Source organism: Micromonospora terminaliae (assembly GCF_009671205.1).
Taxonomy (GTDB): domain Bacteria; phylum Actinomycetota; class Actinomycetes; order Mycobacteriales; family Micromonosporaceae; genus Micromonospora; species Micromonospora terminaliae.
The window spans coordinates 5,205,763-5,263,433 of record NZ_CP045309.1; the positions used below are offsets into that span (position 1 = coordinate 5,205,763).

Annotated in this window: 47 protein-coding genes (2 of these 47 only partly in view); 26 read left to right on the forward strand and 21 right to left on the reverse strand. The window is 74.5% G+C overall.

The features are described 5' to 3' along the window. From GCE86_RS23955 to GCE86_RS23980, 6 genes are all read left to right on the forward strand, one after another. A protein-coding gene (locus GCE86_RS23955; protein WP_091267032.1) for a hypothetical protein crosses the window boundary here: on the forward strand, nucleotides 1-341 show its 3' portion. It extends 22 nt beyond the left edge of the window; the window shows 341 of its 363 coding nt (coding positions 23-363); its start codon lies beyond the left edge, outside the window; the stop codon is at nucleotides 339-341. A gap of 49 nt (nucleotides 342-390) precedes the next feature. Further along, complete coding sequence (locus tag GCE86_RS23960; protein WP_154229011.1) at nucleotides 391-3,894, forward strand: ATP-binding protein; 3,504 nt, start codon at nucleotides 391-393, stop codon at nucleotides 3,892-3,894. A 187-nt stretch (nucleotides 3,895-4,081) separates the two neighbouring features. Next, entirely contained in the window at nucleotides 4,082-5,989 is a 1,908-nt protein-coding gene (locus GCE86_RS23965; RefSeq protein WP_154230645.1) for an MraY family glycosyltransferase, read from the forward strand. Next, the gene (locus tag GCE86_RS23970; protein WP_154229012.1) at nucleotides 5,986-6,546 is read left to right on the forward strand and encodes a hypothetical protein; all 561 of its coding nucleotides are present in this window, start codon (nucleotides 5,986-5,988) and stop codon (nucleotides 6,544-6,546) included. Before GCE86_RS23965 ends, GCE86_RS23970 begins: the two co-directional genes overlap by 4 nt. Beyond that, entirely contained in the window at nucleotides 6,543-7,718 is a 1,176-nt protein-coding gene (locus tag GCE86_RS23975) for a M23 family metallopeptidase (RefSeq protein WP_154229013.1), read from the forward strand. The genes GCE86_RS23970 and GCE86_RS23975 overlap by 4 nt, the downstream gene beginning before the upstream one ends. A gap of 13 nt (nucleotides 7,719-7,731) precedes the next feature. Beyond that, nucleotides 7,732-8,331 carry a hypothetical protein gene (locus GCE86_RS23980; protein WP_154229014.1) on the forward strand — a complete coding sequence of 200 codons (600 nt, stop codon included), beginning with the start codon at nucleotides 7,732-7,734 and terminating at the stop codon, nucleotides 8,329-8,331. Between the two features lie 4 nt (nucleotides 8,332-8,335). Here GCE86_RS23980 and GCE86_RS23985 read toward each other — a convergent pair whose 3' ends face one another. Further along, on the reverse strand, nucleotides 8,336-8,896 hold the full coding sequence (locus GCE86_RS23985) for an Rv0361 family membrane protein (protein ID WP_154230646.1): 561 nt from the start codon (nucleotides 8,894-8,896) through the stop codon (nucleotides 8,336-8,338). A 210-nt stretch (nucleotides 8,897-9,106) separates the two neighbouring features. Between GCE86_RS23985 and GCE86_RS23990 the strand changes: the two genes are divergently transcribed. Beyond that, nucleotides 9,107-11,617, forward strand: coding sequence for an FtsK/SpoIIIE domain-containing protein (locus GCE86_RS23990; RefSeq protein WP_154229015.1), 2,511 nt, complete (start codon nucleotides 9,107-9,109; stop codon nucleotides 11,615-11,617). A 25-nt stretch (nucleotides 11,618-11,642) separates the two neighbouring features. Beyond that, complete coding sequence (locus GCE86_RS23995) at nucleotides 11,643-12,344, forward strand: hypothetical protein (protein ID WP_154229016.1); 702 nt, start codon at nucleotides 11,643-11,645, stop codon at nucleotides 12,342-12,344. A gap of 52 nt (nucleotides 12,345-12,396) precedes the next feature. Here GCE86_RS23995 and folE read toward each other — a convergent pair whose 3' ends face one another. From folE to GCE86_RS31720, 4 genes are all read right to left on the reverse strand, one after another. Next, nucleotides 12,397-13,062 carry a GTP cyclohydrolase I FolE gene (folE, locus tag GCE86_RS24000; protein ID WP_091267005.1) on the reverse strand — a complete coding sequence of 222 codons (666 nt, stop codon included), beginning with the start codon at nucleotides 13,060-13,062 and terminating at the stop codon, nucleotides 12,397-12,399. 35 nt (nucleotides 13,063-13,097) lie between these two features. Continuing rightward, on the reverse strand, nucleotides 13,098-15,107 hold the full coding sequence (gene ftsH, locus GCE86_RS24005; protein ID WP_091267614.1) for an ATP-dependent zinc metalloprotease FtsH: 2,010 nt from the start codon (nucleotides 15,105-15,107) through the stop codon (nucleotides 13,098-13,100). A 378-nt stretch (nucleotides 15,108-15,485) separates the two neighbouring features. Then, on the reverse strand, nucleotides 15,486-16,061 hold the full coding sequence (gene hpt / locus GCE86_RS24010; protein WP_154229017.1) for a hypoxanthine phosphoribosyltransferase: 576 nt from the start codon (nucleotides 16,059-16,061) through the stop codon (nucleotides 15,486-15,488). Nucleotides 16,062-16,160: 99 nt separating this feature from the next. Beyond that, the gene (locus GCE86_RS31720) at nucleotides 16,161-16,298 is read right to left on the reverse strand and encodes a hypothetical protein (protein WP_167537066.1); all 138 of its coding nucleotides are present in this window, start codon (nucleotides 16,296-16,298) and stop codon (nucleotides 16,161-16,163) included. 150 nt (nucleotides 16,299-16,448) lie between these two features. Here GCE86_RS31720 and GCE86_RS24015 point away from each other — a divergent pair, with 150 nt between their 5' ends. Beyond that, the gene (locus GCE86_RS24015) at nucleotides 16,449-17,411 is read left to right on the forward strand and encodes a GlxA family transcriptional regulator (RefSeq protein ID WP_154229018.1); all 963 of its coding nucleotides are present in this window, start codon (nucleotides 16,449-16,451) and stop codon (nucleotides 17,409-17,411) included. A 110-nt stretch (nucleotides 17,412-17,521) separates the two neighbouring features. Here the strand turns inward: GCE86_RS24015 and tilS are convergent, their stop codons facing one another. From tilS to dacB, 3 genes are all read right to left on the reverse strand, one after another. Further along, the gene (gene tilS, locus GCE86_RS24020; protein WP_204343192.1) at nucleotides 17,522-18,448 is read right to left on the reverse strand and encodes a tRNA lysidine(34) synthetase TilS; all 927 of its coding nucleotides are present in this window, start codon (nucleotides 18,446-18,448) and stop codon (nucleotides 17,522-17,524) included. A 121-nt stretch (nucleotides 18,449-18,569) separates the two neighbouring features. Beyond that, entirely contained in the window at nucleotides 18,570-19,640 is a 1,071-nt protein-coding gene (locus tag GCE86_RS24025; protein ID WP_154229019.1) for a zinc-dependent metalloprotease, read from the reverse strand. 81 nt (nucleotides 19,641-19,721) lie between these two features. Further along, nucleotides 19,722-21,224 carry a D-alanyl-D-alanine carboxypeptidase/D-alanyl-D-alanine endopeptidase gene (gene dacB / locus GCE86_RS24030; protein ID WP_208818140.1) on the reverse strand — a complete coding sequence of 501 codons (1,503 nt, stop codon included), beginning with the start codon at nucleotides 21,222-21,224 and terminating at the stop codon, nucleotides 19,722-19,724. Between the two features lie 554 nt (nucleotides 21,225-21,778). Between dacB and GCE86_RS24035 the strand changes: the two genes are divergently transcribed. Continuing rightward, entirely contained in the window at nucleotides 21,779-22,285 is a 507-nt protein-coding gene (locus tag GCE86_RS24035; RefSeq protein WP_091266984.1) for an inorganic diphosphatase, read from the forward strand. A 60-nt stretch (nucleotides 22,286-22,345) separates the two neighbouring features. On the opposite strand, the gene eccD is transcribed toward GCE86_RS24035, so the two are convergent. After that, nucleotides 22,346-23,743, reverse strand: a complete 1,398-nt coding sequence (gene eccD, locus GCE86_RS24040; RefSeq protein WP_154229020.1) for a type VII secretion integral membrane protein EccD — start codon at nucleotides 23,741-23,743, stop codon at nucleotides 22,346-22,348. 100 nt (nucleotides 23,744-23,843) lie between these two features. On the opposite strand from eccD, the gene eccCa reads away from it, so the two are divergent. From eccCa to GCE86_RS24060, 4 genes are all read left to right on the forward strand, one after another. Further along, nucleotides 23,844-27,779, forward strand: coding sequence for a type VII secretion protein EccCa (gene eccCa, locus GCE86_RS24045; protein WP_154229021.1), 3,936 nt, complete (start codon nucleotides 23,844-23,846; stop codon nucleotides 27,777-27,779). Between the two features lie 62 nt (nucleotides 27,780-27,841). Continuing rightward, entirely contained in the window at nucleotides 27,842-29,170 is a 1,329-nt protein-coding gene (gene mycP, locus GCE86_RS24050; protein WP_154229022.1) for a type VII secretion-associated serine protease mycosin, read from the forward strand. Between the two features lie 43 nt (nucleotides 29,171-29,213). Continuing rightward, the gene (locus GCE86_RS24055; RefSeq protein WP_154229023.1) at nucleotides 29,214-30,011 is read left to right on the forward strand and encodes a phosphatase PAP2 family protein; all 798 of its coding nucleotides are present in this window, start codon (nucleotides 29,214-29,216) and stop codon (nucleotides 30,009-30,011) included. Nucleotides 30,012-30,041: 30 nt separating this feature from the next. Then, complete coding sequence (locus GCE86_RS24060; protein WP_154229024.1) at nucleotides 30,042-30,764, forward strand: phosphatase PAP2 family protein; 723 nt, start codon at nucleotides 30,042-30,044, stop codon at nucleotides 30,762-30,764. Nucleotides 30,765-30,776: 12 nt separating this feature from the next. Here GCE86_RS24060 and GCE86_RS24065 read toward each other — a convergent pair whose 3' ends face one another. The 6 genes from GCE86_RS24065 to GCE86_RS24090 all read right to left on the reverse strand — a co-directional run bounded on the left by GCE86_RS24065 (nucleotide 30,777) and on the right by GCE86_RS24090 (nucleotide 36,124). Then, complete coding sequence (locus GCE86_RS24065) at nucleotides 30,777-31,955, reverse strand: MarP family serine protease (RefSeq protein WP_154229025.1); 1,179 nt, start codon at nucleotides 31,953-31,955, stop codon at nucleotides 30,777-30,779. An 87-nt stretch (nucleotides 31,956-32,042) separates the two neighbouring features. Then, nucleotides 32,043-32,735: an NUDIX hydrolase gene (locus GCE86_RS24070; protein ID WP_154229026.1), complete on the reverse strand. Its 693-nt coding sequence runs from the start codon at nucleotides 32,733-32,735 to the stop codon at nucleotides 32,043-32,045. Next, nucleotides 32,732-33,337 (reverse strand): TlpA family protein disulfide reductase, encoded by a 606-nt coding sequence (locus GCE86_RS24075; RefSeq protein WP_154229027.1) that lies wholly within the window; start codon nucleotides 33,335-33,337, stop codon nucleotides 32,732-32,734. The genes GCE86_RS24070 and GCE86_RS24075 overlap by 4 nt, the downstream gene beginning before the upstream one ends. Continuing rightward, nucleotides 33,334-34,113, reverse strand: a complete 780-nt coding sequence (nth, locus tag GCE86_RS24080; RefSeq protein WP_154229028.1) for an endonuclease III — start codon at nucleotides 34,111-34,113, stop codon at nucleotides 33,334-33,336. The genes GCE86_RS24075 and nth overlap by 4 nt, the downstream gene beginning before the upstream one ends. A gap of 62 nt (nucleotides 34,114-34,175) precedes the next feature. Next, nucleotides 34,176-35,375 (reverse strand): CapA family protein, encoded by a 1,200-nt coding sequence (locus tag GCE86_RS24085; protein WP_154229029.1) that lies wholly within the window; start codon nucleotides 35,373-35,375, stop codon nucleotides 34,176-34,178. Between the two features lie 86 nt (nucleotides 35,376-35,461). Next, nucleotides 35,462-36,124, reverse strand: coding sequence for an adenosylcobinamide amidohydrolase (locus GCE86_RS24090; RefSeq protein ID WP_154230649.1), 663 nt, complete (start codon nucleotides 36,122-36,124; stop codon nucleotides 35,462-35,464). 219 nt (nucleotides 36,125-36,343) lie between these two features. Between GCE86_RS24090 and GCE86_RS24095 the strand changes: the two genes are divergently transcribed. Then, nucleotides 36,344-37,021 carry a Crp/Fnr family transcriptional regulator gene (locus GCE86_RS24095; protein ID WP_007073398.1) on the forward strand — a complete coding sequence of 226 codons (678 nt, stop codon included), beginning with the start codon at nucleotides 36,344-36,346 and terminating at the stop codon, nucleotides 37,019-37,021. A 111-nt stretch (nucleotides 37,022-37,132) separates the two neighbouring features. Beyond that, nucleotides 37,133-37,876: a metallophosphoesterase family protein gene (locus GCE86_RS24100; protein WP_154229030.1), complete on the forward strand. Its 744-nt coding sequence runs from the start codon at nucleotides 37,133-37,135 to the stop codon at nucleotides 37,874-37,876. Nucleotides 37,877-38,033: 157 nt separating this feature from the next. On the opposite strand, the gene GCE86_RS24105 is transcribed toward GCE86_RS24100, so the two are convergent. Both GCE86_RS24105 and GCE86_RS24110 read right to left on the reverse strand, forming a co-directional pair. Continuing rightward, complete coding sequence (locus GCE86_RS24105; protein ID WP_154229031.1) at nucleotides 38,034-39,047, reverse strand: acetamidase/formamidase family protein; 1,014 nt, start codon at nucleotides 39,045-39,047, stop codon at nucleotides 38,034-38,036. Continuing rightward, nucleotides 39,047-40,531: an APC family permease gene (locus GCE86_RS24110; RefSeq protein ID WP_154229032.1), complete on the reverse strand. Its 1,485-nt coding sequence runs from the start codon at nucleotides 40,529-40,531 to the stop codon at nucleotides 39,047-39,049. Before GCE86_RS24110 ends, GCE86_RS24105 begins: the two co-directional genes overlap by 1 nt. Before the next feature lie 104 nt (nucleotides 40,532-40,635). Between GCE86_RS24110 and GCE86_RS24115 the strand changes: the two genes are divergently transcribed. From GCE86_RS24115 to GCE86_RS24155, 9 genes are all read left to right on the forward strand, one after another. Continuing rightward, nucleotides 40,636-41,280: a TetR/AcrR family transcriptional regulator gene (locus GCE86_RS24115; RefSeq protein ID WP_154229033.1), complete on the forward strand. Its 645-nt coding sequence runs from the start codon at nucleotides 40,636-40,638 to the stop codon at nucleotides 41,278-41,280. A 14-nt stretch (nucleotides 41,281-41,294) separates the two neighbouring features. Further along, nucleotides 41,295-42,089, forward strand: coding sequence for a TIGR03084 family metal-binding protein (locus GCE86_RS24120; RefSeq protein ID WP_154229034.1), 795 nt, complete (start codon nucleotides 41,295-41,297; stop codon nucleotides 42,087-42,089). Continuing rightward, a complete protein-coding gene (locus tag GCE86_RS24125; RefSeq protein WP_154229035.1) occupies nucleotides 42,086-43,765 on the forward strand; it encodes an acyclic terpene utilization AtuA family protein in 1,680 nt (559 codons plus the stop codon). The genes GCE86_RS24120 and GCE86_RS24125 overlap by 4 nt, the downstream gene beginning before the upstream one ends. Beyond that, nucleotides 43,762-44,901, forward strand: a complete 1,140-nt coding sequence (locus GCE86_RS24130; protein ID WP_154229036.1) for an acyl-CoA dehydrogenase family protein — start codon at nucleotides 43,762-43,764, stop codon at nucleotides 44,899-44,901. The genes GCE86_RS24125 and GCE86_RS24130 overlap by 4 nt, the downstream gene beginning before the upstream one ends. Continuing rightward, nucleotides 44,898-46,499, forward strand: coding sequence for an acyl-CoA carboxylase subunit beta (locus GCE86_RS24135; RefSeq protein WP_154229037.1), 1,602 nt, complete (start codon nucleotides 44,898-44,900; stop codon nucleotides 46,497-46,499). The genes GCE86_RS24130 and GCE86_RS24135 overlap by 4 nt, the downstream gene beginning before the upstream one ends. 68 nt (nucleotides 46,500-46,567) lie before the next feature. Further along, nucleotides 46,568-48,541 carry an acetyl/propionyl/methylcrotonyl-CoA carboxylase subunit alpha gene (locus GCE86_RS24140; protein ID WP_154229038.1) on the forward strand — a complete coding sequence of 658 codons (1,974 nt, stop codon included), beginning with the start codon at nucleotides 46,568-46,570 and terminating at the stop codon, nucleotides 48,539-48,541. Next, entirely contained in the window at nucleotides 48,538-49,701 is a 1,164-nt protein-coding gene (locus GCE86_RS24145) for an acyl-CoA dehydrogenase family protein (protein WP_154229039.1), read from the forward strand. Before GCE86_RS24140 ends, GCE86_RS24145 begins: the two co-directional genes overlap by 4 nt. 266 nt (nucleotides 49,702-49,967) lie before the next feature. Next, nucleotides 49,968-50,780 carry a DUF2382 domain-containing protein gene (locus tag GCE86_RS24150; protein ID WP_154229040.1) on the forward strand — a complete coding sequence of 271 codons (813 nt, stop codon included), beginning with the start codon at nucleotides 49,968-49,970 and terminating at the stop codon, nucleotides 50,778-50,780. Between the two features lie 156 nt (nucleotides 50,781-50,936). Then, entirely contained in the window at nucleotides 50,937-51,755 is an 819-nt protein-coding gene (locus GCE86_RS24155) for a mechanosensitive ion channel family protein (protein ID WP_341874570.1), read from the forward strand. A gap of 94 nt (nucleotides 51,756-51,849) precedes the next feature. Here GCE86_RS24155 and GCE86_RS24160 read toward each other — a convergent pair whose 3' ends face one another. Beyond that, the gene (locus GCE86_RS24160) at nucleotides 51,850-53,634 is read right to left on the reverse strand and encodes an alpha/beta hydrolase (protein ID WP_154229041.1); all 1,785 of its coding nucleotides are present in this window, start codon (nucleotides 53,632-53,634) and stop codon (nucleotides 51,850-51,852) included. Nucleotides 53,635-53,887: 253 nt separating this feature from the next. Here GCE86_RS24160 and GCE86_RS24165 point away from each other — a divergent pair, with 253 nt between their 5' ends. Further along, on the forward strand, nucleotides 53,888-54,364 hold the full coding sequence (locus GCE86_RS24165) for a hypothetical protein (protein ID WP_154229042.1): 477 nt from the start codon (nucleotides 53,888-53,890) through the stop codon (nucleotides 54,362-54,364). Here GCE86_RS24165 and GCE86_RS24170 read toward each other — a convergent pair. The 3 genes from GCE86_RS24170 to GCE86_RS24180 all read right to left on the reverse strand — a co-directional run. Continuing rightward, complete coding sequence (locus GCE86_RS24170; protein ID WP_154229043.1) at nucleotides 54,351-55,865, reverse strand: serine/threonine-protein kinase; 1,515 nt, start codon at nucleotides 55,863-55,865, stop codon at nucleotides 54,351-54,353. The two genes, GCE86_RS24165 and GCE86_RS24170, sit on opposite strands and share 14 nt — an antisense overlap. 30 nt (nucleotides 55,866-55,895) lie before the next feature. Beyond that, nucleotides 55,896-56,378: a hypothetical protein gene (locus tag GCE86_RS24175; protein ID WP_154229044.1), complete on the reverse strand. Its 483-nt coding sequence runs from the start codon at nucleotides 56,376-56,378 to the stop codon at nucleotides 55,896-55,898. Between the two features lie 136 nt (nucleotides 56,379-56,514). Continuing rightward, nucleotides 56,515-57,671: the final stretch of an adenylate/guanylate cyclase domain-containing protein gene (locus tag GCE86_RS24180; protein ID WP_154229045.1), read on the reverse strand. Its footprint extends 2,425 nt past the window's final position; only the last 1,157 of its 3,582 coding nucleotides appear in the window; the start codon falls outside the window, past its right edge; the stop codon is at nucleotides 56,515-56,517.

A 57,671-nucleotide genomic window follows, 5' to 3' on the forward strand; every position in this document is an offset into this window, starting at 1 on the left:
ACATCTACCGGGCACGCCTCGTCTACCTGGGGCCGCCCGGGTACACCCTTCCCGTCCACCTGCCGTACGCCCAGTACGGCCTGTTCATGCTGCTCGTACCCCTCTACATGTTCATCCACTGGTTGTTCACGCTCCAGGTCGAGCTGTTCCCCGCCTGGGAGATCTCGCTCGCCATCGTGACGACCTCGTTCATCTTCCGGTACGTCGACCCGGACCGGCCGGCGCGCATGGTCATCCGGACCGCGCTGACGGACTGGCGACGCACCCGGGAGCCGGCCGCCGAGCAGCGCGACCCGCGCCTCGTCGCGAGCCGGATCAGGATCCGGGAGGAACTGGCATGACCGGGCGTACGCCGACGGCGCAGACGAACGACGCGGGTGAGGCGGTCGCATGAGTCGCTCTTCCACGCCGGGTTCCCCGGCCGGACGTCCGGCCGGGCCCTACGGTAACCGTGCGCGATCGTTCGACTACCCACCGGACGAGGAGCTGGACGAGGCCACCCTCGACCCAGCGCTGGTGCCCAGCCCCCAGCACGGTCGCGTCGGGGTCTTCCAGCCGCCCCGGCCGCTGGCGCCGCGCGGCACCGAGCAGCGGGAGCCGGTGGTCACCGACAGCGGCGACATCGACTCCCCCTTCCTCGACCTCTTCGGCGGCGCACAGCCCCGGGTCCGCCGCCCGGCGAGCCCGCCCGCCGGCCCGCCGGTCCCGGTCGAGCCGGTGGTGGCGCCGCCCCGGCGCGGCGTCGGCCGCGACGCGCTGCCCATCCCGCACCAGCACACCGAGCCGGCCCTGCCGCCCCGGGCTCTCCCGTCCCAGCACGCCGCGCCGGTCGAGCCGGTCGAGTCGCCCCTGCCGGTCCCGCACCAGCACGTCGCTCCGGTGGAGCCGGTCGAGCGGCCCCTGCCGCCACCTGCCCTGCCGGCTCGGCCCGAGGACGAGCCGCCGGCTGCCCGATTCCGGGAGAGCGCGCCCGGCGTCCGCCCCGTGGGCCGGCCCCGCGCGGCGGTCGAGGCCGCCCACCCGACGGAGCACGCCGCTCCCGAAGCGCCGGAGCAGCCCGCCCTCGAACCGGCGCCGGCCACCCGCACCCGGGTGCCGCACCAGGTCGGCGACCGGCTCCCGGCGCTCCGGTCCACCGTCGAGCCGGAGCAGGCCGAGCCGGAGACCCCGGCCGAGCGCCCCGCCCGCCGGCGCGACCGGCGGAAGGCGGAGCTGCGGCCGGAGGCGCGCGAGCTGGCCACGCCGTCCGGCCGGGAGGTGGCCCCGCCCCGGCAGCGGTCCCCGGAGCGCGGCGGCAAGCCCGCGAAGCCGGTCCGGGTCAAGGCCCCGAAGATCAAGTTCGGTGACCGGGACCCGTCGGTCGAGCTGGCCATCACCGAGATCGCCGGCCACCTCACCTTCACCCCCAACACGGTCACCGCCTGGTACTGGCTGCCCGAGGTGCGCTGGGCGTTCCGCCCCGACGCCGAGCGCGAAGCGCTGCTCTCCGCGATCTCCGAGCAGTACGCCGGCCTCGCCGGCTTCCGGCTGCACCTGCGCCGCACCACCCGGCCGTTCCCGGCCGACGAGTGGGCCCGCACCATCGACGCGCACACCGCCGCGCCGCTGCCCGACGTCCCCGGCACCACCGGCTGGGCCGACCACCTGGTCGCGGCGCAGCGGCACCTCATGGCGGTCAACCACGCCGAGGGCCAGACCTACCTGGGCGTCACCTTCGCCCGCCGGTCGCTCGGCGACTCCCTCACCGAACGGCTGCTGCGCACCTTCGGGCGGGGCACCGCCGACGGCGAGCGGCGCCGGCTGGGCCGCACCGTCGAGCAGTTCGACGAGGTACTCGGCGCGTTCGGCATGCGCGGCCGCCGGGTCACCGCGCAGGAGCTGGAGTGGCTGCTCTACCGCTCGGTGGCGCTCTGCATGGCCCCGCCCGGCGTGCTCTCCCCCATCACCAACGGCCGGTGGGAACGCGGCGACCTGCTGGCCCTCACCGAGCAGGTCGAGCGCTACCGCACCCCGTACGGCTCCACGGTGAAGCTGGTCAACCGGATGACCGGCGAGGAGCGGCACGTGGCCGTGCTCGCGGTCGGCCGGATGGAGCCGCTGGAGATCCCCGAGCGGCACGAGCCCTGGCTGCACTTCCACGAGCGGCTGCCCTGGCCCATGGAGCTCTCGACCCGCGTCGACATCCTCGGTCCCGGCGACTCCTTCCGGAACCTCGAACACCGGCTCCGGATGATCCGGTCCCAGCAGCTCGACTACGCCGAGCACGGCATCGACGCGCCGCCCGAGCTGGAGCGGCTGGCCAAGCGGGCGCTGGTGATCGGCGACGAGATGACCACCGGCCTGCCGGTGGACTCGGCCCGCGCGCACGGCTGGCACCGCATCGCGGTCGGCGGCCGGACCCGCGAGGAGTGCCTGGAACGGGCCCGCCGCCTCATCCAGCTCTACCAGCGCGAGCTGCGCATCTCGCTCCAGCACCCGAAGAACCAGGATTGGCTGGCCCGCGAGTTCATCCCCGGCGAGCCGATCGCCAACACCGGCTACGTCCGGCGGATGCCGGTCAACCTGCTCGCCGCCGCGCTGCCCCAGGCCGCCTCCACGGTCGGCGACCGGCGTGGCGACCTCATCGGCCGGACCGCGGGCACCTGCCGTCGCCCGGTGTTCCTCGACCTGCACTTCCCCATGGAGGTCCGCGAGCGCTCCGGCCTCGCCGTCTTCGTGGCCGAGCCGGGCGGTGGCAAGTCCACCCTGCTCGGCGCGCTCGGCTACCTGGCCGCCCGGCGCGGCGTGCAGGTGACCCTGCTCGACCCGTCCGGCCCGCTGGCCCGGCTCTGCGCCATGCCCGAGCTGGCGCCGTACTCGCGGGTGCTCAACCTGACCGGCTCGGAGCAGGGCACCCTGGCCCCGTACGCGCTGATCCCCACGCCGCTGCGCAGCGAGTTCGGCACCGGGGCGGCCGGCGACCGGGAGTTCGAGATCGCGGTGTCCAACGCCCGCGCCGAGCGCCGGATGCTCGTGCAGGACATCTGCATGATGCTGGTGCCACCGCAGGTCGCCCGGGAGGCGTCCACCGCGACCCTGTTCCGGCACGCCGTACGCCAGGTGCCGGCCGAGGAGACCTCCATCCTGGACGACGTGGTCGCCTGCCTCCAGGGGCTCGACGACGACGCCGGCCGGGAGCTGGCCAACCTGCTCCTCGACACCGCCGAGATGCCGCTGGCCATGCTCTTCTTCGGCCGCCCGCCCGAGGGGCTGCTCGGCGCCGACGCGGCGCTCACCGTGATCACCATGGCCGGGCTCCGGCTGCCCGACCTCAAGATCGAGCGGGAGTACTGGTCGGCCGAGGAGGCGCTGGCCCTGCCGATGCTGCACACCGCGCACCGGCTCGCCGTTCGCCGCTGCTACGGCGGCTCGATGTCCTCCCGCAAGCTCGTGGGCCTGGACGAGGCGCACTTCATGGAGGGCTGGCGCTCCGGCCGGTCGTTCCTGGTCCGCCTGGCTCGCGACTCCCGCAAGTGGAACCTGGCCGCGCTGGTCGCCTCACAGAACCCGAAGGACATCCTCGGGCTCGACGTGCAGAACCTGGTCTCCACCGTCTTCGTCGGCCGGATCGCCGAGGACACCGAGATCGCCTCCGAGGCGCTGCGGCTGCTCCGGGTGCCGGTCAACGACGGCTACGAGGCCACCCTCGCCTCGCTGTCCCAGGCCGACAGCGGCTCGGCCGCCCGGCTGGGCTTCCGCGAGTTCGTCATGCGCGACGTCGACGGCCGCGTGCAGAAGGTCCGGGTCGACGTGTCGTACGTCGACGGGCTGCTGGAGCACCTGGACACCACCCCCGCCGCGGTCGCCCAGGCCGCCGGGCAGCTGCCGACCGTCCTGGCTGATCTGGAGGCGTGACATGGCAAGGGCCTGTGTCAGAGTCCCCGGTCGAGCCGAGGCGGAGTCCAGGCGGCGTCCGGCAAGCCGGAATTCCGTTCGGATACCGGTGTTGTATCCGAACGGAACTCCAACACGGCCGGTCGCCGTCTGGGTCCGCCGCAGGCCGGCCAGGGACTCTGACACAGGCTCTCGGGCCCGGGCACGGATCGCGGCGCTCCTCCTCGCCCTCGGCCTGTTGGCCGGGGCCACGATCGCCTGGCCCCTGGTCGGGGCGACACCTGCGTACGCCGCCGTGCCGGCCGCCCAGGCCCGGGCCGAGCTGTGCAGCACCAAGGAGTGGCAGGCGGACTTCCGCGCCTGCGTCGCCAAGCTGAAGGCGGTGAGCGAGGACCAGGTGGAGTGCCGCAACGCCCCGGTGCCCGGCGCTCCCGACTCCGGCCTGGCCGGATGGTTCGCGTCCCGGCCCGACTCCGCCAAGCAGCCCGGCCCCAAGGGCCTCTACAGCGACTACGGGTACGCCGGATACAGCTACACGACGTACGACGTCGACGGCGGCTGTGCCTCCTCGGTGCTGCATCCGGACTACCGCTTCACCACCATGGTGGCGAACGGCGAGTTCATGTTCGCCAACGCGATCATCGGCGCGTCCAACGCGCTGCGCGAGCGCGCCTGGGACCCGCGGACCATGTGGGGCTGGGCGGACCCGCTGGTGGAGCAGGCCACCAAGGCCGTCTACCAGAAGGTGTTCAGCGTCTTCGGCATCATCACCATCTGCGTGGTCGGCCTCTACCTGCTCTGGCGCTCGCGCCAGTCGGACATGAGCAACGCCATGACCACGGCCGGGTGGGCCATCCTCGTGATGGTGGCGGTGACCGCCCTGGCCGCCTGGCCGGTCAAGTCGGCGAACATCGCCGACAACACCCTGATCACCACCCTCGGCGTGGTGCACGACGCGGTCGGTCCAGCCTCGAGAGACACGCCACCTGGGCAGTGCGACGATCCGAACCCCGCGGCGTGCAAGGACCACCGGCCACCTGCCGTGCGGGCCAGCGACACCGCGACCGAGACAATGCTCTACCGGAACTGGCTGCGCGGCGTGCTCGGCTCGGCCGACAGCGAGACCGCCAAGAAGTACGGCCCGGCGCTCTACGACGCCAAGTCGCTCTCCTGGGAGGAGGCGGAGAAACTCCGGCAGAACCCGGCGACGCGCGAGGCGACGATCAAGGCCAAGCAGCAGCAGTGGGCACGGGTGGCCGAGCAGATCAAGTCGGAGGACCCGGAGGCGTACGAGTACCTCCAGGGCGTCCGGGACATGGACCGGGTCGGGGCGGGCTTCATCGCGGTGCTGGCCTCGCTGCTCTTCGCCATGTTCGACCTGACCGCCTCGTTGCTGGTACTGCTCGGCTTCCTGATCTTCCGCTGGGCGGTGATCGCCGCCCCGATCCTGGGCACCGTCGGGCTGATGCGCCCCGCGAGCGCCGGCCTGCGGCGACTGGCCAACGCGGTGGTCGCCGCCGTGTTCAACATCGCCATCTTCGGCACCGGCGCGGCCATCTACCTCTTCGCCGTGGACCTGATCATGAACACGCCGACCCTGCCCGGCTGGCTCCAGGTGGTCCTGGTCTGGCTCTGCGGCGTGGTCGGCTGGCTGCTGCTCCGCCCGTACCGGCGGATCACGCAACTCGGCGGCAAGGACAGCAGCGAGGCGGTCAGCTCGGCCGGCTCCTGGCACCGGCGGTTCTTCCGGGACATGCGGATCGCCGCCCGGCTCGACGTGGCCGAGCCGGGTGGCACGGCCGAGCCGGCGATGGGCCGGCGACGCGCCGTGACGGCCGACCAGCGCAGCCTCCGGCCCGAGGCCCGGCACGAGGATCCGGCGCACAGCGTGGTCGGGCGGGACCGCCCCGACGGGCGGGAGCAGCCCGACGAGGTCCCGGCGGCCGAGCGCCGGTCCGGCCGCCCGGCTGCGCCGCGACCCCGACGGGCACCGGCGAGCTGGACCGGTCCGGACGTGCCCGAGGAGGCGCCCGCCTTCACCGTCTACCGGCCGGATTCGGCCGACCGTTCCCCGGCGCCGAAGCCGGCGCCGCGGGTCCGCTCCGAGGCGCGGTGAATCCGGTGCGGCGGGCGCTAGAGTTCCTGGTCACCCGGGTACTGCGGTCCCGGCTCGGCGTCGCGCTGGTGATCGCCGTCCTGGTCTTCGGCGTGATCGGCGCGGCCCGGCTGGTCTCCGGTCCGGTCGACGCGACTCGCGGTCTGAGCACCCGTCCGAGCGAGCCGATCAGCACGGTGGACCCGCATGCCGGTGACGACGGGGTGCTGGCGAGCCCGCCGACGGCGGTCGCCCCGGAGCGGCGACCGGGCGAGGCCACCCCGGAGCAGACCGCGAGCCGGTTCACCACGGCCTGGTTGACGGGCCCGGGCAGCACCGCCGAGGCGTGGCGGTCGCGCCTGCAGCCGCTCTCCACGCCGGCGCTCGTCGAGAAGATGAGCGGCGCCGACCCGGAGACCGTGCCCGCCCGGCGGGTGACCGGCGCGGTGACCCTCCGGGCGCGGACGGAGTCGTTCGTGGAGGCGCTGGTCCCGCTCGACGACGGCCGCCTCCGGCTCGAACTGGTGGCGCCCGACGGCCGGTGGCTGGTGGACGCCGTCGACTGGGAGCGGCCGTGAGCGCGGCGGCGGGGGTCACCGCGCCGGTACGCCGCAAGCTGCGGGTCGGGGTGCTGGTCACCGCGGTCACCACGGTGCTCACCCTGCTCTGCTGCGTGGGCGGTGCGGGGGCGTTCCTCCTCACCGAGCTCGGCGGGGACCAGAAGGACGGCGTGCTCGCCGGCCTGAACTGCGACCCGGCCTACCAGGTCGACCTCACCGGGGACATGCCGCGCTTCACGGAGTACGGCGACGGCCAGCTCCGCAACGCCGCCGTCATCATCAAGGTCGGCCAGGACCTGAAGGTGCCCGCCCGCGGCTGGGTCATCGCGCTGGCCACCGCCATGCAGGAGTCCGCGCTGCGAAACCTTGCCAACAGCAAGGTTTCGGCGTCGCTGGCCCTGCCCCACGAGGGCGTCGGCGCCGACCACGACTCGCTGGGTCTGTTCCAGCAGCGGCCCGGGTGGGGCAGCGTCGAGCAGCGGATGACTCCGTCCTACACCGCGCGGAAGTTCTACGAGAAGATGGTCACGGTGCGGGACTGGCAGCACCGGCCGCTCACCGAGGTGGCGCAGCGGGTGCAGGTCAGCGCCTTCCCGGACGCCTACGCCAAGCACGAGGATCTGGCCGGCCGCATCGTGGACGCCCTCGCGGGCGGGGCCGCCCGGACCGTCGAGATCGCCGGCAAGGCGGTCTGCGACGCCGCCGCCGGGGCCCGGATCGCCGCCTCCGGCTGGACCGCCCCGCTCCCCGGCGGCGTCGTCTCCGCGTTCCGCACGGCCGAGCGGCCCAGCCACAACGGGGTCGACCTCGCCGCCGGCAAGCGCACCGAGATCCACGCCGCCTCCGCGGGCCGGGTGCTGGTGGCCCGCTGCGATCCCGACCACTCGGGCAAGCGCGACTGCGACCGGGACGGCTGGCCCGGCAAGGGCGGCTGCGGCTGGTTCGTCGACATCCTGCACGCCGGCGGCTACATCACCCGCTACTGCCACATGATCGAGCGGCCCCGGGTGGTGCCCGGCCAGTCCGTGGCGGCGGGCGAGGTGATCGGCCTCTCCGGCACCAGCGGCAACTCCTCCGGCCCGCACCTGCACTTCGAGGTGCATGTGGAGGGCGACCGGTCCAGCCGGGGCGCGATCAATCCGGTGCCGTTCATGCGGGCCCGGGGCGCCCCGGTGGACGGGACCGCGTGAGGCGCGGCGGCACATGAGCAACCCACTGCCCGACCCCTTCGCGGACCACCCCGACTGGGCTCCGCAGCCACCCCGCCCGGTCGAGATCGTCCCGGCCACCGGCCGGATCGAACTGCGCGGGCGTCGCGTGCTGGTCGGCCTGCCCGGCCTCGGCTGGCGCGGTGACCTGCGCGCCGACGAACGGGTGGTGCAGGGCAGCCGAACCTACGTGCCGGTCATCCCGGAACACGAGTGGTATCGCGCCGAGTCCGAGCAGGTGGAGGTCTTCGCACCGCTGGTGCCGCTGGAGCGGGTCTGGGTGGAGACTGTGGGCGAGCGACGGCCGTCGGCGGGGCCACCCGAGCCGGGCCTCCGGCTGGTCTCGCTCGACGCCCCCACCCGGCGCCCGCCCACACCGGTCTTCGAGGCCGACGCGGTGACCGGCCGGCGCGTGGTGCACGTGACCGGGTCGGTGGAACAACGGGACCTCCGCGCGGTCACCGAGACCTACTCGGGCGCGGACGGGGACATCTGCGTCCGGGTGGCCCCGGAACTGGAGTGGTACCGGTGGGCCTGGCGCGGCCAGCCACCGACCACCCTGGAGGTGCCGGTGCACCTGCTCTGGCTGGAGTAACTACTCAACCGATCTTGCTGCCACCGCAGACGCGCCAACCGTCCCGCTCGACCACACGGAACTGCCACTCCTCGCGACGGCTGCTGCGGGTCTGCCCGTTCGACGAGCCGGAGATCGTCAACGTGGTCGTCACCAACTCCGCGTCGTCGTCCTTCGCCTGGGTGAGCGGGCCCCAACTGACCCGGACCACGACGTTGAAGTTGGCCTCTCGCTGTTCCACTTCGGCCCGGAGAGCCCGGATCGCGTCTAGGTCGGCACCAGACGTGCAGGAGAACTCTTGCGCCTTGGTGTCGTTGCGGTCCACCAGCAACGCCCGGAGGTAGTTGTCCACGACCACGTCCGGGGCGCTGCGGTCGGGTGCCGTCGCCCGGTCGTACAGCACGAATCCGACGAGACCGCCGCCGACGCAGACCAGCGCCAGCACCCCGGCGACCACGGCGAGCACGGTCCGCAGCCGCCGCTTCGGGCGTACCGGCGCCGGAGCGGGCGCGGGCGGCGCCAACTGCTCGGGCGGGGTCCGCTGCGCCGGTACGCGGGAGACCTGGGAACCGGCGGGGGGCTGCACTGATTCCACCTCCTGAGGCTATCGGCTGCACGGCACGTACCCAATGCCTCAGAACTGGCGGATCGTGGCGAACCGCCGGGCGCGGCCGGCGCGTGAGCGTGTTCACCGACGAGCCGGGCACCGCGCCGACCGACATCCCGGAGGACGGCCCCCGGCTGGGATACCGTCACAGCCGGGGAGGAGTGTCGGCCTCGGGAAGAGAGGTGGACGGTGGCGAGTCCGAAGGCGCGCGCCGGCCGGGCCGCCGCGCTGCACCGCAGGGCCGAGGCCACCGCTACCGCGGCGGCCGGGATCCTCGACGAGATCCGGCCCGCCCCCGCCGATCACCACCGGCAGTACGAGCTGGCCGAGCGGCTGCGTGCCGCGGCGGCGGTCGCCGCGCCGGGCTGGGCCGGGGAGCCGCTCGAGACGTTGGCCCCGACGACCGCGCCGGGAGACGGTCCGCCCGCCTTCGTGCGGGTCGGTGTCGCCGCGCCACTGGACGACGCCCGGTTCCCCGCGCTGGTGCCGCTGCTCGGCAGTGGCCATCTGAGCGTCGACGCGGACGCCGGTGACCCGAGGGTGGCCGGGCTGCTCCGGGCCCTGCTGCTGCGGCTGTTCGCGGCCAGCCCGGCCGGCGCCCTGCTGGCCCGCGCGGTCGACGGCGGCTCGAGGGCCACCTTCGCCGGTTACACCGCGCTGGCCGACGCGGGCCTGCTGCCGCCGCCCGCCACCGACCTGGGCGGGTTCCGGGCGGTGCTGGCCGAGGCCGAGCAGTGGGTGGCCGCCGGCACCGCCCGCCAGCGCGGGCACGACCGGACGCTGCTGCTGGTGGTGGCCGCCCTGCCCGACGGGGCCGCACCGTCCGATTTCGACCGGCTCGCCGAACTGGCCGACCAGGGTCCCCGGGCCGGGCTGCACCTGGTGGTGGCCGGCTGGCCCGCCGGTACGCCGCTGCCGCAGGCCACCCCGCTCGCGGTGCGCACCGCGTACGCGCTGGTCGGTGACCCTCCCGCCACCGCGTTCAGCGGTCCGGGTGCGGACTCGCCGGGCGGGCTGAACTCGCCGGTCTTCCTGGACGAGGATCCGCCCGAGGAGCTGGTCGCCGGGGTGTGCCGGCGGCTGGTCCGGCAGATCGAGGACGGCTCCCGCCTGGCGCTCACCGACCTGCTGCCGGACGGCGACCTGTGGGCGGAGGGCTCGGTCGACGGGCTGACCACCACGGTCGGTGACGCCGCGGGGCGGCCGGTGAGCCTGGGCTTCACCGAGCTGACCCCGCACTGGCTGGTCAGCGGCCGGTCACAGGCGGGGCGCTCGGCGTTCCTCACCGACGCGCTCTTCGGGCTGGCCGCTCGCTACGGCCCGGACGAGCTGGTCCTCTACCTGGCGGACGTCGACGACGGCGAGTCCTTCGTGGAGTTCCTCCAGACCGAGCGGGACCGGTCGTGGGTGCCTCAGGTCCGGGCCGCCGGGATGGCCGCCGACCGCGAGTACGTGGCCGACCTGCTCGGCGAGCTGGAGGCAGAGCTGCGCCGCCGGGAGGAGGCGGCCCGGCGGGCCGGCGGGCAGCGCTACGCCGAGCTGCGCCAGCACCAGGCGCTGCCCCGGATCGTCTGCGTGATCGACAACTTCCCGCTGCTGCTGCGCGACCGGGACCGGCTCGCCGCCGACCTGCTGACCCGGCTCGACGGGCTGGCCCGCGCCGCCCGGTCGTACGGAATCCATCTCGTTCTGGCCGGCGAGGGCGACCTCGGCATCGGCGGCCCCCGCGATCCGCTGCTCGGTCAGTTCCCGGTGCGCGTGGCGCTGCCCGGCGGCTCGGCCGTGCTGGAGCCGACCAACGACGCGGCGGCCGGCCTACCGGTGGGCAGCGCCGTGGTGAACACCGCCGGTGGGCTGGGCGGTCCGCGCGGCGCGACCCGGGGCCACGAGCGGATGATCCGGTTCCCCGACCCGCACGAGGACCCGGCGGTCCTCGCCGACCTGCGGCACCGGCTGTGGTCGGCCCGGCCCGAGGGGGCCGCTCCGCCGGTGGTCTTCGCCGGGTTCGCCCGCCCGCTGCTCGCTAACGACCCGCGGCACCGGGCCGCGCTGGCCGGGCGGGCGCACGCGCCGGCGGCGCTGCTCGGCCGGGCGGTGGACGTCCGGCGTTCCACGGTGGCCGTGCCGCTCGGGCCGGCCGCCGGCCGGAACCTGGCCGTGCTGGGCCGGGACGACGAGGCCGAGCGACTGCTCGGCACGGCGGTCCGCAGCGCGGCGGCCGCGCACCCGGGCGCGGCGCGGTTCGTGCTGGCGCCGCTGGCCAACGGGTCGGCCGAGCCGGCCGGGGTGCTCGCCGCCGAGCTGGCCGGGCGGCACCGCGTGGAGATCGTCGACGTGACCGGGCTACGGGCGGCCATGGCGGCGGACGAGCCGGGCTACCTCGTGGTGTTCGGCCTGGACGTACCGGACGCGAACGAACTGCCGCCCGACCTGCTGCGGGCGCTGCTGCTGGAGGGGCCGCCCGCCGGCCGGCACCTGCTCGGCTGGTGGCGCACGGTGGCGCCGCTGGCCGGGCTGCTCGGCCCCGAGGGCGAGGTCGACAAGCTCACCGCCGTGGTGGTCACCGACGTGCCCGGCGCCCGGCTGGAGCAGCTCTTCGACCGGCCGGTGCTCTGGCGGCCCCGGCCGGGCCGCGCGGTGCTCTGGGACGGTCCCGGCGAGCAGGGCACGGTCCTGGTGCCATTCGGTGAGGGCTCGTGAGCGCGAGAACTGGGGAGGGATCGTCGTGAGTGACACCGGCACGGCGGTGCCCGCGCCCCGGTCCGGCGGCCCGACCGTCGACCTGGACCCGGCCGGGGCGGCCTGGGCGGACTACGTGGCCGCCGCCCGCCAGCTCGACGGCGTACGGCGGGCCGCGGCGACCGCCGCCGGTGAGCAGGCCCGGTCGGTGGCGGCCGCCCGCGAGGAACTGACCGCGGTACGCGAGCGCCTCGCCCCGCAGCAGTCCCGGTTGCGGGAGCTGGGCGTACCGGCGATCTCGCTGGTGCCGACACCGCCCGAGGTGTCCGAGGCGGCCCGGTCGATGGCGGCCGGGCCAGCGGCGGTGCTCGCCGCGCTGCGCACCGCCCGGGGCTGGGCGGACGCGGCGGACGACAGCCTCGCGACGCGCGGCCTGCCCCGGTTGGCGCGCTGGCCGGCGCACCCCCGCAACCTGCTCGTCTACGGGCCGCTGGCGTTCCTGGTGCCGCTGGTCCAGCTCGCGATCTTCCTGGCCACCGGCACCGGCGCGGTCACGGTGCTCGCGCTCGTGGTGGGGCTGCCCCTGCCGGCCGTCGCGTTCATGCTGGGCTGGCTCGCGGTGGGGCGGCTGTTCCGGCCCCGGCCGGCCGACCGCGTGGACCGGACGCCCCGCTTCGGCGCGCTGGTCTGCCTGGTCCCGGCGGTGCTGACCACGGCCGGCCTGCTGCTGGCCATGCTGGCCGGCTGAGCCGGACACGACAGCGGGCCCCTCCCGAGGGAAGGGCCCGGTGTCGGTGCGATCAGCGCGGGATGATCAGGGCCATCGCCTCGGCCCGCGACTTCGCGTCGTTCTGGAGCGTGCCCCGGACCGCCGAGGTGATCGTCTTGGCGCCGGACTTCTGGATGCCGCGCATCGCCATGCACATGTGCTCGCACTCGAGCACCACCACGACGCCGCGCGGCGCCAGCTTGGTCATCAGCAGATCGGCGATCTGCGAGGTGAGCCGCTCCTGCACCTGCGGGCGCCGGGCGAACACCTCGACCAGCCGGGCCAGCTTGGACAGGCCGGTGATCCGCCCGTCCGGGCCGGGGATGTAGCCGATGTGGGCGCTGCCCCGGAACGGAAGCAGATGGTGCTCACAGAGGCTCATCACGTCGATGTCCCGGACGAGCACCAACTCCTCGTGGTTGGCCTCGAAGGTGGTGCTGAGCACCTGCGCCGGGTCCACCCGCAGACCGGCGAACAACTCCGCGTACGCGCGGGCGACCCGGGCCGGCGTCTGCTGGAGACCGTCCCGGTCCGGGTCCTCGCCGACGGCCACGAGGATCTCCCGGACCGCCTTCTCGATGCGGGCCAGGTCGACGCTCTCCTCCACCGGACGCCCGGTCAGCTTGCCGCTGATCAGGCGCGCGGCGACGTAGTCGAGCGCGTCGTCCCCGTCGGGCTCGGTCGCGGAGACGGCCAGCTCCCGCTTGCGGGAGCTGGCCGTCGGGTCGGTGGTCAGTGCGTACCGTCCGAGTTGTTCGAGGGCGACCCGCCGACCGAGGCGCCGTCGGCCTGGGCCTGCGCCTTGAGGGTCTCCTTCTCGGCGGGCGTGAGCACGGGCGGCTCGGTGGAGGGCTGACGCTTGCCGAAGCCGTGGTAGGGGGCCATCGGCGGGCGCTTCGCCACCCGGGCGCAGATCCGGGCCATGTCGGCCGTGGAGAGGGTCTCCTTCTCCATGAGCTCGAGCACGATGTTGTCCAGGACGTCCCGGTATTCCACCAGGATCTCCCAGGCCTCGTCGTGGGCCAGCTCGATCAGCGCCCGCATCTCGCCGTCGATCTCGGCGGCCACCGCGTCCGAGTAGTCCCGCTCGTGGCCCATGTTGCGGCCGAGGAACGGCTCGTCGCCGCTGGTGCCGTACTTGATCGCGCCGAGCTTGGAGCTCATGCCGTACTGCGTGATCATCGCGCGGGCCAGCTGCGTGGCCTTCTCGATGTCGTTGCCGGCGCCGGTGGTGGGCTCGTGGAAGACCAGCTCCTCGGCGGCCCGGCCACCCAGCGCGTACGCCAGGGTGTCGATCATCTCGGCCCGGGTCTGGGTGTACTTGTCCTCGGTCGGCAGGACCAGCGTGTGGCCCAGCGACCGGCCCCGGGACAGGATGGTCACCTTGTGCACCGGCGCCGCGTGCGGCAGCGCCCAGGCGACCAGCGCGTGCCCACCCTCGTGGTACGCGGTGATCTTCTTCTCCTGGTCGCTCATCACCCGGGTCCGGCGCTGCGGACCGGCGATCACCCGGTCGATCGACTCCTCCAGGGAGTCGTTGGTGATCGCCCGCTGGTCCTTGCGGGCGGTGAGCAGCGCGGACTCGTTGATCACGTTGGCCAGGTCGGCACCGCTGAAGCCGGGGGTACGCCGGGCGACCGAGTCGAGGTCGACGTCGGGCGTGAACGGCTTGCCCTTGGCGTGCACCCGCAGGATGGCCTTGCGGCCCTCCATGTCGGGGGCGTCGACCGGGATCTGCCGGTCGAAGCGGCCCGGGCGCAGCAGCGCCGGGTCGAGGATGTCCGGCCGGTTGGTGGCGGCGATCAGGATGACGCCGCCCTTCGTGTCGAAGCCGTCCATCTCGACCAGCAGCTGGTTGAGGGTCTGCTCCCGCTCGTCGTGACCGCCGCCCATGCCGGCGCCGCGGTGCCGGCCGACGGCGTCGATCTCGTCGACGAAGACGATCGCCGGCGCGTTCGACTTGGCCTGCTCGAAGAGGTCGCGGACCCGGCTGGCGCCGACACCGACGAACATCTCCACGAAGTCCGAGCCGGAGATCGAGTAGAACGGCACGCCGGCCTCACCGGCGACCGCGCGGGCGAGCAGGGTCTTACCGGTGCCGGGCGGGCCGAACAGCAGCACGCCCTTCGGGATCTTGGCGCCGAGAGCCTGGTACTTCGCCGGGTTCTGCAGGAAGTCCTTGATCTCGTGCAGTTCCTCGACGGCCTCGTCCGCCCCGGCCACGTCCGCGAAGGTGGTCTTCGGCGTGTCCTTGGTGATCATCTTCGCCTTGGACTTGCCGAAGTTGAGCACCCGCGAGCCGCCGCCCTGCATCTGCGACATGAAGAACAGCAGCAGGAGCACGAGCAGCGCGATGGGCAGGAGGTTGACGAGCAGGCTCACCCAGATGCTGTCCGAGGAGACCTTGGTGTCGGCCGGGCCGGTGACCCGGTTGGCCGCCTTGGCGTCCAGCACCTCGTTCCAGACCTGGCCGCCCACCTCGTAGGGGAACTGGGCCTCGATCCGGTCGGTGGTGGTGTCGCCGAACTTCGTCTTCTGGGCCAGGTCGAGCTGGAGCGTCTGCTCCTTGTCCTGGAAGACCGCCTTGTTGATCTTTGCGGTGTGGAGCTGGTCGAGCGCCACCGACGTGTCCACGCGGTGGTAGCTCGGGCCAGCCGTGAAGAGTTGACTGAGCACAACGGCGCCGAGGATGACCAGGATGATCCAGACCACCGGTCGGCGGAAGAAACGCGTACGTTCCATGCTGTTGTCGGGCACCGAGGCGCCCGCATCCTCCTGATCGACGTCCTGACCGTCTGAATGGTGTCGCCGCCTCGGGCGGCGGCCGCAGCCGCCGTGCGGGCCGGCCCCGACCCCGAGGCGCGTCAACTGCCGCGCCGCGGTCATTCGACGGTACACCGTTCGCGCCAGATGCGAGCTTGCGAGCCCGGCACTTACGCGTACGGCGAACCCGGGTTTGAGCCGGCGTGGCGGGGAGCTCCTCACCCGGCCACCCGACCGCCCGGTCACGCGGTTCGAGGGGTCGGGCGTGGAGGGTGCCTCCACGTCACCGGCCTCTACCGTAGACCGGAAGGCTGAGAGCCCGCTGAACGTCGGCTGACGAGCGGCCGGGCGCCGGGGTCAGGCCCGGGCGTAGACCTCGGGCTTGAGCACCCCGACGTAGGGCACCTCGCGGTAGCGCTCACCGAAGTCGAGGCCGTAGCCGACCACGAACTCGGTCGGGATGTCGAAGCCGACGTACTTCACCGGGACCGGCACCTTGATCGCGTCCGGCTTGCGGAACAGGGCGACCACCTCGACGCTGGCCGCGGAGCGCGACTCCAGGTAGCGCAGCAGCCAGGAGAGGGTCAGACCGGAGTCGACGATGTCCTCGACGACCACGACGTGCCGGCCGGCGATGTCCCGGTCCAGGTCCTTGAGGATCCGCACCACGCCGGAGGAGGTGGTGCCCTGGCCGTACGAGGAGATGGCCATGAAGTCCAGCTCGGCCGGCGGGCCCTGGCGGCCCAGCGCGCGGGCGAAGTCGGCCATGAACATGACCGCGCCCTTCAGCACGCAGACGAGCAGGAGACCGTCCTCGACGTGGGCATAGTCCGCCGAGACCTGCTTGGCCAGTTCCGCGGTCTTCTCGCGGATCTGCGCCTCGGAGATGATCACGTGGTCGATGTCGGCGTCGTACCAGGAGCCGTCAGCCATGCTCCTAGCCTGCCGTACGCCGGATGGCCTCCGTCGGCGGGGCCGCCCCTTTTGGCGCGGTCCCGCCGAGGATTAACGGCGCAGACGGGGCAAATCACCTCAGCAGGTGCGGGAGCGCCAGCGGCGGCCGTCGTCGGTCGGCTTCCAGTCGGCCGAGTCCCGGCTGTCGGCGGTCAGCCCGAAGGCGCTGGCGCCCACGAGGAGAAGCAGGAAGAGCAGGAGCAGTAGAACGGTCATGGCGGCGCTCGCTTTCGCGTGGTTGGTGTTCTTTTCGCCGCCGGTGCGCACCGGACACCATCAAGTTTGCGACCCGCCGTACGGTTCGGACAGTGGCAGGAATGCCAGTGAGCCTCGATTTCCTGCCACCTGTCGGGTTACCCTCGTCACATGCTTCGATCCGTCGCCGTCGTCGCCCTCGAAGAGGTCGCCGCGTTCGAACTCGGTGTGGTCGCCGAGGTGTTCGGCACCGACCGCACGGCCGACGGCTTCCCCGGCTACCGGTTCGACGTCTGCACGGTGGACGGCGGGCCGGTCCGCAGCCGTTCCGGCTTCCTGATCACCCCCACCGCCGACCTGACCCCCATCGAGGACGCCGACCTGGTGGCCGTGCCCGCCCACGGCGACGGGACGACGCCGGTCCCCGAGCCGGTGCTGGCCGCGCTGCGCCGGGCCGCCGACCGGGGCGCCTGGCTGCTCAGCGTCTGCTCCGGTGCGTACGTGCTCGGTGAGGCGGGACTGCTCGACGGGCGCGACTGCACCACCCACTGGCGGCACGTCGACGACCTCCAGGAGCGGTTCCCGGCGGCGCGGGTGCAGTGCAACTCGCTCTACGTGCAGGACGGGCGGCTGCTCACGAGCGCCGGCACCGCGGCCGGCATCGACGCCTGCCTGCACCTGGTCCGCCAGGCACACGGCTCGGCCACGGCCACCCGGCTGGCCCGCCGGATGGTCGTCCCGCCGCACCGCGACGGCGGGCAGGCCCAGTACGTCGAGGCGCCCATCCCGAAGGCGCCCGAGGCGCCCACCCTGGAGCCGGTGCTGGAGTGGCTCATGGGGCACCTGGACAGGACCGTGAGCGTGGACGAGCTGGCCGCCCGCGCCGGGATGGCGCCACGGACCTTCGCCCGCCGCTTCCGGGCCGAGACCGGCACCACGCCCCACGACTGGCTGACCAACCAGCGGGTGCTGCTCGCGCGGCGGCTGCTGGAGGAGACCAGGCTGAGCGTGGAGACCGTGGCCGACCAGGCCGGGTTCGGGGACGCGGCGGCGCTGCGTCATCACTTCACCCGCCGGGTCGGCACCACCCCGCACGCCTACCGGACCACCTTCCGCGAGCGCGTCGAGGCCTGATCACCGGCCCGCATCCCGCCGCCGCCGGCTCGGCGAGGTGGCGGTATCCCGCGCGGCCGGACACGGCCACCTCGGCGAGCTGGCCGGCCGGCCTGCGGACGCCGGACGGGTCAGGTGGTGAGGCGGCCGGCGTGGCGGCGGACGAGCAGGCCGCCGGGCAGGTGGACGGCGCCCTGCCCGTGCCAGTCCGTGACCAGGGCGTCCAGCGCCGCCACGTGCCGGTGGGACAGGGCGGCCGGCGAGGCGCCCAGCTCCCGGGCCCAGGCGTGCAGCACCCGGGTGCGTACGGCCGCCGGCAGCGCGGCCAGGCCGTCGACCGAGAGCCCGCCCTCGGCGGCCCGGGTCGCGGAGAGCCCGGCGGCGGCCACATCGTCCAGGGCCGCGTTGTCGGCGGCCAGCAGGCGGGCGGTCCGGGCCAGGTTGCCGACCACCCCCGGGCCGAGCGCCCGGACCAGCGCGGGCAGCACGTCGGCACGGACGCGCGAGCGGGCGTACGCGGGGTCGGCGTTGTGCGGGTCCTCCCACGGCGTGAGCCCGAGCGCGGCGCACGCCTCCCGGGTGTCGTCGCGCGGAACGTCCAGCAGCGGGCGCAGCAGCGGCACCCCGTCCCGCTCGCGGCGCGGCGGCATGCCGGCCAGACCACGCGGGCCGGCGCCCCGGGCCAGCGCGAGCAGCACCGTCTCGGCCTGGTCGTCGCGGGTGTGCCCGAGCAGGAGCCCGGCCGCGGAGTGCCGGCGGGCCGCAGCGAGCAGGGCGTCGTACCGGGCCTCGCGGGCGGCCGCCTCGGGGCCGCCGGGCCGGCCGGCGACGGTCACGGGAACCACCTCGACGGGGTCGAGCCCGATCTCGCGCCCCCAGCGGGCCACCCGTTCGGCGCGCTGGGCCGAGCCGGGTTGCAGGCCGTGGTCGACGGTCACGAGGCCGGCCCGGCGGCCGAGGCGCGGTGCCACGAAGGCGGTGGCGGCGGCCAGGGCGAGCGAGTCGGCGCCGCCGGAGCACGCGACCAGCACCGGCCCGTCCCCGGCAAGCCCGGTCAACGCGCGGCGTACGGCGAGCCGGACGGCGGCGACCGCCGGGGCGAGCGCGGCCCGGTCGCCGGTCGCCGTTCGCGACTGCGGGGCCGGCGGGCCCGGCTCGCTCCCGGCGCGGATCACCGGCTCAGCCGGCGGACGGGGGGACACTCGCCGGCCCGCCGTGCACCCGGGCCACCCAGGCGTCCGGGTCGCCCAGCTCGTCGAGCCGGGGCAGGGTGAGCGGCGAGGAGAAGATCTTGTTGAACCCGGCCATGCCGACCCGGTCCACCACGCCGTGCACGAACTTGCGGCCCTCGGCGTACTGGCGCATCTTGACCTCGATGCCGAGCACCCGGCGGATCGCCTTCTCCAGGGGGTTGCCCGCCTCGCGGCGCCGGTTGAACGCCGCCCGGATCGACTCGACGCTGGGGATGACCTGCGGGCCGACGCCGTCCATGACGAACTCGGCGTGCCCCTCCAGCAGGGTCATGAGCGCGGTGAGCCGGTCCAGCACGGCCCGCTGCGCCGGGGTCTGCACGATGTCCAGGACGCTGGCCCGGCTCTCCGGGTCCTTCACGGCGTCGGACAGGGTGGCCACGCCGCGGCGCAGCCGCTCCAGCAGGTGCTCGCCGCCCTGCGACGCGTCCACGAACGCCTGGACCTCGCTGAGGAAGTACGCCCGCATCCACGGCACGGCGGTGAACTGGGTCCGGTGCGTCACCTCGTGCAGGCAGACCCACAGCCGGAAGTCGCGGGGGTCGGCCCCCAGCTTCCGCTCCACCTCGACGATGTTCGGCGCGACCAGCAGCAGCTGGCCGGGGTCACCCGCGAAGACCTCGTACTGGCCGAGAACCCGCCCGGAGAGGTAGGCCAGCACGGTGCCGGCCTGCACCCCGGTGAGCCGGGACCCGATCGCCTCGGTGAGCGGCCCGGGGCGCTTGGCGCCGGACAGCCGGTCCACCAGCGGGGTGATCACCTCGCGCAGCCCGGCGATGTTGGCGGCCGCCCAGTCCCGACGGTCGACCACGCGGACCGGCGGGTGGGTGACCTGGGAGCGCAGGCCGGTGTAGTCGGCAACGTGCCCGGCGGCCTCCTCGGTCAGCCGGCGCAACTCGCCCACCACGTCGGTGGCCTCGGCGTACGACACCCGGGGGCCTGACTTGCCCAGCGCCCCCGCGGTCGCGGCGGCCAGATCCCAGTCCACGAACTGCGCCATGAACCCACCGTACCCGCGCCGCGACACCCCCACCCGGGCTCGCGAGCGCGGATCGACGCCGGTCGTACCGGATGGGGACGGTCAGCGGCAGCCGCAGCCGGCCAGCGCGGAGGAGATCCGGTCGAGGGCCTGCCGGGTCTCGTCGAGGCTGTCCGGGGTGCGGTCGGTGAGGATCGCGAAGGTGAGCAGCCGGCCGTCGGCCGTGGTGACCAGCCCGGCGATGGCGTTCACCCCGCTGAGCGTGCCGGTCTTCGCCCGGACGACGCCGGCGCCGGCCTTCGTCACCGACGCCTGGTAGCGCTCGTCGAGGGTGCCGGACCAGCCGCCCACGGGCAGGCCGCCGAAGATCGCGGCCAGATCGGGGTGGCTCCCGTTGCCGGCCAGCGTGATCAGGTCGGTGAGCAGCGAGGGGCTGATCCGGTTGGTGCGGGACAGGCCGCTGCCGTCCGCCAGGCTGATCTCGTCGGCCGGCAGCCCCAGCTCGCCGAGCACCTGATCGGTGGCGGCCGCACCGCCGGCGAACGAGCCCGGCTTGCCCTTGGCGAGCGCGACCTGGCGCGCCATGGCCTCGGCGATCACGTTGTCGCTGTCGCTGATCATGATGTCGACCAGGCGGACCATCGGCAGCGACTGGACCTTGCCCAGCTCGGCGCCGGGGGCGGGCGTGCCGGTGGCGGTCGCGCCGGAGGCCGCGGGAGCGGTGCCCCGCTTCACCTCGGCGGCGGCCCCGGTGAGCCCCAGGAGCTTGGCGAACTGCCGGCCGGCGGTCAGGTCCGGCTGCGGCACCCGCTCGGCCGCGTGGTTCATGGCCTCCTCGGTCCGGCGGGCCTCCGCCGGGTCCCGCCGCGCGCCGTCGGTCATCAGTGCGGTGATCGCCGCCCCGAACCCGCCGGTCGGGATGTCGTCGTCCCAGCCGGGCTCGTAGACCGGGCCGCTGAACAGGGACGAGTCGACGGTGACCTTGGTCGGGGCGGTGCCGCCGAGCGCCTTGCGCACCTGGGCGGCGAGGTCGTCCAGGCGGGCCGCGCCCGGGTAGAAGCCGTTCTTGTCGACCGCGAGGGTGGGGTCGCCGCCACCGACCAGGACCACCTCGCCCGGGGCCGCGCCAGCCACCGCCCGGGTGGGGATCCGGTACGCGGGGCCCCGCGCCGCCAGCACGGCGACCCCGGTGGCCAGCTTGGTCACCGAGGCGGGCACGGTGGGGCTGTCCTGCCCGCGGCCGTAGAGGGCCTCACCGGTGGTCACGTCGGCCACCGACACGTTCACCCGGTCGCCGAGCGCGGCGGCGCCGACCAGCGGTTCGAGCGCGGCGCGCACCCCCTCGGGGGTGGGCTGTGGCGCGTTGCCGTCCGCGCCGCCCAGCACGGCGGGCGGGGGCGGTTCGGGCGGCTGCGCGGCGGCCGTCGGGCTGTCGTCGCCGCCCAGCCAGCCGGCCACCGGGCCGGGGCGGACCACGGCCAGCCCGACCGCGGCCAGGGCGAGGACCAGCACGCCGGCCAGGACCGCGACCAGCCGGACCGGGCTCCGGCGCGGGGGCGGGGGCGGGGGCGACGGCGGGAGCGGGGCGGCGCCGACCGGCGGCACCGGCGGGCTCACGGGGATGCCGCCGGGAGCGTCGTACCCGGGCCAGCTCACCGGGGCGGCGGGACCCGGGCCGTGGTCCCGGGGATCGGCGTGCCCGTACTCCCGGCCGGCGGGGCGGCCGTACTCCTGCGGTCGGCCGTACTCCTGTGGGCGGCCGTACCCCTGCGGGGTGGCGCGGCCGTACTCCTGGGGGGCCCGACCGGGCTCGGCGGGGCCGGGGTGGCCGTACTGCCCGGGGTTGGCGCGGCCCACCGGGGCGGACCCGACGGGCGGCCCGGGGCGGTGGCCGGGGGTGGTGCCGGGGATCGAGACGCGGCCGGTGGCCCCGCCGGAACCGGAACCGGCGGACCTGGGCCCGTCAACCCCCTCGGGGCGGTAGTGTGAATCTTCCCTCCCCACGACCCCCTCCTCCCCCGCTCAAAAGCGCCTTGGGTGACACTACTTCGGTCCGAACACTATGCGGCGGCCGGAGCCGGCGGGGGAGGTTCACCCCGTCCGGTGGGCGACGCCACTGGTTTCGTCAGCCAGCGTGGGCAAACGAGGGAGCGTGGGAGATGGATTTCGACGTCACGGTTGAGATCCCCAAGGGTCACCGCAACAAGTACGAGGTGGACCACGCGACCGGCCGGATCCGGCTGGACCGCACCCTCTTCACCTCCACCCAGTACCCGGCCGACTACGGCTTCATCGAGGGCACCCTCGGTGAGGACGGCGACCCGCTGGACGCGCTCGTGCTGGTGCCCGAGCCCACCTTCCCCGGCTGCCTGATCCGCTGCCGCACCATCGGCATGTTCCGGATGACGGACGAGAAGGGCGGCGACGACAAGGTCCTCTGCGTGCCCTACGAGGATCCGCGCCAGGAGCACCTGCGGGACATCCACCACCTGGGTGAGTTCGACCGCCTGGAGATCCAGCACTTCTTCGAGGTCTACAAGGACCTGGAGCCCGGCAAGTCGGTCGAGGGCGCGACCTGGGTGGGCCGCACCGAGGCCGAGGCCGAGATCGTGGCCTCGTACCAGCGCGCCAAGGAGGCCGCCGAGCGCGGCGAGACCCTGCACTGACCTGATCCGCGCCGACGGGCCCGGGCCGCTGCGAGCGGCCCGGGCCCGCGTGCGTGCGGGTCAGCCCAGCAGGCCGCGGGCCCGGTCGTAGAGGTCGAGCACCGCGCAGGCGACCGGGACCACCGCCACCACCAGCGCGGTGTCGGTCAGGTCGGCCAGCCGCCCGAGGTACGGGGAGACGGGCCGGCGGGCGTACGTGGCGCCGGCCGCCACGGCGAGCAGGGCCACGGCCACCCCGCCGACGGTCAGCGCCAGGCGGCCGGCCGGACCGGCCCGGTCGGCGAGCATCGCGCCGAGCAGGGCGTACCCGGCCAGCCCGGCCGCGACGGCGGGCACCCGGTGGCGGACCGCCACGAAGAGCCGGGAACGCAGCAGCAGCACCCCGCAGCCGACCGCCACGAGCAGCCGCCCGGCCGTACCGCCGGTGGTGGCGAGCACCGCGGTGGCTACGACGGCCAGCACCGCGTGCCCGACCAGCATCCCGGTCAGCATCTCCTCGGTGCGGGCCACGGCCGCGTGCACCCGGGCCCGGTCGGGCAGGTCGCGGACACCCGGCGGCCCGCCGGCCGGCGCGGGCAGGGTGATCGGCGGCAGCGGCACCTTGCCGAGCCGGAGGGCCAGCAGCGGCAGCCCGCCGAGCGCGAAGACCAGCGCGCAGAGCAGCACAGCGGCGGTGCCGGCCGGGCCGAGGAACAACCCGCCGAGACCGGCCGCCGCGCCGGCCGCCCCGGTCGTCGCGCCGGCCAGGAAGACCCGGGACCGGCTGGCCACCCCGAGCAGGGCGAGCACCGACGCGAGCAGGAGCGCCACCGAGCCGGCGAGCAGTTCGGGCGCGCCGACCCAGCGCATTGTCGCGAGCGGGCCGGCCGGGTCGCCGGAGCCGACCGCCAGCGCGCCGGCCGCGGCGGCCCAGGGCAGTGCGTACCCGCCGAGGGTGGCGCCGACCGGCCCGTCGCCGAAGGCCCGGGAGGCGGCGGTGGCGGCCAGCACCAGGAGCAGGGCCACCACGGCGGCGACCGGCCAGACACTGTGCGGCCCGGGGCCGGCGGCCAGCACGGCGAGCAACCCGACGACCAGTGGCACGCCGGCCCCGGCCAGGGCGGCGGCCCGGGTGGCACCGGGCGACCAGGCGGCGCCACGGCGGCGGGCGCCGTCGGCGATCGCCTCGGTCACGTCGTCGTACTCCAGCTCGGGCCACTGGGCACGGGCCGGGACGAGGTGCAGCACCTCGCCGTCGCGGACGCCCTGGGGCAGCAGCGCCTGCGCGGTGGCCAGCGCGCCGCCGTCGGTCCGCCGCAGCACCCAGCCGCCGTGCCGTTCGCCGTCGTCGGCCAGCCCCTCACCGGCGTGCCGGAGCACCTCGGGCAGCAGCTCGGCCAGGGGAACCTGCTCCGGCAGGGCCACGTCGACCCGCCGCCGGGGGGCGCTGATCGTGACCCGGGCCAGCCCGCTTGTCATCGATGTCTCTCCATATCGAGCGGGAACGGTGGCTGACGGACGACTGGACTTTACCTACGATGAGCCAGGCTCAGGTTACCGAGAGCCATGGGGAGGCCGAGTGTCCACTGTCGTCATCAAGCGGCCACCACGCCGCCCGGCGCCGGAGATCCCGGTCGGCGAGCTGCCCGTGGAGGCGCCCCCGGAGATCCCCGCGGTGGCCGGTGGGCGCTGGCAGCAGGCGCTCATGGTGCTCCCGATGCTCGGCGGGACGGTGGCCATGGCCATGATGTTCGGCCGGGGCGGCGGGGCCTACTCGTACGTGGTGGGCGGCATGTTCGGGCTCTCCTCGGTGGCGATGCTGGTGACGTCGTGGGGCAGCGCCGGGCCGAAGCGGTCCGAGATGATGGCCGCCCGCCGGGAGTACCTCCGGCACCTCGCCGCGCTGCGCCGCCGGGTCCGGGAGACCGCCGGGGCGCAGCGGTCCGGGCTCTACTACCGCCACCCCGACCCCGGGCGGCTCTGGTCGACGGTGGACAGCCACCGGGTGTGGGAGCGCCGGCCCGGGGACCCGGACTTCGCCGTGGTCCGGGTCGGGGTCGGGCCGCAGACGCTGGCCACCCCGCTGCTGCCGCCCGTGACCCGGCCGCTCGACGAGCTGGAGCCGATGACCGCGGGGGCGCTGCGGCGGTTCCTGGACGCGTACTCGGTGGTGCCCGACCTGCCGGTGGCGCTCTCGCTGCGCAGCTTCGCGCGGGTCTTCGTGCGCGGCCCGGCCGGCGGGGCGGGTTCCCCGGCGGCCCAGGCGCTGGCCCGGGCGGTGCTCACCCAGCTCGCCGTCTTCCACGCCCCCGACGAGCTGCTGATCGCGGTCTGCGCCGGGCCGGAACGGCGGGCCGGCTGGGAGTGGGTCAAGTGGCTCCCCCACACCCACCACCCCGTGCGCACCGACGCGCTCGGCCCGGTCCGGCTGGTCACCAGCTCGGCCGCCGAGCTGGAACGGCTCTTCGACGACGTGCTGGGCAGCCGGTCCCGGTTCAGCCCGGCCGGTCCGGCCACCGACGGGCCGCACGTGGTGGTGGTGCTCGACGGCGGCGAGCTCACCGGCGCCACCGACCTCTCCGGCGACGGCGGGATCGACGCGGTCACCGTCCTCGATCTGGACACGCCGCCGCCCCGCCTGCTCGACCGGTACGCCCTCCTGCTCGACCTGGTCGACGGCCGGCTGCACTCGCACTCGGCGGACGGGCACGCCGAGGTGGGTGCGGCCGACGCGCTGGAGCCGGCCGACGCCGAGGCGGTCGCCCGCCGGCTCGCCCCGCTGCGGCTCGCCGGCACGGCCCGCGGCCCGGACGCCCCGCCCGGCGCCGAGCCCGGCCTGCCCGAGCTGCTCGGGCTCGGCGACCCGATGAACTTCACCGCCGAGCAGGGCTGGAGCCCCCGGGCGGCCCGGGACCGGCTCCGGGTGCCGATCGGGGTGGGCGCCGACGGCGGTGCCATCGAACTGGACCTCAAGGAGTCGGCCCAGGACGGGATGGGCCCGCACGGGCTGCTCATCGGCGCCACCGGCTCGGGCAAGTCGGAGCTGCTCCGCACGCTGGTGCTCGGGCTGGCCGCCACGCACAGCTCGGAGCAGCTCAACTTCGTGCTGGTCGACTTCAAGGGCGGCGCGACCTTCGCGTCCTTCGAACGGCTGCCGCACACGGCTGCGGTGATCACTAACCTGGCCGACGCGCTGCCGCTGGTCGACCGGATGGTCGACGCGATCAACGGTGAGCTGGTGCGCCGGCAGGAGCTGCTGCGCCGGGCCGGCAACTTCGCGAGCGTGCGCGACTACGAGCGGGCGCGCGCGGCCGGCACCCCACTCGCCCCGCTGCCGTCGCTGCTGCTGGTCTGCGACGAGTTCTCCGAGCTGCTCTCCGCCAAGCCCGACTTCATCGACCTCTTCGTGCAGATCGGCCGGCTGGGCCGCTCGCTCGGCGTCCACCTGCTGCTCGCCTCGCAGCGGCTGGAGGAGGGCCGGCTGCGCGGGCTGGACACCCACCTGTCGTACCGGATCGGGTTGCGCACCTTCTCGGCGCTGGAGTCCCGGACGGTGCTCGGCGTGCCGGACGCGCACGAGCTGCCCCGCAGCCCGGGGCACGGTTACCTGCGCTCGGGCACCGAGCCGCTGGTCCGGTTCAAGGCCGCGTACGTCTCCGGCGCGGTGCGCCGGCGCGGCGGCCCGGCGGGCGCGGCGGGCGCCGCCGGCCCCCGGCTGGTCGCCTTCTCCACGCACCTGGTGCCGGTGCCCGAACCGGCCACCCCGGCCGCCCTCCCCGCCGAGGAGGAGACCGGCGAGACCCTGCTCGACCTGATGGTGGGACGGCTGGCCGGGCAGGGCCCGCCGGCGCACCGGGTGTGGTTGCCGCCGCTGGACGCCGCACCCCCGCTCGACGAGCTGCTCGGCCCGGTCGGCGCGGATCCGATCCGCGGGCTCACCGTGGGCAACCCGGAGCTGCACGGCGCCCTCCAGGTGCCGGTGGCCGTGGTGGACAAGCCGTTCGAGCAGCGCCGCGACCTGCTCTGGCTGGCCCTGGACGGCGCGGCCGGGCACGTGGGCGTGGTCGGCACCACGCGCAGCGGCCGCTCCACCCTGCTCCGCACCCTGGTCTGCGCGCTGGCGCTCACCCACACCCCGGCCGAGGTGCAGGTCTACTGCCTCGACTTCGGCGGCGGCGTGCTCGGCGCGCTGCGCGACCTGCCGCACGTCGGCGGCGTCAGCGGCCGCACCGACGGCACCGCGGTCCGCCGGACCGTCGGCGAGATCGCCACCCTCCTGGCCGAGCGGGAGCGGCGGTTCGCCGAGGCGGGGGTCGAGTCGATGGCGGCATGGCGCCGGCGACGGGCCGCGGCGGCGGCCGGGGCCGACCCGTTCGGTGACGTGTTCCTCGTGGTCGACGGATGGAACACCCTGCGCGGCGAGTACGAGGACCTGGAACCGCTGGTCACCGAGCTGGCCACCCGGGGCCTGGCGTACGGGGTGCACGTGGTGGCGAGCGCCCTGCGCTGGTCGGACTTCCGGCCGGCCATCCGCGACCTCTTCGGCTCGCGCCTGGAGCTGCGGCTCGGCGACCCGGCCGACTCGCTGGTCGCCAGGCGGGCGCTCGCGGCGACCGTGCCGGACCGGCGGCCGGGGCGCGGGATCACCGCGGGCGGGCTGCACTTCCTCGCCGCCGCGCCGCGGGTCGCCGGTCTCGGCGAGGAGACCGGCGACCTGGTGAAGGCGGTGGCCGGGGCCTGGGCCGGTCCGGCGGCGCCCCGGGTGCGGCTGCTCCCGCCGGTGCTGCCCTACGCCGAGCTGGACCAGACCGCCACCACGGGGCTGGCCTTCCCGATCGGCGTGGCCGAGGCGGACCTGCGCCCGGTGGTGCTGGACTTCGCGACCGAGCCCAACTTCGTGGTCTTCGGCGAGGCCGAGTGCGGCAAGTCCTCGTTCCTGCGCGCGCTGGCCACCTCGATCGTCCAGCGGTTCACGCCCGAGGAGGCCCGCGTCATCCTGGTCGACTACCGGCGCAGCCTGATGGGCACGATCGAGTCGGCGCACCTGATCGGCTACGGGACCGCCGCGCCGCACACCGCCGAGCTGATCGAGTCGGCGGCCGGCTACCTCCAGGGGCGGCTGCCGGGGCCGCAGGTCACTCCGGCCGAGCTGCGTACCCGGTCGTGGTGGACCGGGCCGGAGCTGTTCGTGCTGGTGGACGACTACGACCTGGTGGCCGGCGGGCCGACCAACCCGGTGCGCGCGCTGGAGGAGCACCTGCCGCACGCCCGGGACGTCGGCCTGCACCTGGTGCTGGCCCGCCGCTCCGGTGGCGCGGGCCGGACCTCGTTCGAGCCGGTCATCCAACGGCTGCGGGAACTCGCCACGGCCGGGCTCGTGATGTCCGGCGGCCCGGAGGAGGGGCCGCTCGTCGGCCAGGTGAAGGCCGGCCCGCTGCCGCCGGGCCGGGGCCGGCTCGTCACCCGGCGCGAGGGCGTACGCCTCGTTCAGCTCGCCCATCTCCCACCGGGGTGACCGGAGTGGCAGCGTGGCCTACGGGAAAACCGGTAATCTCCGAGCGGCATGTGTCTGACGCGATGAAATGGCTGGGGAATGTGACCAGGGATCGGCAGGGTGTTCCCACCGCGCCTCCCCGGCGTCTCGCCGGACGCGCGCTGCTCGGTGCGCTCGCGGTCGCGGCCGCGGTGGCCGGTCCACTGGCCCCGCCCGCCCACGCCGCCCCGGCCACCGCCGCCCCGGTCGCCGCCGCGCCGGTGGACGAACTCACCGGGATGGACCCGTCCCGCGACGGCCAGTGGCAGCTCGCCAAGTTGCAGGCACAGGCCGCCTGGCAGAGCTCGACCGGTCGCGGCGTCGTCGTGGCGGTGGTCGACTCCGGAGTGGACGGTTCCCACCCCGACCTGGCCGGTCAGGTGCTGCCCGGCGTCGACCTGGTCTCGAGCGGTGTCGACGGGCCCGACCCGGTGGGGCACGGCACCACGGTCGCCGGCCTCATCGCCGGGCGCCGGGACGACGACCGGGGCGCGGTCGGGCTGGCGCCGGACGCCAAGATCCTTCCGGTCCGGGTGCTCGACCAGGAGAACCGGTACGACAGCGCGGTCACCGTCGCCAACGGGGTGCGCTGGGCCGTCGACCACGGCGCCCGCGTGATCAACCTTTCCCTCGGCGGCACCGACACCAGCGCGCCCCTGGCCGCCGCCATCGACTACGCCTTCGCCCGCAACGTCGTGGTGGTCGCGTGCACGGGCAACCTGGCCACCTCCACGGGCCGCGACGTCTGGTACCCGGCCCGCGAACCCGGCGTCCTCGCCGTGACGGGGCTGGACGCGAACGACAACCTGTGGTCGGGCGCCATCACCGGCCACGAGACGGTGCTCAGCGCACCGGCCACCGCGATCTACGGCGCCCGTCCCGGCGGCTACTGGCTGATGCAGGGCACCAGCTTCGCGGCTCCCCTGGTCGCGGCGACGGCGGCCCTGGTCCTGGCGAAGTACCCGCAGATGTCGGCCGCCGACGTCGTCAACCGGATCACCACGACGGCGCGGGACCTCGGGCCCACCGGCCGCGACGACCGCTTCGGCTACGGCATGGTGGATCCAGTGGCGGCGCTGACCTCCGACGTGCCCTCGGTGGGGCGCAACCCGCTCGACGACAACGGCTCCCCCGGATCGGTGGGCTTCGGCTGGGCGCCCGGCCTGGACCCGGACAGCGGGGCCGCCGCCGCGCCGGGCGCCGACCCGCTGAGCGTCGCCGCGCCGGAGCAGCAGACCCGGTGGGCGGCCCACCCGGCCGGCCAGGTCGACAACTCGGCGCGGGAGCGGCTCTGGCCAGGGCTCGCCCTGTTCGTCGCGCTGCTCACCAGTGCCGCGCTGGCGGTCCGCCGGTTCCGGCAGACCCGCCGCTGACGGGCCCGTCTGACCCGGCCCCGCCCTGGGTAGTGAACAGCGCATGAACACGCGCGGCGGCCTGATGTCCATGCCCGAGCGGTCCTGGCGGCGGCGCCGCCTCGACCCGAACCACTCGCTGGGGCTCCGGCTCACCCTGGCCGCCACCGCCGCGTTCCTCGTGCTGGTGCCGTTCGCCCTGCTCGCCTTGCTGGTGCTGGGCGCCTGGCCGCCGCTGTCCCGGCTGGACGCCGTGATCACCGACGCGCTGCACGGGTACGCCGTCGACCACCCGGCCTGGGTCCGGCTGATGGAGGTGTGGACCCACGTGTTCGGGCCGGGCCCGCTCCGGGTGGCCGCCGCCGTGGTGGTGGTCTGGTTGCTGTGGCGCGGCGCCCCGCGGCTGGCCCTCTGGGTGGTCACCACGATGACCGTCGGTGGGCTGCTCGGCGCGCTGCTCAAGCTGCTCGTCGGCCGGCACCGGCCGGACCTGCTCGACCCGGTGGCGCGAGCGGCCGGCTACTCCTTCCCCTCCGGCCACGCGCTGAACGCCGCCCTGGCCGCCGGGGTGCTGCTGCTGGTCTTCCTGCCGTTCGCCCGGCACAGCCGGCCACTGCGCGGCGCGCTCTGGACCGTGGCGGTGGTGATCGCCGTGGTGACCGGACTCAGCCGGATCGCGCTGGGCGTGCACTGGACCAGCGACGTGGTGGGCGGCTGGCTGCTCGGTGTGGCGGTGGTGGCCGCCACCACGGCCGCGTTCTCCACCTGGCGGACCCGGGTCGGCCGGCGGCCGGCGCGTACCGGCCGGGAGGGGATCGAGCCGGAGCTGGCCGAACCGGGGCCGGACGGCCGCCACGCGTAGTCCGGTACCGGCCGGGGTAAAGGGCGGCTCATGTCCGATCTCGCGGTCCAGATCGCCCGGCGGGTGCTGCTGCCGGTGACCCTGCTCTTCGCCGTCCTGGTGGGCCTCGGCCTCCTGGTCACCCGGGTGCTCGCGAAGACCTGGCCGTTCACCGTCGAGGACGCGGTCAACCGCGAGTTCGCGGCCCACCGTACCGGCGGCTGGAACGACGTCTCCCTGGTGTTCAGCACGCTGGCCAGCACGCAGCTGATCGTCGTGGTGACCGTGCTGGTGGCACTCGTGCTGCGGCTGGTGCTGCACCGCTGGCGGGAGCCGCTCTTCCTCTGCGCCGCCGTGAGCGCGCAGGCGCTGATCTTCCTCTTCACCACCATGGTCATCGACCGGAACCGGCCGGCCGTCGAGCACATGGACGACTCGCCGCCGACCTCCAGCTTCCCGTCCGGGCACACCTCGGCCGCCATGGCGCTCTACGTCGGCATCGCGGTGCTGCTCGCGCTACGGGCGCGGAGCACCCCGGCCAAGGTCGCCTGGTGGTCCCTGCTGGTGCTGGTGCCGATCGGGGTGGCGCTCACCCGGATGTACCGGGGCATGCACCACCCGAGCGACGTGGTGGCGTCCTTCCTCAACGGCGGCGCCTGCGTGGCGATCATGGCGCGGGCGGTGCTCGACCGCACGCTCACCTGGGGCCGGGCCAGGCTGCCGGCCGGCCGCTCCGGCGACGACGTGGCCCCCGCGAGCACCGCCGCCGGCTGACCGCCGGCCGGCTCAGGTGCAGTCGCCGGTGGCCACCCCACGGGTACGCTCCGCGCCGGCCAGCGCCACCGACCGGGCCTCGGCCGCGGTGACCGCGAAGCCGGTGTTCGGGTCGTCCGCGGCGGCCGCGAAGATCACGCCGAGCACCAACCCGTTCGAGGAGACCAGCGGGCCACCCGAGTTGCCGCTGCGGACCAGCGCCCGGATCGTGTAGATCTCCCGGGTCACGTCACCGGCCGAGTAGATGTCCGGCCCGGTGATCCGGTCGACGTCCCGGATCCGGGCCGGGCGGGCGTCGTACGGGCCGTCGAGAGGGAAGCCCAGCACGATGGCGTCGGCCCCGCTGCCCGCCGCACCGGCGGCGAAGCGCAGCGACGGCCCGGGCAGCCCCGGGACGTGCAGCACGGCCAGGTCCCGCGCGGGGTCGTAGACGACGACCTCGCCGTCGTACCGCTCGCCGCGCAGTTCCACCGCCACCGACCGGGTGCCCGCCACCACGTGCGCGTTGGTCATCACCCGGTCGTCGGCGTACACGAAGCCGGAGCCCTCGATGCGGCGGGCGCAGCTCGGCGCGGAGCCCAGCACCTTCACCACCGCCCGCTGGCTGTTCTTCACGACCTGGGAGTTGGCCAGCGCCGGGTCGGGCGGGGAGACCTGCCGGGCCCGGGTCGGCGCGAGGTCACCGAAGACGTCCGGGAAGCCGTTGGTGTCGACCGTGTCGCGCAGCGCCGTGGACAGCTCCTGCGCCTTGTCCGGCAGCACCCGGTCGACCACGGTGAGCACGGCGCTGTTGCGCACCGAGGAGGCCAGCCAGGGCACCGACGAGGAGCCCAGCGGCACGGCGACCAGCCAGGCCACCAGCATGACCGCGAAGACCGAGATGATCGCGCCGCCGGCGTCGTCGACCTTCCGCCCCACCGGCCCGGTGATCGCCGCCCGCAGGTTGGAGCCGAGCCAGCCGGCCAGCGCCTGGCCCAGCACGGCCAGCCCGAAGATGGCCACCAGGGAGATCAGCACGCGGGTGCCGCTGTCGGTGAACTGCCGGGCGATCAGCGGCCCGACCTGCAGGCCGAGCAGCGCGCCCAGGAAGAAACCCGAGAACGACAGCGCCCCGATGACGAAGCCCTGACGGTATCCGCTGATCGCGAACACGAGCATGAGCAGGAGCAGTACGAGATCCACGGCGGACACGCACCCAGGGTACGGGCACCGTGCCCGCGACAGGCTGACCGCTCGCTGAACGTGACCTTCGGATGCGCGCCGGTGATCGCCGCCGGCTCAGCGCACCGGGCTCTCGTCGACCGCGTCGGTGCCCGCGGAGGGCGCCGGGGCGGCGCCGGGCGGCGGCAGCTCCACCACCCGGGAACGCGGCCACGGCTGGGCCCAGCCGCCCATCTCCAGCAGGGTGTTCAGCACCCCGGCCGTGAAGCCCCAGACCAGCATGCCGCGCACCGAGAAGGCCGGGCCGATCCAACCGCTCGGGTGGCGTACCCGCATCCGGTTCGCGGGATCGACCAGCTCGGCGACCGGCAGCCGCGCGACGTGCGCCACCTCGGCGGGCTCCCGGGGGTGGACCGGGTGCGGGTCGTGCCACCAGGCGAGCACCGGGGTGACCACGAAGTCGCTGACCGGGATCCACAGCTTGGGCAGCTCGGCCAGCACGGTCACGCTGGCCGGGTCGAGGTCGACCTCCTCGTTCGCCTCGCGCAACGCGGTGGCCCGGGCGTCGGCGTCCTCCGGGTCGGCCGCGCCGCCCGGGAAGGCCGGCTGCCCGGCGTGGTTGCGCAGCGTGGCGGCGCGCTGGAGGACCAGCACGTCCGGGCCGGCGCCCGGCTCCTCGCCGAGCAGCACCAGCACGGCGCTCTCCCGGCCGCCGCTCTCCGGGGTGCTGAGCCGGGTGAAGTCCTCGGCCCGGGCGCTGCCGAGCCGGCCGAGCAGCGGGTTGAACCAGTCCGGGGGCCGTCGGGTCACAGCCGCACCCCGAGATGGGTGCGGACGAGCTCGGCCAGGCGGGCGTCGTCCAGCGCGCCGGTCGAGTCGGTGTGCCGGATCCGCCCCTCGGCGTCGACCAGGACGGTCAGCGGGAAGGCGTTGCGACCGAGCGACCGCTCGAACGCGTCCCCCTGGTCGACCAGCATGGGGAACCGGACGCCGAAGTCCTCGCCGATGGACTGCGCCCCGCCGCGGCTGTCCCGGCTGTTCACCCCGATCACCTGGAACCGGCCGCCGGCCCGCTCGCTGAGTCGTTGGAAGGCGGGTAGCTCCTTGCGGCACGGCGGGCACCAGGACGCCCACACGTTGATCACCGCCGGGCCCCGGATGTCGCGCACGTTGACCGGAGCGCCACCGGTGAAGCAGGAGAGGGTCAGGTCGGGCAGCGATGCACCGGAGGTACCGGCCGCGGCCGGACCGGAGGCCGGTGCGGCGGCGGTCAGCGGGGCGCAGTCGGCGAACGGCGACGGCCGCTCGGCCCGGGTGGCCGGTGCCGGGCCCGCCGGCTCGTCGGTGATGCCGGTGCAGCCGGCCACGGCGAGCAGCAGCGGGATGAACAGGTACGCGAGCCGACGGGTCACGGCACCTCCGCCGCGACCGCCTGCTGCGGCACCAGGTCGGGGTCGATGCCGACGGCCGCCGCCAGATCCCGGGCGCGGGGCCCCTTGAGCAGCTTGGCCGCGGCCACCGGATCGGTCGGCCCGGTGCCGTACGCCGGGCAGAGCTTCGCCAGCGTGCAGGCGCCGCAGGCCGGCTTGCGGGCGTGGCAGACCCGCCGGCCGTGGAAGATGATCCGGTGCGACAGCATCGTCCAGTCGCGCTTCGGGTAGAGCGCGCCGATCGCGTGCTCGATCTTGACCGGGTCGGTCTCGGTGGTCAGCTGCCACCGCTGCACGAGGCGCTGGAAGTGGGTGTCGACCGTGATGCCGGGGACGTCGAAGGCGTTGCCGAGGATGACGTTGGCGGTCTTGCGCCCGATCCCCGGGAGGGTGACGAGGTCGGCCAGCTTGCCGGGGACCTCGCCGTCGTAGCGCTCGCAGAGGGCCTGGCCCAGGTTGATGAGTGAGCTGGTCTTGTTGCGGTAGAAGCCGGTGGGCCGGATCAGCTCCTCCAGCTCGGCGCGGTCGGCCCCGGCGTAGTCCGCCGCGGTGCGGTAGCGGGCGAACAGCTTCGGGGTGACCTCGTTGACCTTCTTGTCGGTGCACTGCGCCGACAGGATCGTGGCGACGGCCAGCTCCAGCGCGCTGGAGTGGTCGAGTTCACAGTGCGCGTCGGGGTGGGTCTCGGTCAGCACCCGGCCGATCCGGCGGGCGCGGCGCGTGCGGCCGAGGTCGGTCTCGGTGGAGCGCGTGGTCACGCCGGCCAGCCTACGTCGCGGGGACGACGTGCCGGCGGGGCCCACGCGGGCGGCGGTGCGGCTCAGCCACCCGCCGGAGCACTGATCTTGCCGGAGCCGTCGAGCCGCGCGCCGGTCTCCGGGAAGTCGGCCCGGCTCATGTCGCGGACCAGCCCGAGGCCCCGGTCCTGCCCGTCGACGGCCGGCCGGCCCACGCTGCTCATCTGGGTCGAGGTGAACTGGCCCCCGACGAAGCGGCCCTCCGCGGTCAGCGAGACCTTCAGCACGCCGCCCCAGCCGAGCCGGCCCGAGCTGTTCAGCGACTTCCCGCCGCCGGCGAAGTTGCCCAGGCTGTAGGCGATCAGCCGCCCCTTGTAGAACTCCATGCCGCGCAGCACGTGCGGGCCGTGCCCGATCACCAGGTCGGCGCCGGCGTCGATCACGGCGTGCGAGAAGCGGACGGGGTCGCCCCGGTTCTCCCCGAAGAACATCTCGGTGCCCGGCTTCACGTGGCTCCGGTCGGCGCCCTCGGCACCCATGTGCACCTGCACCACGACCAGGTCGGCCATGTCCTTGGCCATGGTGATGACCTGCTTCGCGGCCTCGATGTCGACGAGGCTGTTCGACCAGGGGTACGACGAGAAGCCGGCCACGGCGACCTTGATGCCCTTGACGTCGACCACGGTGATCTCGCCGGGCGCGCCGGTGTGCTTGAGCCCGTGCGCCTCCAGCGCCGACTGGGTGTTCTCGTAGCCCTGCTGGCCGTAGTCGTAGCCGTGGTTGTTGGCCTGGTTGAGCAGCTGGAACCCGGCCGTGCGCAGGTGCGCCGCCCAGCCCGGCGGCGCCCGGAACTGGTAGCAGTTCTTCGGCTTCGGGCCGCACTTGCCGGCGCCGGTGTCGTCGGTGAGCGGCTCCTCCAGGTTGCCCATCACCAGGTCGCCCTTGAGCGCGGACCTGACGTCGTCGAAGAAGCCCTTCCCGCCGTTGGCCGGCAGCCGGGACGGGGCGTTGCCCATGATCACGTCGCCGGTCGCGGTCAACGAGATCGACTTCTCGGTGGCCTCGCCCGGGGCGGCGGCCTGGTCGCCCTCGACCGGGGCCCCGGATGCGGTCGACCCCCCACCCTGGCCGGGCTGCCAGAGCGGCCCGTCGCCGGAGCCGGCGTCACCGCAGCCGGCGGCGAGCAGGACGACGAGGACGGCGCCGAGGGCTGCGGCGAGGCGCCCGCCACGGGTGGCGGAGCGGCGACGGGGACGAGGCACGGAGCGGGCGGGAGCGTACATCGTGGGCGACGCTACCGTCCCGGGAACGCGACGACGAGGGCCGATCGGTCGGAAAACCCGTCGGCCGGGCGAGGGGCGGTGCACGCTCAACCCGCGACCCGGTGGGACCACGGCACGACCGTGCCGGCGCCGCCGGCCAGGACGGCCGCGTGCACGGCCCGGGCCAGCGGGGCACCCCAGGCCGAGCGGGGGCCGCCGTACGGTGCGGGCTCGCCGTCGGCCGGGCAGAGCACAGTGACCGCGTCGGTGGGGGTGCCGGTGGCCGGCAACCCCAGCTCCCAGATCGCCTGGGCCTTCGCCTCGGTGGCCGTGGCCACCGCGTTGACGAGGGCGGCGTCGCCGAGCCGGGCCGGCACGTACACGACGATGTTGACCGTGCCGACCCGCTGGGCGGGCGTGGCCGGCGTGGGCGCCGCGGCCCAGACCGGCATGCCGAGGCCCACGGTCGCCCAGACCCGCACGCCGCCGTCCGTCCGGGCCACCACCTCGGTCACGTCGACCCCGGTCAGCAGCCCGACGCCGGGCCCCGCCAGGCCGAGGCCGCCGGCCAGCTCGGTCAGGTGGGCGGCCGGGTCGTCCCGGTCGTACGACATCGGCACGGTCGCGTTCACCACCCATCCGCGGACGCCGATCCCCCCGCCCAGCGGGGCGGAGCCGACCGCCAGCAGGGGCGCCTCGGCCCGCCAGACCAGCAGCGGGATGTCCGACCCGTCCTCGGGCCGGGTGGTCAGGAACGGCTCGCTCAGCACGCCGGTCACCCTACGATCACAGGTGGGGACGGATCCGGCCCACCCGCACCGGAGCTGGGGATCCTGGTCGTCGACCGGGTCAGGCAGGTACGCCCAACGATCAAGATTCCAGGGGTGCACCTCTGATTCCCGCTCATGTGCGCCTAGACTGGCGGCGCGCGAGGGATCAGCGGACGGCGGACCCGGCCGACGGACGGCACGCGCAAGCGGAGGTGCGCGATGGATGAGGTACTGGCCCGCAGCGGGATCTTCCAGGGTGTCGACCCGGAGGCTGCCGAGGCGCTCGCCAAGGAGATGGAGACGATCGAGGTCCGTAAGGGCGAGGTCGTCTTCAACGAGGGCGAGCCCGGCGACAGTCTCTACATCCTCCTGTCCGGCAAGATCAAGGTCGGTCGCCGCGCGGCGGATGGCCGGCAGAACCTGATCGCCGTGATGGGCCCGTCGGACATGGTGGGCGAGCTGTCCCTCTTCGACCCCGGCCCGCGCACGGCGACGGCCACGGCGGTCACCGACACCCGGCTGGTCCGGCTCCGCAAGCAGGCGCTGCGGCCCTGGCTGAACAACCGGCCCGAGATCGCCGAGCAGCTGCTGCGCGTGCTGGCCCGCAGGCTGCGCCGCACGAACGACTCGCTGGCCGACCTGATCTTCACCGACGTGCCCGGCCGGGTCGCCAAGAACCTGCTCCAGATGGCCGGCCGGTTCGGCACCCGCGACGGCGGCGTGCTGCGGGTGACCCACGACCTCACCCAGGAGGAGATCGCCCAGCTCGTCGGCGCCTCCCGGGAGACCGTCAACAAGGCCCTGGCCGACTTCGCCTCGCGCGGCTGGCTGCGGCTGGACGGCAAGAGCATCATCATCCTCGACCCGGAGCGCCTGGCCCGCCGCGCGCGGGTCTGACCCCTCCACCGACGTCCCGGCCCGGCCCGCCTCCGCGAGCCGGGCCGGTTCCGTCTCTGCCGGGCGCAGAATTCCTGGACCGCCCCGCCCCGCGCGGCGCACCCTGGGGCGATGATCGAGCGGGTTGCTGTCCTCTCCGACATCCACGGCGCGCTGCCGGCGCTGGAAGCCGTCCTGGCCGAGCCGGACGTGGCCGCCGCCGACCTCGTCGTGCTCACCGGCGACATCGCCGCCGGCCCCCAGCCGGTCGAGGTGCTCGACCTGCTCGCCGCGCTCGGCGACCGGGCCTGCTGGGTCGGCGGCAACGCCGACCGCGAACTGGTCGAGGCGCGGGCCGGGCGGCCGGCCGGGATCGAGGTGTCCGACTGGGCCGCGACCCAGCTCCGCGACGACCAGGTGGCCCGGCTCGCCGCGCTCCCGCCGACCGTCACGCTGCCGGTCGCCGGCCTCGGCGACGTGCTCTTCTGCCACGCCACGCCCCGGGACGACGAGGAGGTCGTGCTGGTCGACTCCCGGCTGGAACGCTGGGCCGAGGTCTTCGCCGGGCTGCCGGCCGAGGTGGGCACGGTGGTCTGCGGGCACACCCACATGCCGTTCACCCGGCTGGTCGACCGCCGCCTCGTGGTCAACCCGGGCAGCGTCGGCATGCCGTACGGGGGCGCGGGCGCCTGGTGGGCGCTGCTCGGGCCGGGCGTGCAACTGCGCCGGACCGGCTACGACGTGGACGCGGCCTGCGCCCGGGTGGCCGCCGAGTCGGCCTTCCCGGACGCCGCCGCCTGGGCCGACGAGTACCTGCGCTCCCGCCACTCGGACGCCGACGCCCTCGCCGTCTTCGGCCCGCGCGACGGCCGTTGAACCGTCTCCAGCCCGCGCGACGGCCGCTGAACCGTCCTCGGCCCGCGCGACGGCCGCTGAACCGCCTCCAGCCCGCGCGACGGCCGCTGACCGGCCTCGGCTGCCCGGGACAGCAGCGGGACCGGCCGTCAGCGAGACGGCCGGCCCCGGTCGCCGGTCAGCGGTGGTTCAGGTAGTCCCGGGCCGTGTCGCGCAGCCGGGCGTGCACCCCGTCGTACGCGCCGGCGCCACCCAGGAAGCGCTTGTCCACCTTCGCCACCATCGTGTAGTTCGTGTCGCACACGTTGCCGACCGGCGCCTCACCGGCCTGGCTGATGAGCTGGTACGCGTCGAGCTGGTCCAGCCCGACCAGGTCGGCGGTCCAGGTGACCATGTCGTGCTGGCTGATCCGGTAGGCGTCCTCCAGCGGGCGGGCCGAGCCGGTGGACATCAGCGCGTCGTCCGACTCCAGCCGTGGCCACGGGGTGCCGGCCCCCTTGATCACGTCCACCACGACCGTGGTGTTCATGGCCGCCTCGATGCCGGTGCCGCAGACCTCACCGTGGCCCTGCCGGCAGTGCCCGTCACCGAGGGCGAAGAGCGCCCCCGGCACGTTCACCCCGAAGTACGCGGTGACTCCGGCCCGCAGCTCCGGGGTGTCCATGTTGCCGCCGTGCGCGTCCGGGGTGATCGTCATGCGCGCCTCGAAGGCGCCCGGGGCCACCCCGGCGGTGCCGTGCATCGGGTCGAGCGGCAGCGCCACGCTGTAGTCCCCCCGGCGGGCCCGGTACGTGGCCGTGCCGGCGGCGACGTCGACGTCGTACCGCCAGACCACCTCGTCCAGCGGAGGGTGCAGGGTCGCCGTGGTGTGCGTGCCGGTGAGCGCGCCGAAGTGCGGGAAGGTGGTGGACACGGCCCAGTCCCGGGCCGGCTCGATGGCGACGAAGTGCACGGCGAGGGTGTCCCCGGGCTCGGCGCCCTCGACGTGGATCGGCCCCGTCACGGGGTTGAGGTAGGGGAACTCGCAGACCTGCGACGGCAGGTCGTCCACGCTCCGGACGCGCCCGCCGAAGCAGTCCTCGGTGTACAGCTCGAGGATCGTGCCCGGGCGCACCCGGAGCACGGCCTCCCGGCCGCCGAAGGTGTAGGCGAGTTCGTCCGGCTCCGGCCGGTACTTCACGACGTCGGTCATCAGTGCGGCTCCTTCACCGGCTCGTCGGTGCTCTCGTGGGCGACCTCGGTCAGCGCGGCGAGTTCGGGGCGCCGGCCCGTCAGGTAGAAGACCACCAGGACCAGGAGCCCGACGCCCAGCCACACGAAACCGAGCACCTGGGCGGCGACCTTGGCGTTGATCACGACGTACAGCAGGATCAGGAACCCGATCACGGGCACCACGAGATGCCGCAACCAGTCCCGGCTGCCGTTGCGCACCACGTAGTGGGTCACGACGGAGACGTGCAGCGCCAGGAACGCCGTCATGGCGCCGAAGTTGACCAGTGTGGACAGCAGCGAGATGCCGTCGTCGCGGCTGGCCATGTAGAGGCCGAGCGCCAGGGAGATGGCGGCGACCAGCAGCGTGGCGTTGGCGGGCACCTTGTGTTTCGGGTTGATCCGGGCGAGGAAGCGCGGCATCTGCCGGTCGCGGGCCATCGCGTACAGCAGGCGGGAGGTCGCGGCCTGGGCGACGAGGGAGTTGGCGAAGCCCCAGGCGATCGCGGTGGCCAGGGCGGTCAGCCCGGCCAGCCAGCCTCCGCCGGCCGCGCGGGCCGCGTCGTAGAACGCGGTTCCCTCCGGGTCGCCGTTGTCGAGCAGGCTGGGCGCGTCCGGCACCAGCAGGGCCGCGACCCAGGTCTGCACGACGAACAGGGCACCGGCGAGCAGCAGCGCCCCGACCATCGCCCGGCCGATCTGCCGGGCCTCCTCGCGGCTCTCCTCGGCCAGCATGGAGATCCCGTCGAAGCCGAGGAAGGAGAGCACGGCGATCGACACCGCGCCGAAGACCAGCGGCCAGGAGAAGGTGCCCGCGTCGTACAGCGGCCGGAACGAGAAGCCGGCACCCTTGCCCTGGGCCAGCGCGACCACGCCGACGACCAGGAAGATCGCGAGGACGACCAGCTCGGCGGCGAGCATCACCCGGTTGACCCGGGCGGTCATCTTGATGCCGAAGTAGTTGACGACGGTGTTGAGCACGACGAAGGCCGCCAGCCACACCCACACCGGCACGCCGGGCACGAGGGAGTGCATGGCCACGCTGGCCACCAGGTAGAGCAGGCCGGGCACGAGGACGTAGTCGAGCAGGATCACCCAGCCGGCGAGGAAGCCGACGGGCGGTGCGATGCCGCGACCGGTGTAGCTGTAGACGGACCCGGCCATGGGGAACGCGCGGACCATCTGCGCGTACGACAGGGCGGTGAACATCATCGCCACCATGCCGATGATGTAGGCCAGCGCGACCATGCCGCCGGAGCCGGCGTACACGCTGCCGAAGATGCCGAAGGGTGCGATCGGCACCATGAAGATCAGGCCGTAGATGAGCAGGTCGGTGAAGCTCAGGGTCCGGTTGAGTTCCTGCCGGTAGCCGAACCGTTCGACTTGGACGGCTGTCTCGGATGAGTCGGGAGGTTGAGTCACGGCACGCCTCCTTGATCTGGTGAGGCCGCACGTTAGTCCAGACATCGACGGACAGCTAGATCTATGCGTCTGGATTGTATACATCGCTTGGTCATGGCTCAGAAAAAGTCAGTCTTGACTGTTTGTTTCGGGAACGGCAGGCTGTCCCCGTGCCCACCGCATCGACCCGCGTCCCTCAGCAGGAGCGCAGCCGCGCCACCCAGGCCCGGCTGCTGGAGGCGACCGTCGAGTGCCTGGTGGAGCACGGCTGGTCCGGCACGACGACGACCGTCGTGGCGGCCCGGGCGGGTGTCTCGCGGGGCGCCCAGCTGCACCACTACCCGACCAAGGCGGCCCTGGTCACCGCCGCCGTCACCCACCTCACCGAGCGCCGGGCCGTGGAGCTGCGCACCGAGGCCGCCGCGCTGCCGGCCGGCCCGCGGCGGCTCGACGGGGTGGTCGACCTGCTCGCCGCCGCGTTCACCGGGCCGCTCTTCGTCGCGGCGCTGGAGCTGTGGGTGGCCGCCCGCACCGACGCCGAACTGCGTGACGCCCTGGTCCCCCTCGAAGCCCGGGTGGGCCGGGAGATGCACCGGTTGACCGTCGAGCTGCTCGGCGTGGAGGAGCGGCGGCCCGGCGTCCGCGAGGCGGTGCAGGCCACCCTCGACCTGCTCCGCGGCCTCGGCGTGGCCAACCTGCTCAGCGACGACTCGACCCGCCGCACGGCCCTCCTGCACACCTGGAAGCGCCAGCTCGCCGCCCTGCTCACCGCCGACGACGGCCCGCCGACGCCCGGGAGCGCGCGGCCGCACTGACCCCCGGAGGCACCATGGTCGACCTGACCGCCCTGCTCGCGGACCTGGCCGCCGAGTCCGAACAGCTCGACGCCCTCGTCGCGCCGCTGCCGCCGGAGGACTGGGCGCGGCCGACCCCGGCGCCCGGGTGGAGCATCGCCCACCAGATCGCCCACCTCGCCTGGACCGACCACGTCGCCCACCTCGCGGCGACCGACACGGCGGCGTTCTTCGCCTCGGTCACCTCCGCGCCGGACCCGTCCCGGCTGGTCGACGACGGCGCCGAAGCGTTCCTCGCCTTGCCCGCCGCGCTACTGGCCCGCTGGCGGGCCGGCCGCGCCGCGCTCGCCGCGGCGCTCGCCGCCGCACCGGCCGGGGAGAAACTGCCCTGGTACGGCACCCGCATGTCGCCCGCCTCGATGGCGACCGCCCGCATCATGGAGACCTGGGCGCACGGCGAGGACGTCGCCGACGCGCTGGGCGTCCGGCGTACCCCGACGGCGCGGCTGCGGCACGTGGCGCACCTGGGGTTCCGTACCCTCGGGCACGGTTTCGCGGCCCACGGCCGCGCGATGCCGGCGGCGCCGGTCCGGGTCGAGCTGCTGGGACCCGACGGGGACACCTGGGCCTTCGGCCCGCCGGACGCCGCCGACCGGGTCACCGGTCCGGCGCTCGACTTCTGCCTGCTGGTCACCCAGCGCCGGCACCGCGCGGACCTGGCCCTGGTCGCCACTGGGCCGGTCGCCGACGAGTGGCTGGACGTCGCCCAGGCGTTCGCGGGGCCGCCCGGCGGCAAGCGGGACGCGGCGGGCAGCGGGGTGGTCCGGTGACCGTGCTGCGGGTCGGCAACGCGTCCGGCTTCTACGGCGACCGCCTCTCCGCCTGGCGGGAGATGCTCGACGGCGGCGAGCTGGACGTGCTGACCGGGGACTACCTGGCCGAGCTGACCATGCTGATCCTCGGCCGGGACCGGATGCGCGATCCCTCGCTCGGCTACGCGAAGACGTTCCTGCGCCAGCTCGAAGGCGTCCTGGGCACCGCGCTGGAGCGCGGGGTCCGGCTGGTCACCAACGCCGGCGGGCTCAACCCGGCGGGGCTGGCCGCCGCGATCGGCGCGCTCGCCGACCGGCTCGGCCTCACCGTGCGGATCGGGTACGTCGAGGGCGACGCCCTGCCCAGGCCGGACGCGTTGACCGCGAACGCGTACCTGGGGGCGTTCGGGATCGCGGCCTGCCTCGACGCGGGGGCCGACGTCGTGGTCACCGGGCGGGTGACCGACGCCTCGCTGGCGGTCGGCCCCGCGATCGCCCGCTTCGGCTGGACCCGGTACGACCTCGACGCGCTGGCCGGTGCCACCGTGGCCGGGCACCTCATCGAGTGCGGGGCGCAGGTCACCGGCGGGAACTTCAGCTTCTTCACCGAGCTGCCCGACGGTGGGCACCGGCCCGGCTTCCCGATCGCCGAGATCCACGCGGACGGCTCGTCGGTGCTCACGAAGCACCCCGGCACCGGCGGGGCGGTCACCGTCGAGACGGTCACCGCCCAGCTGCTGTACGAGGTGGGCGGCCCGGCCTACCTGGGGCCCGACGTGGTGACCCGGCTGGACACGGTCGAGCTGACGCCGGAGGGGCCGGACCGGGTACGCGTCTCCGGCGTCCGGGGCACGCCCCCGCCGGACACGCTCAAGGTGGGCGTCAACAACCTGGGCGGCTTCCGCAACTCCATGACCTTCGTGCTCTGCGGCCTGGACATCCCGGCCAAGGCGGCCCTGGTGCGGGGGCAGCTGGAGGAGGCGGTCGGCAAGGAGGGGCTGGAGTTCACGCTGGCCCGGACCGACCATCCGGACGCCACCGACACCGAGGCGGCGAGCGCGCTGCTGCACGTACACCTGCGGGACGGCGACAAGGCGCGGGCCGGGCGGGCCTTCTCGGCGGCCGCCGTGGAACTGGCGCTGGCCTCCTATCCCGGCTGCACGCTGACCACCCTGCCCGGCGACGCCACCCCGTACGGGGTGTTCACCGCCGACGCCGTGCCACAGGACGCGGTCGCGCACGTGGCGGTGCTGCCGGACGGGGCCCGGATGCCGATCGCCCCGCCGGCGCGGACGGCGGCACCGCCCGCGTACGAGTCGGTGGCCGCACCGGAGTTCGACGCCGGGCCGACCCGGCGGGCGCCGCTCGGCGAGCTGGTCGGTGCGCGGTCGGGCGACAAGGGCAGCGATGCCAACCTCGGCGTCTGGGCGCGGTCCGACGTGGGCTGGGCCTGGTTGCGCGGCTGGCTGACCGTCGCGCGGCTGGCCGAGCTGCTGCCGGAGACCGCCCCGCTGACCGTCGAGCGGTACGAGCTGCCGCACCTGCGCGCGGTCAACTTCGTGATCCGGGGGCTGCTCGGCCAGGGGGTGGCCGCCTCCACCCGCTTCGACCCGCAGGCCAAGGCGCTCGGCGAGCTGCTCCGCTCCCGGGTCGTCGACCTGCCCGCCGGCCGCACCCCGGAGGTGTTGTCGTGACCATCGTGGACACTCCCGAGCGGCGGCAGCTCCGCGAGCTGACCCGGGCCTTCGTGACCCGGGAGGTCCTGCCCCACCTGGACGACTGGGAGCGGGCCGGTGAGGTGCCCCGCTCGCTGCACGAGGCCGCCGCGAAGATCGGGCTGCTCGGCGTCGGCTTCCCGGAGTCGGTCGGCGGCAGCGGCGGCGACCTGCTCGACTCGATCCTGGTCACCGAGGAGATCATCCGGTCGGGCGGCTCGTCGGGGCTGATCGCCGCGCTCTACACCCATGGGATCGCGCTGCCGCACATGGTGGCTTCCCGCGACGAGGGCCTCATCGACCGGTACGTGCGGCCCACGCTCGCCGGCACGATGATCGGCGCGCTGGCGATCACCGAGCCGGACGGCGGCTCGGATGTGGCGGGCATCCGCACCTGCGCCCGGCGGGACGGCGACCACTACGTGGTGAACGGGTCCAAGACGTACATCACCAGTGGCGCGCGGTCCGACTTCGTGACCACGGCCGTCTGCACCGACTTCCCCGGCTCCGGCTCGCTGAGCCTGCTCGTGATCGAGAAGGGCGTGCCCGGGTTCACCGTCGGGCGGCGGCTGGAGAAGCTGGGCTGGCACTGCTCGGACACCGCCGAGCTCTCCTTCGTGGACGTCCGGGTGCCGGTGGCGAACCGGATCGGCCCGGAGGACACCGGCTTCCTGGCGATCATGCAGCAGTTCGCCACCGAGCGGCTCTCCCTGGCCACCCAGGCCTACGCCACCGCGCAGCGCTGCGTGGAACTGGCCACCCGCTGGTGCCGGGACCGGTCCACCTTCGGCCGCCCGCTGGCCAGCCGGCAGCTCGTCCGGCACCGGCTGGCCGAGATGCACACCCGCGCCGAGGCGGCCCGGGCGTACGTGCACGACGTGGCCGAGCGGGTCGCCGCGGGCCAGCCCGTCGTGGCCGAGGTGGCCATGGCGAAGAACGTGGCGGTGGCCGCCTGCGACTTCGTGGTGGACGCCGCGCTGCAACTGCACGGCGGCTTCGGCTACCTGCGCGACGCCGAGGTGGAACGGCACTACCGCGACGCCCGGATCCTCGGAATCGGCGGCGGCACCACGGAGATCATGAACGAGATCATCGCGAAGGGCATGGGCCTGTGACGACACTCGACAGCGCGATCGACCCGTCCGCGCCGGCCCACCGGGCCAACCGGGAGGCCCTGCTGGAACGCCTCGCCGAGCTGGAGAGCGCGCTCGACCAGGCCCGGGCCGGTGGCGGCGAGAAGTACGTGACCCGGCACCACAAGCGGGGCAAGCTGCTCCCCCGGGAACGGATCGAGCTGCTGCTCGACCCGGACAGCCCGTTCCTGGAGCTGTCGCCGGTGGCCGCGTACGGCAGCGACTTCCCGGTCGGGGCCAGCACGGTGACCGGCATCGGGGTGGTCGAGGGCGTGGAGTGCCTCGTGGTCGCAAACGACCCGACCGTACGCGGCGGCGCCGTGAACCCCTGGGCGCTCGCCAAGACCCGGCGGGCCGGCGAGATCGCCCTGGCGAACCGGTTGCCCATGGTCAACCTGGTGGAGAGCGCCGGCGCGGACCTGCCCACCCAGGCCGAGATCTTCATTCCGGGCGGCCGGGTGTTCCGCGACCTGACCCGGCTCTCCGCGGCGAGGATCCCCACGGTCAGCGTGGTCTTCGGCAACGCCACCGCGGGCGGCGCGTACGTGCCGGGCATGTCGGACTACACGATCATGATCCGGGACCGGTCGCAGGTCTACCTGGCCGGGCCGCCGCTGGTGAAGATGGCCACCGGCGAGGTCACCGACGACGAGTCGCTGGGCGGGGCGGCCATGCACGCCACGAGGTCCGGCCTGGCCGACTTCCTGGCCGAGGACGAGCGCGACGGCATCCGGCTGGCCCGGCAGTGCGTACGCCGGCTCAACTGGCGCAAGCAGGGCCCGCCGCCGCGTACCCCTTTCCCGCAGCCACCGAAGTACGACCCCGACGAGCTGCTCGGCATCGCCAGCGCCGACCTCAAGGTGCCGTTTGACCCGCGCGAGGTGCTGGCCCGGGTGCTGGACGGCAGCGAGTTCGACGAGTTCAAGCCGACCTACGGCACCGCGCTGGTCACCGGCTGGGGCGAGCTGCACGGCTGGCCCGTGGGCGTGCTGGCCAACGCCCGGGGCGTGCTGTTCAGCGAGGAGGCGCAGAAGGCGGCCCAGTTCATCCAGCTTGCCAACGCCGCCGACACCCCGCTGGTCTTCCTCCAGAACACCACCGGCTACATGGTCGGCACGGAGTACGAGCAGCGGGGCATCATCAAGCACGGCGCCCTCATGATCAACGCGGTGTCGAACTCGAGGGTCCCCCACCTGACGGTCAACCTCGGCGCCTCCTACGGCGCCGGCAACTACGGCATGTGCGGCCGCGCGTACGAGCCGCGGTTCCTGTTCACCTGGCCGAACGCCAAGTCGGCCGTGATGGGGCCGGCGCAGCTCGCCGGAGTGCTCTCGATCGTCGCCCGGCAGGCCGCCGCCGCCCGGGGCCGCGACTACGACGAGGAGTCCGACGCCGCCATGCGGATGATGGTCGAGCAGCAGATCGAGTCCCAGTCCGGCGCGCTCTTCCTCTCCGGCCGGCTCTACGACGACGGGGTGATCGACCCCCGGGACACCCGGACCGTCCTCGGGCTCTGCCTGTCGGCGATCCACAACGGACCGGTGAAGGGCGCCGACGGCTTCGGCGTCTTCCGGATGTGACCGGTGAGCGCGAGGAACGCAGCGCAGCGGAGTCCCGCAGTCGCGAACGAAAGGACGGCGCAGTGCCGATGATCACCAGGCTGTTGGTCGCCAACCGAGGTGAGATCGCCCGGCGGGTCTTCGCCACCTGCCGCGCGCTCGGCGTGGAGACGGTCGCCGTGCACTCCGACGCGGACGCCGGCGCGCCCTTCGTGGCCGAGGCCGACCAGGCCGTCCGGCTGCCCGGCAACGCGCCGGCCGAGACGTACCTGCGGATCGACCTGATCCTGGACGCGGCCCGCCGGTCCGGTGCGGACGCGGTCCATCCGGGCTACGGCTTCCTGGCCGAGAACGCCGAGTTCGCCGCGGCCGTCGCCGACGCGGGGCTGACCTGGGTCGGGCCGCCGGCGAAGGCCATCGCCGCCATGGGCGACAAGATGGCGGCCAAGGCGCTGCTCGCCGACGCGGGCGTGCCCATGCTGCCCACCTGGACCGAGCCCGACCAGGTCACCGACTTCCCGGTGCTGGTGAAGGCCGCCGCGGGCGGTGGCGGCCGGGGCATGCGGGTGGTCCGCGACGCCGCCGGGCTCGCCGAGGCCGTGGCGGGCGCGCGCCGCGAGGCGGCCGCGGCCTTCGGCGACGGCACGGTCTTCATCGAGCGGTACGTCGAACGCGGCCGGCACGTGGAGGTGCAGATCTTCGGCGACAGCCACGGGACCGTCGTGGCCCTCGGTGTGCGCGACTGCTCGATCCAGCGCCGGCACCAGAAGATCGTCGAGGAGGCGCCGGGCGTCCTGCCTCCGGAGGTGCGCGAGCGGCTGCACGAGGCGGCGGTGGCGGCCGGCCGGGCGGTCGACTACGTGGGCGCGGGCACGGTGGAGTTCCTGCTCGCCCCCGACGGTCAGGTCCACTTCCTGGAGATGAACACGCGCCTCCAGGTGGAGCATCCGGTCACCGAGCTGACCACCGGGCTGGACCTCGTGCGGCTGCAACTCCTCGTCGCCGAGGGCGCGCCGCTGCCGCTGACGGCCACCCCACCGGCCGACGGCCACGCCGTCGAGGTACGGCTCTGCGCCGAGGATCCGGCCCAGGGCTACCGCCCGGCCACCGGCACGCTGCACCGCTTCGCGATTCCGGGGGTGGCCGCCGAGTTCGCCCCGGCGAAGGGCCTGCGTCTCGACTCCGGCGTCGTGGACGGCTCGACGGTGAGCGTCCACTACGACTCGATGCTCGCGAAGCTGGTCGCGTGGGCGCCCACGCGGGCCGAGGCCGCCCGCGCCCTGGCCGGCGCGCTGGCGCGCGCCGAGCTGCACGGCGTCGCCACCAACCGGGACCTCCTGGTCCGGGTGCTGCGCAGCCGGGAGTTCGGCGCGGCGGAGGCCGACACCAGCTTCCTGGCGCGGCACGAGGAGGTCTTCGCGCCGCTGCTCCCGGCCGACCAGCTCCCCCTGGTCGCGCTGGCCGCCGCGCTGGCGGGGGCCGCCGGGCGTCGCGCCGCCGCGCCCGTACTTCGCGGGCTCCCCTCCGGCTGGCGCAATGTGCCGGCCTTCCCGCAGGTCACCCGCTTCGCCGGTCCCGACGGCGAGATCGAGGTCCGGTACCGGCTGGACCGCAGGGGCGCGCTCGCCGACTGGTCGGTGTCGGCGGCCCCCGCACCCGCTGTGACCGTCGCCGAGGTCACCCCGGAGCGCGTCGTGCTCGACGCCGACGGGGTGCGGCGGGCCTACCGCGTACACCGGGTGGGGCCGGAGGTCTTCGTGGACGGCCCGGACGGGGCGGCGAGCCTCACCGAGCTGCCCCGCTTCCCCCTGCCCACCGCGGAGCTGGCGGCCGGGTCGCTGGTCGCCCCGCTGCCCGGTGCGGTGACCCGGGTGCACGTCGAGGTCGGCCAGCGGGTGAGCGCCGGTGACCTGCTGCTGACCCTCGAAGCGATGAAGCTCGAACACCCCGTGCTCGCCCCGGCCGACGGCGTGGTGGCGGAGCTGCCCGTGCCGGCCGGCGGCCAGGTCGACACCGGGGCCGTACTGGCCGTGGTCAACGCCGACGAGGAGGACCCCCGATGAACTTCGACCTCACCCCCGAGCAGGACCAGCTCCGCGACGCCGTCCGGGCGCTCGGACGGAAGTACGGCCACGGCTACTTCGTCGAGAAGGCCAAGGCCGGTGCGCACACCACGGAGCTGTGGCAGGAGGCCGGACGGCTCGGCTACCTGGGCGTCAACATTCCCACCGAGTACGGCGGCGGGGGCGGCGGCATCACCGAGCTGGCCATCGTCTGCGAGGAGCTGGCCGCCGCCGGCTGCCCGCTGCTGCTGCTCGTGGTCTCGCCGGCCATCGCGGCCACCGTCATCAACAAGCACGGCACCGACGAGCAGCGCAAGCGCCACCTGCCCGGCCTCGCCGACGGCTCGCAGAAGATCGTCTTCGCGATCACCGAGCCGGAGGCCGGGTCGAACTTCCATCGGCTCGGCACGGTGGCCCGCCGCGACGGCGACGACTGGTTGCTCACCGGCCGCAAGTGCTACATCTCCGGGGTCGACGAGGCGGGGCACGTGCTGGTGGTGGCCCGCACCGAGGACTCGTCCACCGGCAAGCTGAAGCCCGCGCTGTTCATCGTGCCGACCGACGCCCCCGGGCTGGAGCGGTCCAAGCTGGACATGGAGATCCTGTCCCCGGAGAACCAGTTCCTGCTCTACCTGGACGACGTCCGGCTGCCCGCCGACGCGCTGGTCGGCGAGTCCCTCGACGCCGGGTTGCCGGCGCTGTTCTCCGGCCTCAACCCCGAGCGGATCACCGTGGCCGCGATGGGCGCCGGCACCGGCCGGTACGCCATCGAGCGGGCCAGCGCGTACACGGCCACCCGGACGGTGTGGGGCGGCCGGAGCATCGGCTCGCACCAGGGCGTCGCCCACCCGCTCGCCCACGCGGCGGTGCAGGTGGAACTCGCCCGCCTCATGATCCACAAGGCGGCCACCCTCTACGACGCCGGCCGCGACCTGGAGGCCGGCGTCGCCGGCAACATGGCCAAGTACGCGGCCGGTGAGGCCGCCGCGCTCGCCGTGGACACCGCCGTCCAGGCGCTGGGCGGCGCCGGCATGACCACCGAGTACGGCGTGGCCACCCTGCTGGGCGCGGTCCGGGCCGGCCGGATCGCCCCGGTCAGCCGCGAGATGATCCTCAACTTCGTGGCCCAGCACGTCCTCGGCCAGGACAAGTCCTACTGAGACACGCCGCCGCCCGGCACCCTGACGGGAGCCGTCGCGCCGCCCGCCGCACCGAGAGGTGGCCGGGGGAAATTGATGGAAAACTCTGAAGTCCGGTCCCGCTCACGATACCGCGCTCCAATCGAGAGGCCGGATTATTGTCGCTGACCGGTTCTGCTCATTCGGCTTCCGAACACCGGATCCGCCTGCGGTGAAACGCCTTTGAGAAAGGTTTCCCGACACGTTCGTGGGTACTGATTCGGCACCGACGGAGGGAGAGGAACCGCATGATTGGCCAGGAACACGTGAACACCGTCATCGGGCGTGAGGTCTTCGACCGTGACGGCGACAAGATCGGCACCGTGGGGCAGGTGTGGGCGGACGGTGCCGGTCAGCCGGCCTGGGCGAGCGTCCGGACCGGGCTGTTCGGGCTCAACGAGTCGCTGATTCCACTGCAGACCGCGGAACTGCGGGGCGACCGGGTCACGGTGCCGTTCGAGAAGGGCCGGGTGAAGGACGCCCCGAATGTCGACGCCTCCGCCGACGAACCGCTGAGCAGCGAAGAGGTCGCCGACCTCTATCGGCACTACGACCTGGAGTGGGACGCCTCGCAGGTCGGCCGGCAGGCCGGCTCGGCCGCCTACGCCGGCGACGGGTCCTACGGGGACAGGAACTACGAGGCGAGCGCCGGCCACGACACCTCCGGCCCGAACACCGACGACGCGATGACCCGCTCCGAGGAGCGACTCAGCGTCGGCACCGAGCGGGAACGGGCCGGCAGGGCCCGCCTGCGCAAGTACGTGGTGACCGAACAGCAGCAGGTCACCGTGCCGGTGCAGCGCGAGGAGGTCCGCCTGGAGCGGGAGCCCATCACCGACGCCAACATCGGCAAGGCGATGGACGGCCCGGCGATCACCGAGGAGGAGCACGAGGTCACCCTGCACCAGGAGCGCCCGGTGGTGGCCAAGGAGACCGTGCCGGTCGAGCGGGTCCGCCTCGGCAAGGAGACGGTCACCGACACCGAGACCGTGGGCGGGGAGGTGCGCAAGGAGCGGATCGAGGCCGACCTGCCCGACCGGGGTCGCCGCGACCTGAGCTGACGAGCAGAGGCCAGGCGGCGCCCACCGGCTTCCGGAACGGCGTCGCCTGGCGTCTGCGCCCACAATTCATCAAACGAGTCGCGCCTTTGTTTTTCCCGTCGCCCGCGCGGGTACATCAGCGCCGGGAAATGCTTCAATTGACTGGAGGCCGATTCGATGAGAGACAATTTCGGGGACGCGGTGGGTGACGCGTTCCGTTCGGTGATGCTGTTCCTGCCCAAGGCGGTCGCCTTCATCGCCATCCTGATCGTGGGCTGGCTGGTCGCCAAGGCCGTGCTGAAGATCGTGGACAAGGTCCTGGAGCGGGTCCACTTCGACCGCGCCGTCGAGCGGGGCGGCATCAAGACCGCCCTGGCCCGCTCGAAGTACGACGCCAGCGACATCGTCGCCAAGCTGGCCTACTACGCGGTGCTGCTGGTGACCCTCCAGCTCGCCTTCGGCATCTGGGGCCCGAACCCCATCTCGGACCTGATCCACGGCGTCGTGGCCTGGCTGCCCCGGGCGTTCGTCGCCATCGTCATCGTGGTGGTTGCCGCGGCCATCGCCAAGGCGGTCAAGGACATCATCTCCAGCGCCCTGGGCGGCCTCTCCTACGGCCGGGTGCTGGCCAACATCGCCTCGGTGTTCATCCTCGGCCTCGGCGTCATCGCCGCGCTCAACCAGATCGGCGTCGCCACCACGGTGACCACCCCGGTGCTGATCGCCGTGCTCGCCACCGTCGGCGGCATCCTCATCGTGGGCGTCGGCGGCGGACTGGTCCGGCCCATGCAGAGCCGCTGGGAGAACTGGCTGGCCCGCGCGGAGGAGGAGTCGCGGACCATCGCCACCCACGCCCGGGCGTACCAGGCCGGGCGGCGCGACGTCGCCGCGATGCCGACCATGCCGCCGCCGGCCCAGCCGGTCACCGGCCCGGAGGCCAGCAACGAGGCCACCATGGTTCTGCCCGAGGCCGGTCGCGGCAACAACTACCGCTGACCGGACGTACGCCACGGCCGGCACGTGGTCCGCTGCGTGCCGACGGCCCGGGGTGCGGCGGGTGCCCGATCACCCGCCGCACCCCGGGGGTCCGTCAGCGGACGGTCAGCGTGCCCGCCACCGGCAGCGGCGCGACCACCGGCGGCAGCCGCTTCGGCTCGCCCCGTCCCGGCGCACCGGCTCGGGCCAGCTCGCTCTTCGCGGCCTCCGCCCGGATGGCCGCCGGCTCCTCCTGGAACGGCTGGGCGTCACCGGTGCAGACCGTGCCCCGGGCCGGCAGCGTCCCCCGGAGCAGGTACGCGTCGACCGCCCCGGTCACGCAGGCCGAGGTGCCGTATGCGGTGTGCCCCCAGCTGTCGCTGCTCAGCAGGCGGCTGTTCGGCAGCAGCTTCGCCGAGCTGACCGCGCCCTGGTAGTTGGTGGCCGGGTCCCAGTAGTTGCCGACCACCAGCACCGGAGCGGCGCTGGTGCGGTCGAACGGCCCGGTGTACGCGTCCTCGTCCCGCACCGTCCAGGTGTCGCGGGCGCAGGGGGCCGTGCCCCAGGCCCAGGCCCGGCCGAAGTACGGCGCCCGCCGGTCCTCGCGCGCCGACAGCGCCGGCCAGGCCTCCGCGCTCTTCGGGTGGTAGGCGTCGGTGCAGTCCACGGTCAGGAACGTCTCCAGCCCGTTGTCGTACGGGAAGTCGTATCCCCGCTGCCTGCGCGCCTGGGCCGCCCGCTGCGCCACCGCGGCCCGCGCCTCCGCCCGGCCAGGCCCGGCGGCGGCCGGGTCGGTGAGCACCAGCAGCTCACCGGTGAGGTCCACGATGTACTGCCAGCCGCTCGGGTCGTAGAGGTAGCTGAGGGTGGCGCCGACGAAGTCGGCGTAGCGGACGGTGAACTGCCCGAGGTCCGGGTCGTCCACCACGAGCGGCTTCTCGCGCAGCCGCCGCGCCACCGTCTCGTACGCGCCGGCCGGGTCGCCGCCGGAGGCCAGCGCGCACTTCTCCGCACCGGCCTTCGCGCACCGGACGAGGATCTCGTGCAGCGCGCGGTACGCGCCGTCCGCGCTGCGCAGCCGGGTCTCCTGGAGCTGGCTGCGGGCGCTGCCCTGGCCGATCCAGGCGTTCGGGTTGAGCACGCCGTCGACCACGAGGGCACGGAACCGGTCCGGGAACATGTTGGCGTAGTACTGCCCCAGCGCGGTGCCGTAGCTGAAGCCGAGGTAGGTGAGCTCCCGGTCGCCGACCGCGCGGCGCAGCACGTCCATGTCGCGGGCCACCTCGGCGGTGGACGCCGCGCCGGTGAGCGGCTTGCCGGTGGTCGAGCAGGCCCTGCCGACCGCCTTCGACGCCGCGACGTACGCCTTCTCCTCGGCCTTCGTGTACGGGAAGGCGACGTTCAGCCCGGCGTACGCCCGGGCCTGGTCCTTGACGGACGGGAAGCACCTGACGTTGTCGCTGGAGGCGACGCCGCGCGGGTCGACGCCGACGATGTCGAAGCGGTCGAGGAGGTCGTCGCCGAGGAAGTACGGTGCGGCGAGCGCGATGCTGGTGCCGGAGCCGCCCGGGCCGCCCGGGTTCAGGAACAGACTGCCGATGCGGTGCTGCCGGTCGCGGGCCTTGACGCGGAGCAGCGCGACCTCGGTGGTGGCGCCCTTCGGCCGGTCGTAGTCCAACGGGAGCCGGACCGTGGCGCACTCGGCGTAGTCGTAGCAGGCGTACCAGTCCAGCTTCGGCGTCGGCACGCGGTCGACCCGGCGCGCCTCGGCGGCGCTGGTCCGGTCGTACGCCGGCGGTTGCGGTGTCGCGGCCGTGGCCGCGGCGGGCGCGACCGCCGATCCGGCGAGGACGATGCCGGCGATCCCTGTTGCGGTGAGGGACCGGATTGCACGTGGCATGTGGCTGCCTTCCGGTGGGGAACGGGGTCCGTCGAGGAGACCTCGACACCCGTCACTCTAGGGAGCGGGGCCAGCCGGAGTCGGCCCGCAAACGCGGGCAGAAGCGACAGATTGCCGATTGATGTAACGAAATTGTCTTGATCGACGCTTTTGGCGACCTCCGCAATGGAGGGAGACCGGCCCCGCCGACCACCGTGGGCAGGCCGCCGGGTCCGGCGGTTGACAGTTCGACGCCCTGGGCCATGCTTGTCGGGTGAGCTCGTTCCCGAAGCCCGATGCGCGGGCCAAGGCCGTCGTCGCGTCGCTGGCGGCGGTGACGGCCCTCGTGACGCTGGTGGTGTGGCGCCCGGCCGGCATCCTGTCGGTGGTGCTCGCCTTGGTCTGCGTGCTGCTCGGCATGATCGCCGGGGTGACGGTCGCCGCCGCGCGGCAGGCGCCGCCCCGGGCCGACGCCCCGGCCGACGCAGCGGGCGACGACTGGCCGGTCCCCGCCGCCTACGGGGTGGACGCCGACACGCTGGAGGCCATCGACCCCCGGGCGGTCCGGCAGCTCCGCACGCCGGCCGGCGGCTACGCGGGTGACGCCGACACGTTGGAGGCGCTCGACCCGCGGGCGGTCCGGAACCTGCAGGCCGGCGGCGGTCACCCGGGCGACGCCGACACCCTGGCGGCACTCGACCCGCGGGCGGTGCGGCAGCAACGGGCCGCGAACAGGGTCAGCGACCGGTGAGGGTCGGCGCGGCGAGCGCGTCCACGCCCCGCCCCGCCAGGCACCGGAAGGTGCGGTCCAGGCCCGTCCCGGCCGGCGGCAGCACCTCCAGGTTCCAGCCGGTCACCTGCCGGATGCCGCTGGCCAGCTGAAACGTGCTGACGCTGCAGACCTGCTGCACGGCCGGGTCGGCGATCACCGCGTCGTGGCCCGCCCCGGCCAGCGCGGCCGGCAGGTCACCCTCGGCGTAGGTCTCCCACGTGTGCCGGCCGTCGCAGGGCACCCGGGTCGCCTCGGCCCGGTCGCGGCGCAGGCGTACCGGGCCGTAACACTCCAGTTCGGACGTGCAGTGGGCACCCGCCGGCAGCCGGACGTCGCCCGCCGCGCAGCCCGGCGGCACCTTCCGCTCCGACGGCTCGACCGCCCCGCTGGCCACCGGTGTCGGCGACACTACGGTCGGCGCGCCGTCGGCCAGCCAGGCCCCGGCCGCGGCCGAGGCGGCGAGCGCGAGCACCCCGGCCCCGCCGAGGAACCAGCGCCGGGGCCAGCGCCGGTTCCGGGTCGGCACGGTGGGGTGGGCGTCGTCCGTCGGCGGGCGCGGGCTCGGCTGGCCGGTGCGGCTCAGCGGGTGACCGCTGGGTCCGCCGCTGAACGGACGCCCCGGGTAGGGCGCGCCGCTCGCCGGCCCGGCGCCCGGGTCCAGCGGGAGCGCGGCGAGCATGCCGCCCAGCTCGACGGCGGACGGACGCTCGCCCGGGTCGTTGGACATGCCCAGCCGCAGCACGTCGACCAGCTCGTCGGGCACGCCGGGCAGGCCGGGGATCGGCTGCTGGAACATCTCCAGCACGGTGACCAGGCTCGGGTTGCGCTCGGACTGCCAGCGCGGCGGGCGGCCGTGCATCACCGCGTAGAGGGTGGCGCAGAGCGCGTAGACGTCGACGGCCGGGCTGGGCGGGCTGTGGCTGAACATCTCCGGCGGCGCGTAGGCCGGGGTGAGCACCTCGAGGGTGACCGAGGCGTCGCGCACCTCGGCCAGGACCGCCAGCCCGAAGTCGGCCAGCACCGCCGGGTTGAAGTGCGAGTAGAGGATGTTGGCCGGCTTGACGTCCCGGTGCAGCACACCGGCCGCGTGCGAGTGGGCCAGCGCGTCGGCGATCTTCACGCCGAGGTCGCGGGCCTCCACGGCGCCCAACGGGCGCCGCCGCATCCGCTCGGCGTACGAGCCGTCGCAGAGCTCCATGATCAGGTAGGGGTGCTGGTCGACGGTGACCCCGACGTCGAAGAGGTCCACCACGTGCGGGTGGGAGGACATCTTGCCGGCGGCCCGCGCCTCGCGCAGGAAGCGCGCCTGGTCCCGCTCGCTGTCCAGCGTGCGGTTCTCCACCTTGACCGCGACCTCGCGCCCCACCGAGATCTGGGTGGCTCGGTACACGGTGGCGTAGCCGCCCCGGGCGAAGACCTCCAGATCGGTCAGACCGGGCACGATGGGCAGCCGCAGGGCGCCGGGCGGGGTCTCGGTCACGACTCGAAAATACCCAATGGTTCCGGTCGCTCAGTGCACCGAGTCGGTGGCCGGAACCGGGCCCGGGCCCGGCGCGGTGTCGTCCGCCGCAGCCGGCCGGCCCCGCCCGGTGGCCGCCCGGCGGGCGTCCCACCACAGGCCGACGGCGGTCGCGGCCGCACCAAGACCCTCCCAGGCGGCGACGCCGAAGAACCGGCCGGGCGCGATGTCGGAGAGCACCGCGATGCTGAAGACGGTGAAGGTGACCAGCCGGAACCAGACGGTGAACCGGTAGAACGGCCGCCACTCGGTGGCCACCGCGAGCAGGTAGTAGACGCCCATGTTGAACGAGGCCATCGAGGACGCGGTCAGGAACGTGCCGGTGTAGTCACCCGGGGCGCGTTCGGCCGGCACCTCGAAGCCGAGCAGGCGGAGCTGGGTCTCCGGCCAGATCAGCCCCAGCGCGCCGAGCAGCAGCGCCAGGAGCCCGAAGACCGCCATCGTCCAGCCGGCGCCCGAGCGCGGCAGCCTCATCGTCCCTCCCCACCCGCGGCCGATGTCGTGGCCGGCCCTCGCCACACGCTAATCGCCCCCTCCGACGGACACATCCCCGGAACCGGCAGAACCAGAGGCGGGATCAGCTCCGGGCGGGACGGACGCGGCGGCGGGATCAGCCGCCGGTGAGGCGGACGCGGAGCTCGTCGGCGACCGCCCGCTCACTGCGCTGCTCGGTGGCGTACGCCAGCCGCACCGCCTCCTCGGCGCTGGCCAGCGCCTCGGCCGGGCGGCCGCAGGCGGCGAGCGCCTCGGCCAGCACCATCCGCGCGATGACCTGGCTGCGCACGTCCTCGGCCGGTGCGGACACCGCCCGCTGCGCCCAGTCCAACGCCTGCTCGCGCTGGCCGTGGGCGAGCAGCGCGGACGCGTACCGGGCCATCGTCTGCCGACGGGAGAAGAGTAGCGACGGGGTGTTGGCGGCGGCGGTGGCGACCGGTGCGAGCAGTCCGACCGCGGTCGCGGAGTCGCCCGCGGCGAGCCGGGCCATGGCGAGCAGCACCCGGGGCGCCACCTGGGCGGGGGCCTGCGGGTTGTGCGGCTCCACGGTGGTCAGCACCGAGCGGGCCTCCCGCTCGGCAGTCCCGGCGTCGCCCATGTCGAGTGCCACGAAACCGCGCAGCGTCCCGGCCATACCGGTGAGCAGCGGGTGCGCCGTGCGGTCGGCGTACGCGAGGGCGTCGCTGAGCAGGTCGGCGGCGTGCTCGGGCTCGCCCAGCCCGCGCGCCACCACGCCGCGCACCACCAGCGCGAAGCCCTGCCCCCAGTCGTCGCCGACCTCGGCGAACTCCCGGTACGCCCGGCGGGCCGCGCGGTCCGCCTCGCCCAGCTCGCCCAGCTCGGCGGTGGCGTACGCCTCGACCGCGCGGAGGGTGCCCACCGCCCACGCCTCGCCGACCCGTTCGCCGAACGGCAGGAACACCTGCGCCATCCGGCACGCCTCGCGGAGCCGGCCGGCGAGCAGCCGGGCGAACGCCGTGGTGCCGCGCAGCCACGCCCGCCCGTACGGGTCCTTCAGCTCGGCGAAGAGCCGGGCGGCCCGGCCGAGCACCGCGTCGGTGCCGGCGAAGTCGCCGCGGGTGGTGGTCACCCAGGCCAGGTTCTGCAACGACCAGGCCTGCCCGCGCGGATCCTTGGCGGCGAGGCTGACCTGGTAGGAGGCGGCCAGCCGGCTGCTCGCCTGGCCCAGCCGGCCGGCGATGAAGTCGGCCATGCCGAGCCGGCGCATCGCCGAGGCGCGCATGGTGGGCAGGTTGGCGGCCGTGGCCACCT

Coding starts and splice junctions, on each gene's coding strand:
- GCE86_RS24100 (WP_154229030.1), top strand. CDS start 37,133: ATGATCGAGCGGGTTGCTGTCCTCTCCGACATCCACGGCGCGCTGCCG.
- GCE86_RS24035 (WP_091266984.1), top strand. CDS start 21,779: ATGGATTTCGACGTCACGGTTGAGATCCCCAAGGGTCACCGCAACAAG.
- ftsH (WP_091267614.1), bottom strand. CDS start 15,107: ATGGAACGTACGCGTTTCTTCCGCCGACCGGTGGTCTGGATCATCCTG.
- eccD (WP_154229020.1), bottom strand. CDS start 23,743: ATGACAAGCGGGCTGGCCCGGGTCACGATCAGCGCCCCCCGGCGGCGG.
- GCE86_RS24025 (WP_154229019.1), bottom strand. CDS start 19,640: ATGGCGCAGTTCGTGGACTGGGATCTGGCCGCCGCGACCGCGGGGGCG.
- GCE86_RS24055 (WP_154229023.1), top strand. CDS start 29,214: ATGAACACGCGCGGCGGCCTGATGTCCATGCCCGAGCGGTCCTGGCGG.
- GCE86_RS24160 (WP_154229041.1), bottom strand. CDS start 53,634: ATGCCACGTGCAATCCGGTCCCTCACCGCAACAGGGATCGCCGGCATC.
- hpt (WP_154229017.1), bottom strand. CDS start 16,061: ATGGCTGACGGCTCCTGGTACGACGCCGACATCGACCACGTGATCATC.
- GCE86_RS24015 (WP_154229018.1), top strand. CDS start 16,449: ATGCTTCGATCCGTCGCCGTCGTCGCCCTCGAAGAGGTCGCCGCGTTC.
- mycP (WP_154229022.1), top strand. CDS start 27,842: ATGAAATGGCTGGGGAATGTGACCAGGGATCGGCAGGGTGTTCCCACC.
- GCE86_RS24095 (WP_007073398.1), top strand. CDS start 36,344: ATGGATGAGGTACTGGCCCGCAGCGGGATCTTCCAGGGTGTCGACCCG.
- GCE86_RS24105 (WP_154229031.1), bottom strand. CDS start 39,047: ATGACCGACGTCGTGAAGTACCGGCCGGAGCCGGACGAACTCGCCTAC.
- GCE86_RS24110 (WP_154229032.1), bottom strand. CDS start 40,531: ATGTCTGGACTAACGTGCGGCCTCACCAGATCAAGGAGGCGTGCCGTG.
- GCE86_RS31720 (WP_167537066.1), bottom strand. CDS start 16,298: ATGACCGTTCTACTGCTCCTGCTCTTCCTGCTTCTCCTCGTGGGCGCC.
- GCE86_RS23980 (WP_154229014.1), top strand. CDS start 7,732: ATGAGCAACCCACTGCCCGACCCCTTCGCGGACCACCCCGACTGGGCT.
- GCE86_RS24060 (WP_154229024.1), top strand. CDS start 30,042: ATGTCCGATCTCGCGGTCCAGATCGCCCGGCGGGTGCTGCTGCCGGTG.
- GCE86_RS24145 (WP_154229039.1), top strand. CDS start 48,538: ATGAACTTCGACCTCACCCCCGAGCAGGACCAGCTCCGCGACGCCGTC.
- GCE86_RS24150 (WP_154229040.1), top strand. CDS start 49,968: ATGATTGGCCAGGAACACGTGAACACCGTCATCGGGCGTGAGGTCTTC.
- GCE86_RS24140 (WP_154229038.1), top strand. CDS start 46,568: ATGATCACCAGGCTGTTGGTCGCCAACCGAGGTGAGATCGCCCGGCGG.
- GCE86_RS24175 (WP_154229044.1), bottom strand. CDS start 56,378: ATGAGGCTGCCGCGCTCGGGCGCCGGCTGGACGATGGCGGTCTTCGGG.
- GCE86_RS24085 (WP_154229029.1), bottom strand. CDS start 35,375: ATGTACGCTCCCGCCCGCTCCGTGCCTCGTCCCCGTCGCCGCTCCGCC.
- GCE86_RS24120 (WP_154229034.1), top strand. CDS start 41,295: ATGGTCGACCTGACCGCCCTGCTCGCGGACCTGGCCGCCGAGTCCGAA.
- GCE86_RS23960 (WP_154229011.1), top strand. CDS start 391: ATGAGTCGCTCTTCCACGCCGGGTTCCCCGGCCGGACGTCCGGCCGGG.
- GCE86_RS24155 (WP_341874570.1), top strand. CDS start 50,937: ATGAGAGACAATTTCGGGGACGCGGTGGGTGACGCGTTCCGTTCGGTG.